The sequence below is a fragment of the Acidovorax sp. SUPP1855 genome (genome assembly GCF_030158955.1).
Classification (GTDB): domain Bacteria; phylum Pseudomonadota; class Gammaproteobacteria; order Burkholderiales; family Burkholderiaceae_C; genus Paracidovorax.
The window spans coordinates 1-53383 of record NZ_BQXI01000034.1 but is presented as its reverse complement, the minus strand read 5'-3'; the positions used below and the strand labels follow the sequence as shown (position 1 = coordinate 53383).

The 53383-nt window shown below is 67.0% G+C and carries 34 protein-coding genes; 15 read left to right on the top strand and 19 right to left on the bottom strand.

Features of this window, described 5'->3' with window-relative positions:
• Nucleotides 1-241: 241 nt before the first annotated feature.
• Together AVMA1855_RS22450 and AVMA1855_RS22445 are read right to left on the bottom strand one after the other, a co-directional pair.
• Entirely contained in the window at nt 242-781 is a 540-nt protein-coding gene (locus tag AVMA1855_RS22450) for a cyanophycin metabolism-associated DUF1854 family protein (RefSeq protein WP_284410830.1), read from the bottom strand.
• Between the two features lie 23 nt (nt 782-804).
• A complete protein-coding gene (locus AVMA1855_RS22445; protein WP_284427364.1) occupies nt 805-3123 on the bottom strand; it encodes a cyanophycin metabolism-associated ABC transporter in 2319 nt (772 codons plus the stop codon).
• Between the two features lie 222 nt (nt 3124-3345).
• Between AVMA1855_RS22445 and AVMA1855_RS22440 the strand changes: the two genes are divergently transcribed.
• From AVMA1855_RS22440 to AVMA1855_RS22430, 3 genes are all read left to right on the top strand, one after another.
• Nucleotides 3346-5550, top strand: a complete 2205-nt coding sequence (locus AVMA1855_RS22440) for a cyanophycin synthetase (RefSeq protein WP_284405034.1) — start codon at nt 3346-3348, stop codon at nt 5548-5550.
• Between the two features lie 71 nt (nt 5551-5621).
• Nucleotides 5622-8195, top strand: a complete 2574-nt coding sequence (gene cphA / locus AVMA1855_RS22435) for a cyanophycin synthetase (protein WP_284427363.1) — start codon at nt 5622-5624, stop codon at nt 8193-8195.
• Nucleotides 8192-8695, top strand: coding sequence for a CreA family protein (locus AVMA1855_RS22430; protein ID WP_284405033.1), 504 nt, complete (start codon nt 8192-8194; stop codon nt 8693-8695). The genes cphA and AVMA1855_RS22430 overlap by 4 nt, the downstream gene beginning before the upstream one ends.
• Nucleotides 8696-8797: 102 nt before the next feature.
• Here the strand turns inward: AVMA1855_RS22430 and AVMA1855_RS22425 are convergent, their stop codons facing one another.
• Nucleotides 8798-9478 carry a DsbA family oxidoreductase gene (locus AVMA1855_RS22425; RefSeq protein ID WP_284427362.1) on the bottom strand — a complete coding sequence of 227 codons (681 nt, stop codon included), beginning with the start codon at nt 9476-9478 and terminating at the stop codon, nt 8798-8800.
• A 176-nt stretch (nt 9479-9654) separates the two neighbouring features.
• Here AVMA1855_RS22425 and ada point away from each other — a divergent pair, with 176 nt between their 5' ends.
• The 3 genes from ada to alkB are packed head-to-tail and all read left to right on the top strand — an operon-like array spanning nt 9655 to nt 12167.
• Complete coding sequence (gene ada, locus AVMA1855_RS22420; RefSeq protein WP_284427361.1) at nt 9655-10764, top strand: bifunctional DNA-binding transcriptional regulator/O6-methylguanine-DNA methyltransferase Ada; 1110 nt, start codon at nt 9655-9657, stop codon at nt 10762-10764.
• Nucleotides 10761-11465, top strand: coding sequence for a 2OG-Fe(II) oxygenase (locus AVMA1855_RS22415; protein ID WP_284427360.1), 705 nt, complete (start codon nt 10761-10763; stop codon nt 11463-11465). Before ada ends, AVMA1855_RS22415 begins: the two co-directional genes overlap by 4 nt.
• Nucleotides 11466-11516: 51 nt before the next feature.
• Nucleotides 11517-12167, top strand: a complete 651-nt coding sequence (alkB, locus tag AVMA1855_RS22410; RefSeq protein WP_284427359.1) for a DNA oxidative demethylase AlkB — start codon at nt 11517-11519, stop codon at nt 12165-12167.
• Between the two features lie 17 nt (nt 12168-12184).
• Here alkB and AVMA1855_RS22405 read toward each other — a convergent pair whose 3' ends face one another.
• Nucleotides 12185-13162: a hypothetical protein gene (locus AVMA1855_RS22405; RefSeq protein ID WP_284427358.1), complete on the bottom strand. Its 978-nt coding sequence runs from the start codon at nt 13160-13162 to the stop codon at nt 12185-12187.
• A 431-nt stretch (nt 13163-13593) separates the two neighbouring features.
• Entirely contained in the window at nt 13594-14538 is a 945-nt protein-coding gene (locus AVMA1855_RS22400; protein ID WP_272567408.1) for a transglutaminase-like domain-containing protein, read from the bottom strand.
• A gap of 268 nt (nt 14539-14806) precedes the next feature.
• On the opposite strand from AVMA1855_RS22400, the gene AVMA1855_RS22395 reads away from it, so the two are divergent.
• Together AVMA1855_RS22395 and AVMA1855_RS22390 are read left to right on the top strand one after the other, a co-directional pair.
• Complete coding sequence (locus tag AVMA1855_RS22395) at nt 14807-16927, top strand: catalase (RefSeq protein ID WP_284427357.1); 2121 nt, start codon at nt 14807-14809, stop codon at nt 16925-16927.
• 95 nt (nt 16928-17022) lie between these two features.
• Entirely contained in the window at nt 17023-17415 is a 393-nt protein-coding gene (locus AVMA1855_RS22390; protein ID WP_502870367.1) for a response regulator, read from the top strand.
• 141 nt (nt 17416-17556) lie between these two features.
• Here the strand turns inward: AVMA1855_RS22390 and AVMA1855_RS22385 are convergent, their stop codons facing one another.
• From AVMA1855_RS22385 to AVMA1855_RS22365, 5 genes are all read right to left on the bottom strand, one after another.
• Nucleotides 17557-18681 carry a hybrid sensor histidine kinase/response regulator gene (locus AVMA1855_RS22385; RefSeq protein ID WP_284427356.1) on the bottom strand — a complete coding sequence of 375 codons (1125 nt, stop codon included), beginning with the start codon at nt 18679-18681 and terminating at the stop codon, nt 17557-17559.
• 26 nt (nt 18682-18707) lie between these two features.
• Nucleotides 18708-19295 carry a chemotaxis protein CheB gene (locus AVMA1855_RS22380; RefSeq protein WP_272567402.1) on the bottom strand — a complete coding sequence of 196 codons (588 nt, stop codon included), beginning with the start codon at nt 19293-19295 and terminating at the stop codon, nt 18708-18710.
• Entirely contained in the window at nt 19292-20146 is an 855-nt protein-coding gene (locus AVMA1855_RS22375) for a CheR family methyltransferase (protein WP_284427355.1), read from the bottom strand. Before AVMA1855_RS22375 ends, AVMA1855_RS22380 begins: the two co-directional genes overlap by 4 nt.
• The gene (locus AVMA1855_RS22370; RefSeq protein ID WP_284427354.1) at nt 20143-23628 is read right to left on the bottom strand and encodes a response regulator; all 3486 of its coding nucleotides are present in this window, start codon (nt 23626-23628) and stop codon (nt 20143-20145) included. The genes AVMA1855_RS22375 and AVMA1855_RS22370 overlap by 4 nt, the downstream gene beginning before the upstream one ends.
• A 124-nt stretch (nt 23629-23752) precedes the next feature.
• The gene (locus tag AVMA1855_RS22365; RefSeq protein WP_284427353.1) at nt 23753-24595 is read right to left on the bottom strand and encodes a plasmid replication/partition related protein; all 843 of its coding nucleotides are present in this window, start codon (nt 24593-24595) and stop codon (nt 23753-23755) included.
• A 73-nt stretch (nt 24596-24668) separates the two neighbouring features.
• On the opposite strand from AVMA1855_RS22365, the gene AVMA1855_RS22360 reads away from it, so the two are divergent.
• The 4 genes from AVMA1855_RS22360 to AVMA1855_RS22345 all read left to right on the top strand — a co-directional run bounded on the left by AVMA1855_RS22360 (nt 24669) and on the right by AVMA1855_RS22345 (nt 31000).
• Nucleotides 24669-26369 carry a sensor domain-containing diguanylate cyclase gene (locus AVMA1855_RS22360; RefSeq protein ID WP_284427352.1) on the top strand — a complete coding sequence of 567 codons (1701 nt, stop codon included), beginning with the start codon at nt 24669-24671 and terminating at the stop codon, nt 26367-26369.
• A gap of 59 nt (nt 26370-26428) precedes the next feature.
• Nucleotides 26429-26794 carry a hypothetical protein gene (locus AVMA1855_RS22355; protein WP_284396346.1) on the top strand — a complete coding sequence of 122 codons (366 nt, stop codon included), beginning with the start codon at nt 26429-26431 and terminating at the stop codon, nt 26792-26794.
• A gap of 139 nt (nt 26795-26933) precedes the next feature.
• Complete coding sequence (locus AVMA1855_RS22350) at nt 26934-29078, top strand: TonB-dependent siderophore receptor (protein WP_284427351.1); 2145 nt, start codon at nt 26934-26936, stop codon at nt 29076-29078.
• A gap of 101 nt (nt 29079-29179) precedes the next feature.
• Nucleotides 29180-31000 (top strand): RecQ family ATP-dependent DNA helicase, encoded by a 1821-nt coding sequence (locus tag AVMA1855_RS22345; protein WP_284427350.1) that lies wholly within the window; start codon nt 29180-29182, stop codon nt 30998-31000.
• 103 nt (nt 31001-31103) lie between these two features.
• On the opposite strand, the gene AVMA1855_RS22340 is transcribed toward AVMA1855_RS22345, so the two are convergent.
• A complete protein-coding gene (locus tag AVMA1855_RS22340; protein WP_284427349.1) occupies nt 31104-31982 on the bottom strand; it encodes a restriction endonuclease in 879 nt (292 codons plus the stop codon).
• Between the two features lie 245 nt (nt 31983-32227).
• Here AVMA1855_RS22340 and AVMA1855_RS22335 point away from each other — a divergent pair, with 245 nt between their 5' ends.
• Nucleotides 32228-35041: a hybrid sensor histidine kinase/response regulator gene (locus AVMA1855_RS22335; RefSeq protein WP_284427348.1), complete on the top strand. Its 2814-nt coding sequence runs from the start codon at nt 32228-32230 to the stop codon at nt 35039-35041.
• Between the two features lie 55 nt (nt 35042-35096).
• Here the strand turns inward: AVMA1855_RS22335 and AVMA1855_RS22330 are convergent, their stop codons facing one another.
• From AVMA1855_RS22330 to AVMA1855_RS22320, 3 genes are read right to left on the bottom strand one after another with little or no spacing between them, the layout of a single operon-like run.
• On the bottom strand, nt 35097-37460 hold the full coding sequence (locus AVMA1855_RS22330; protein ID WP_284427347.1) for a xanthine dehydrogenase family protein molybdopterin-binding subunit: 2364 nt from the start codon (nt 37458-37460) through the stop codon (nt 35097-35099).
• Entirely contained in the window at nt 37457-38539 is a 1083-nt protein-coding gene (locus tag AVMA1855_RS22325) for an FAD binding domain-containing protein (RefSeq protein WP_502870366.1), read from the bottom strand. Before AVMA1855_RS22325 ends, AVMA1855_RS22330 begins: the two co-directional genes overlap by 4 nt.
• Nucleotides 38536-39138, bottom strand: coding sequence for a (2Fe-2S)-binding protein (locus AVMA1855_RS22320; protein WP_284427346.1), 603 nt, complete (start codon nt 39136-39138; stop codon nt 38536-38538). Before AVMA1855_RS22320 ends, AVMA1855_RS22325 begins: the two co-directional genes overlap by 4 nt.
• A gap of 298 nt (nt 39139-39436) precedes the next feature.
• On the opposite strand from AVMA1855_RS22320, the gene AVMA1855_RS22315 reads away from it, so the two are divergent.
• Nucleotides 39437-40117: an MOSC domain-containing protein gene (locus AVMA1855_RS22315; protein WP_284427345.1), complete on the top strand. Its 681-nt coding sequence runs from the start codon at nt 39437-39439 to the stop codon at nt 40115-40117.
• Between the two features lie 73 nt (nt 40118-40190).
• On the opposite strand, the gene AVMA1855_RS22310 is transcribed toward AVMA1855_RS22315, so the two are convergent.
• The 5 genes from AVMA1855_RS22310 to AVMA1855_RS22290 form a co-directional block, all read right to left on the bottom strand.
• Nucleotides 40191-40400 carry an MbtH family protein gene (locus AVMA1855_RS22310; protein WP_272567380.1) on the bottom strand — a complete coding sequence of 70 codons (210 nt, stop codon included), beginning with the start codon at nt 40398-40400 and terminating at the stop codon, nt 40191-40193.
• An 18-nt stretch (nt 40401-40418) separates the two neighbouring features.
• A complete protein-coding gene (locus tag AVMA1855_RS22305; RefSeq protein WP_284427344.1) occupies nt 40419-41741 on the bottom strand; it encodes a glycosyltransferase in 1323 nt (440 codons plus the stop codon).
• Between the two features lie 15 nt (nt 41742-41756).
• Nucleotides 41757-49271 carry a non-ribosomal peptide synthetase gene (locus AVMA1855_RS22300; protein ID WP_284427343.1) on the bottom strand — a complete coding sequence of 2505 codons (7515 nt, stop codon included), beginning with the start codon at nt 49269-49271 and terminating at the stop codon, nt 41757-41759.
• Between the two features lie 1152 nt (nt 49272-50423).
• On the bottom strand, nt 50424-51863 hold the full coding sequence (locus AVMA1855_RS22295) for an N-acyl-D-amino-acid deacylase family protein (protein WP_284427342.1): 1440 nt from the start codon (nt 51861-51863) through the stop codon (nt 50424-50426).
• Nucleotides 51864-51870: 7 nt separating this feature from the next.
• Nucleotides 51871-52875: a Bug family tripartite tricarboxylate transporter substrate binding protein gene (locus AVMA1855_RS22290; RefSeq protein ID WP_284402992.1), complete on the bottom strand. Its 1005-nt coding sequence runs from the start codon at nt 52873-52875 to the stop codon at nt 51871-51873.
• Between the two features lie 201 nt (nt 52876-53076).
• Here AVMA1855_RS22290 and AVMA1855_RS22285 point away from each other — a divergent pair, with 201 nt between their 5' ends.
• A complete protein-coding gene (locus AVMA1855_RS22285; RefSeq protein WP_502870365.1) occupies nt 53077-53292 on the top strand; it encodes a helix-turn-helix domain-containing protein in 216 nt (71 codons plus the stop codon).
• The last annotated feature ends 91 nt before the right edge of the window (nt 53293-53383 follow it).

Genomic DNA, 53383 nt, shown 5'->3' with positions numbered 1-53383 from the left:
ACGAGCAGCGGCCCCACCTGTCCCTAGAATACAAAACGCCCGATGCGGTGCACCGGGCGTCTCTTGCAAGCCAATTACGGCTAGGGTTCAGTCCCGCATAGGTGTCAACCTATTCCAGGACGGGTCAATCAAGGCAAAAACCAGGGTTTACCCCTATCTCCCGGGCACGCCTGCGCCCCGCCACGTCGTAAGGCAGGGCGGCATCCACCGGCGCCGGCCCACGACCGGCGCGGCCGGGGTGCTATAGAAAACGCTCCAGCAGCCGGCGCGAGGGTTTGTCCAGCGCGGTCACATCGGGCACGCGGAACTGCACGCCGTCGGCCGAGGCGATCAGCAAGGTGGTGCGCCCGCCCAGCCGGCGGATGTCCTCTTCGGCCTTGAGCACCAGCTGCGCGGGGCCGCGGTCCGTCTCCACCACCCAGGTGCTGGGGGTGGAAAACCCCGAGACGCTGACCAGCCTCTCCAGGATCGGCACGAATTCGCGCGCATGAAGGTCTTCCTCGACCAGCGCCCGGGCAGCGGCGGGCAGGTGGTCCAGGTGCTCGATCCACTGCAGTTCATGGCCGTCCGCCCCGACCAGGGAGATGCCCTCGGCCGGCGCGGCGATGGGAAAGGCCCGCACCGGCACCACTTCGGCGTGCTCGGCGCCGCCGGGCTGGGTGAGCACCAGGCGGCCGTGGGCGTTGCGCTGCAGGCGGATGCCGGCCACGGCCGAAGCGGTGGCAGGGACGGCGGCCGCGGTGGACGCGGCTGCGGACAAAGGAGAAGGCGAAGCAGTCATGGGCGTGCGCTCTCTTTCAAGGATCAGGAGTTGCCCGCGGGATGGGCGGGGTGCAGCAACGCGCTGTCGATGACGAGGCCCGACGCCTCGGCGTCTTCCTCGGCCCGGCGGGCCTGGGCTTCGTAGAGGCGCCAGTAGGCGCCCTGCTTTTCCATCAGGGCGTCGTGCGGGCCGACCTCGACCACCTCGCCCCGGTCCATCACCACCAGGCGGTCGGCCTTGCGCAGCGTGGACAGGCGGTGGGCGATGGCGATGGTGGTTCGGCCCTGCACCAGGTTATCGAGCGCCTTCTGGATTTCCTTCTCGGTCTCGGTGTCCACGGCGGAAGTGGCCTCGTCAAGGATCAGGATGCGCGGGTCGATCAGCAGCGCGCGGGCGATGCTGATGCGCTGGCGCTCCCCGCCCGACAGGCCCTGGCCGCGCTCGCCCACCAGCGAGTCGTAGCCCTGGGGCAGGCGCAGGATGAATTCGTGCGCGTGGGCGGCGCGCGCGGCCGCCACGATCTCGGCGCGCGTGGCCTCGGGCTTGCCGTAGGCGATGTTCTCGGCGATGGTGCCGAAGAACAGAAACGGCTCCTGCAGCACCAGCCCGATGTGCCGGCGGTAGTCGGCCACGCGCAGCCGACGCACATCCACGCCGTCGACCTGGATCGAGCCCTCGGTCACGTCGTAGAAGCGGCTGATCAGGTTGACCAGCGTGCTCTTGCCCGAACCGCTGTGGCCCACCAGGCCGATCATCTCGCCCGGCCGGATATCGAGGTTCAGCCCCTTGATGACCGAGCGGCTGCCGTAGCGAAAGCCCACGTTGCGCATCGCGATGGCGCCCTCGACGCGCTCCATGGTCACCGGCTGCACCGGATCGGGTACGTTGCTCACGTGGTCCAGGATGTCGAAGATGCGCTTGGCGCCGGCCGCGGCCTTCTGCGTGACCGAGACGATGCGGCTCATGGAGTCGAGCCGGGTATAGAAGCGCCCGATGTAGGCGATGAACGCCGCCAGCACCCCGACGGTGATCTGGTTGTGCGCCACCAGCCAGATGCCGAAGCCCCAGACGATGAGCAGGCCGATCTCGGTCATCAGCGAGACCGTGGGCGTGAACAGCGACCAGGTCTTGTTGAGCCGGTCGTTCACCTCCAGGTTGTGCTGGTTGGCATCGCGAAAGCGCTGCGCCTCGCGCTTTTCCTGGGCGAAGGCCTTCACCACGCGGATGCCGGGGATGGTGTCGGCCAGCACGTTGGTGACCTCGGACCACACGCGGTCGATCTTCTCGAAACCGGTGCGCAGACGGTCGCGCACGTTGTGGATCAGCCAGGCGATGAACGGCAGCGGCACCAGCGTGACCAGCGCCAGCCAGGGGTTGATGGAAAACAGGATGGCCGCCGTCATCAGGATCATGAGCACATCGGTCATGAAGTCGAGGGCGTGCAGCGACAGGAAGACGTTGATGCGGTCCGTCTCCGAACCGATGCGCGCCATCAGGTCGCCGGTGCGCTTGCCGCCGAAATAGTCGAGCGACAGGCGCAGCAGGTGCTCGTAGGTGGTGGTGCGCAGGTCCGCGCCGATGCGCTCGGACACCAGCGCCAGGATGTAGGTGCGCGCCCAGCCCAGCCCCCAGGCCAGCAGCGCCGACAGCAGCAGGCCGCCCAGGTACAGCCCCACGAGGTGCACCGGAATCTGCTGGCCGTTCTGGTAGGGGATGAGGATGTCATCCATCAGGGGAATCGTGAGGTACGGCGGCACCAGGGTGGCCGCAGTGGAGGCCAGCGTGAGCCCGAAGCCCGTCGCCAGCTGCTTGCGGTACGGCCGGGCGAAGCGCCACAGGCGCAGCAGCACCCAGGTGGAGGTCTGCGGGGCCGGCGCGCGGGCACAGGCGGGGCACTCCTCGGTGTCGGGCGGCAGCGCGGTGTGGCAGACCTCGCAGCGGGCCTCGTCCGCGGGCTCGGACTCGACCGTGGCATCGTGCGGCATGCCCAGCGCGGCCAGGCGCTGGTCGAACTTCTGCAGCATGCGCAGGGCCTGGGGGTGCGCGCCGAGGGTGAAGCGCCACAGCGCCAGACGGCGCTCGTTGTCGTGCAGTTCCAGAGCCCCCACACCGCCATGGTCGGACAGGCGCAAGGCCATGCCGGCGGCCAGCGGCCACTCCTGCACGGCACCGCCATCGGTGCGCGACAGCAGGCGCTGGGAGGTCAGCACCAGCAGGCCGGGCGCGAAGCGCAGGGCCGGGCTCAGGTCAACCTGCAGCGCGGCCAGCACGTTTTCGTGGGGGGCGAGCCTGGCTCGCCATTCGGCCCCGTCAGGGCCATTCAAGACACTCGATGCGTCCACAGGATGTTGATGTTGCATTTTGGTTGGTTTTTCCGCCCTGGACGGCCCGAGAAGCCAGCCCGTGCTCTGGCACCCATTCTCCCCGATGCTCCACAGGCTGCTTTCGCATCTGCATGTAACGCCTTCCCCACGGGCCACGCTGACATCCTCTAGGCCACCCCCGAGTGGGCGCACAATTGACCGACACTCCTTCCGCAAATCGGTCCCCTTCGGGCCGCAGTTTCCTTTACGCTGCACTCCATGGCGACATTCAATGACATCCAACTGCTGCGCATCAACTACCTGCGCGGTCCCAACATCTGGACTTACCGTCCAGTGCTCGAAGTCTGGCTGGATCTCGGCGCGCTCGAAGACCACCCGTCCAACGCCCTGCCGGGATTCAACGAGCGCCTGACCACCTGGCTGCCGGCGCTCATCGAGCACCACTGCGGCGTGGGCGAGCGCGGCGGCTTCCTGCAGCGGCTGGAGGGCGGCACCTGGTGCGGCCACGTGCTGGAGCACATCGTGATCGAGCTGCTCAACCTGTCGGGCATGCCCACGGGCTTCGGGCAGACGCGCAGCACCTCGCAGCGCGGCGTGTACCGCATGGTGTTTCGGGCGCGCGACGAGCGCGTGGCGCGCGTGGCGCTCGAGCAGGGCCACCAGCTCATCATGGCGGCCATCAACGACACCCCATTCGACGTGCAGGCCGCCGTGGCGCGCGTGCGCACCGAGGTGGACGACCAGTACCTCGGCCCCAGCACCGCGTGCATCGTCACCGCCGCGACCGACCGCGGCATTCCTCACATCCGGCTGAACGACGGCAACCTGGTGCAACTGGGCTACGGCGCATCGCAGCGCCGCATCTGGACGGCCGAGAGCGAGTTCACCAGCGCCATCGCCGAAGGCATCGCCAGCGACAAGGACCTGACCAAGAGCCTGCTCAAATCGTGCGGCGTGCCCGTGCCCGAGGGCCAGGTCGTCAACAGCCCCGAAGAGGCCTGGGAAGCCGCGCAGGACATCGGCCTGCCGGTGGTCGTCAAGCCCTCGGACGGCAACCATGGCCGCGGCGTGACGCTGGACCTGCGCAAGCAGGCCGACATCGAGGCGGCCTACCACGTGGCCTATCCCGAGGGCAGCGACGTGATGGTCGAGCGCTTCATTCCCGGCGACGAGCACCGGGTGCTCGTGGTGGGCGGCAAGGTCGTGGCCGCCGCGCGCGGCGAGGTGGTGAGCATCACCGGCAACGGCCGCTCCACCGTGCAGGAGCTGATCGACACGCAGCTCAACTCCGACCCGCGCCGCGGCTACGAAGAGGAATACCCGCTCGAACTGATTCAAGTGGACACCAACGTGGCCGTGCAACTCGAACTCAAGCGCCAGGACCTCAGCGCCACCGCCGTGCCCGAGGCCGGCCGCGAGGTCGTGGTGCAGCGCAACGGCAACGTGGCCGTGGACTGCACCGACGAAGTGCACCCCGAGGTGGCCTACATCGCCGCACTGGCGGCCAAGGTCGTGGGCCTGGACATCGCCGGCATCGACCTCGTGGCGCGCGACATCGGCCGCCCGCTGCAGGAGCAGAGCGGCGCGATCGTCGAGGTGAACGCCGGCCCCGGCCTGCTCATGCACCTGAAGCCCGCCATCGGCGCGCCGCGCCCGGTGGGCCAGGCGATTGCCGAGCACCTGTTCCCGGCCGAAGAAAACGCCGACGGCACGATCGGCCGCATTCCGCTGGTCGGCGTGGCCGGCACGCGCGGCACCAGCACCATCGCCCGCGTGGTGGGCTGGCTCATGCACCTGGGCGGGCGCCACACGGGCCTGGCCTGCCGCGAGGGCCTGTTCCTGGACCGCCGCTGCGTGGACACCGCCGACAGCGCCCACTGGGAAGCCGCGCACCGCCTGCTGATGAACCAGATGGTGCAGGCCGCCGTGATCGAGAACGACGCCCGCACCATCCTGCGCGACGGCCTGGCCTACGACCGCTGCCAGGTGGGCGTGGTGACCGACATGGACGGCAAGGACACGCTGGCCGAGTTCGACGTGTTCGAGCAGGACCAGATGTTCAAGGTGCTGCGCACGCAGATCGACGTGGTGCTGCCCGGCGGCGCCGCCGTGCTGAACGCCGCCGAGCCCCAGGTGCTGGAGCTGGCCCCGCTGTCGGATGGCGCCGTGGTGTTGTACGCCCAGGACGGCACGCTGCCCGCGATCGCGGAGCACCGCGCGCAGGACAACGGCCGCGCCGTCTTCGTGAAGGCGGGCCGGGTGGTGCTGGCCACCGGCTCGGCCGAGCATGTGCTGGGCGCGCTGGCCGACCTGACGTTCGGCCGCAACGCCGTGCAGACCGAGCCCGACACCCTGCTGGCCATCGTGGCGACGGCCTGGGCGCTGGACATCGCGCCGGACCTGATCGGCGCGGGCATCAAGACGTTCGAGCCCGAGCTGCCCTGCGCCGCACCGGCCCGCTAGACCCCTTTCAACGACCGCATGGACTCGAGCCGGCGCCCGCGCCGGCAACCCCAAGAAAGAGACGCTTTTCCATGGACGTATCCCGCACCCGGGCCCTGCGCGGCCCCAACCTCTGGAGCCGCCACACCGCCATCGAGGCCGTGGTGACCTGTGCCGAATCCGAACTCGCCATGCGCCAGATCGATGGCTTCGAATCCCGGCTGCGCGCGCTGTTTCCCGCCGTGGGCGTGCTGCACCCCGAGGGCAGCGATGCCGATGTCTCGCTCGCCCATGTCCTCGGCGGCGCGGCCCTGGCCCTGCAGGCGCAGGCCGGCTGCCCCGTGAGCTTCAGCCGCATCTCGGCCACCGTGGACCGCGGCGTGTACCAGGTCGTCGTCGAGTACAGCGAAGAGGCCGTGGGCCGGCAGGCCTTCGAGGATGCCCAGGCGCTGATCCAGGCCGCGCTGCAAGGCGGCCACTTCGACGCCGAGGCCGCCGTGGCCCGCCTGCGCGAACTGGACGAGGACGAACGGCTGGGCCCCAGCACCGGCTCCATCGTCGAGGCCGCCGCGGCACGCGGCATTCCGTGGCGCCGGCTCACATCGGGCAGCCTGGTGCAGTTCGGCTGGGGCTCCAAGCAGCGCCGCATCCAGGCCGCCGAGGTCGATTCGACCAGCGCCGTGGCCGAATCCATCGCGCAGGACAAGGACCTCACCAAACGATTGCTGCACGCCGCCGGCGTGCCGGTGCCGCTGGGCCGCCCGGTCGAGTCGGTGGACGATGCCTGGAAGGCCGCGCAGCAAGTCGGCCTGCCCGTGGTGGTCAAGCCCCAGGACGGCAACCAGGGCAAGGGCGTGACGGTGAACATCACCGAGCGCTCGCAGCTCGACGAGGCCTTCCGCACCGCCGCCGAATACGGCACGGTGATGGTCGAGCGCTTCCTGCCGGGCCATGATTTCCGCCTCCTGGTGGTGGGCGACCAGCTGGTGGCCGCCGCGCGCCGCGAGCCGCCGCAGGTGCTGGGCGACGGCGAGCGCACCGTGCGCGAGCTGGTGCACCTGGTCAACCTCGATCCGCGCCGCGGCGAGGGCCACGCCACCTCGCTCACCAAGATCCGCCTGGACGACATCGCCGTGGCGCGGCTGGCCATGCAGGGCCTAACGCCCGACGCCGTGCCGGCCAAGGGCCAGCGCGTGATCCTGCGCGACAACGCCAACCTGTCCACCGGCGGCACCGCCACCGACGTGACGGACGACGTGCACCCCGAGGTGGCGGCCCGCGCCATCGCCGCGGCCCAGATGGTGGGCCTGCACATCTGCGGCGTGGACATGGTGGCCGAGAACGTGCTGCAGCCGCTGGAAGTGCAAGGCGGCGGCTTCGTCGAGGTGAACGCCGCGCCCGGCCTGCGCATGCACCTGGCGCCCAGCTACGGCAAGCCCCGCAACGTGGGCCAGGCCATGGTGGACAAGCTCTTCGCCAACGGGCAGGACGGGCGCATTCCCGTGGTGGCCGTGACCGGCACCAACGGCAAGACCACCACCGCGCGCCTGATCGCGCACCTGTTCTCGGCCCAGGGCCTGCGCGTGGGCATGACCAACACCGACGGCGTGTACGTGAACGGCCGCCAGATCGACAGCGGCGACTGCTCCGGCCCCAAGAGCGCGCGCAACGTGCTTTTGCACCCCGAGGTGGATGCCGCCGTGTTCGAGACCGCGCGCGGCGGCATCCTGCGCGAGGGCCTGGGCTTCGACCGCTGCCAGGTGGCCGTGGTGACCAACATCGGCGCAGGCGACCACCTGGGCCTGAACTACATCACCACGGTGGACGACCTGGCCGTGCTCAAGCGAGTGATCGTGCAGAACGTGGCGCCGGACGGCTACGCCGTGCTCAACGCGGCCGACCCCATCGTCGCGGCCATGGCCTCATCCACGCCGGGCAAGGTGATCTACTTCGCCAGCGACCGCCACCACCCGGTGATGGCCACGCACCGCGCGCAGGGCCACCGGTCGGTGTACATGGACGGCGAGTCCATTGTCGCGGCCGAAGGCTCGTGGCGCGAGACCATCCACCTGCGCGACGTGCCCATCACGCGCAACGGCAAGATCGGCTTCCAGGTCGAGAACGTCATGGCATCGGTGGCCGCCGCCTGGGGCGCGGGCCTGCCATGGCAGACCATCCGCCGCGGGCTCTCGGGCTTCGTGAACGACAGCGACAACGCCCCCGGCCGCTTCAACGTGATGGATTTCAAGGGCGCCACGGTGATCGCCGACTACGGCCACAACCCGGACGCCATGCGCGCCCTGGTGGCCGCCGTCGATGCGCTGCCGGGCAACCGCCGCAGCGTGGTCATCAGTGGCGCGGGCGACCGGCGCGACGAGGACATCCGCGACCAGACGGTGATCCTGGGCGCGGCGTTCGACGATGTGATCCTCTACCAGGACGCGGCCCAGCGCGGCCGTGCCGACGGCGAGGTGATGGCGCTGCTGCGCGAGGGCCTGGCGGGCGCCTCGCGCACCAAGCACATCGAGGAAATCCGCGGCGAGTTCATCGCCATCGATTCGGCGCTGGACCGGCTGCAGCCGGGCGACCTGTGCCTCGTGCTGGTGGACCAGGTGGAAGAAGCCCTGGCGCACCTGGCCAAGCGCTGCGCGGAGGTGGCCGCATGACCGCCGCCCGCCGCCTCTCCCATGCCCTGCCCCGTGCCGCGCTGGCGCTGGGGCTGGCCGCCGCTGCGCTGTGCGCCCAGGCCGAGACCATCGGCACCGTGGACACCGCGTTCAAGCTCCTGGGCCGCGACCACGACATCATCGTGGAGGCCTACGACGACCCGGCCGTGCAGGGCGTGACCTGCTACGTGTCGCGCGCCCGCACCGGCGGCATCAAGGGCTCGCTCGGGCTGGCCGAGGACAAGGCCGAGGCCTCCATTGCCTGCCGGCAGACCGGGCCCATCGCGTTCCCCAAGCCGCCACTCAAGCAGCAGGACGAGGTGTTCAGCGAACGCATCTCCATTTTGTTCAAGCGCCTGCGCATCGTGCGGATGGTGGACCCGGCCCGCAACACGCTGGTGTACCTGACGTACTCCGACCGCCTCATCGAAGGCTCGCCGCAGAACGCGGTGACCGCCGTGCCGGTGGACCGCGCCACGCCGATTCCGCTCAAGAAGTGACCAACGGGGCACGGGCCAAGCGATTCGTGGCCGAATCGCCCCCATGCCCTAGTACTCATTGTCTCTATTGCTATTATTTATATAGCAAACAGCTGATCCGGATCACTGGCCGGCGGCGATCTGGCGCAGCGCCTGCTCGAACACCTCGGGCGGCTGGCCGCCCTGGATGAGGTGGCGGTCGTTGATGATGACCGCCGGCACCGAATGGATGCCGTGCTGCTGGTAGAACGCCTCGCGTTCGCGCACCGCGTCGGCGTATTCGCCCGAGGCCAGCACGGCCTGCGCCCGGTCCGCATCCAGGCCGGCGCCGGCCGCCGCGCGCACCAGCACGCCATGGTCGCCCGGGCTCTGCCCATCGGTGAAGTAGGCCTTGAACAGCGCGTGCTTCAGGGCCGTCTGCGCGGCCTCGCCGCCCGCCTCGCCCGCCCAGTGCAGCAGGCGGTGCGCGTCGAACGTGTTGTAGATGCGGCTGCGCTGCCCCATGTCGAACGTGAAGCCCAGCGTGGCGCCGCGTTCGGCGATGGCTTCGCGGTTGCGCTGCGACTGCTCGGGCGTGGCTCCGTACTTTTCGGCCAGGTGCTCGGCGATGTCCTGGCCTTCCGGCGCCATCTGGGGGTTCAGCTCGAACGGCTGGAAGTGCAGCTGCGCCGCCACCGTGCCGTCCAGCCGGTCCAGGGCCTGCTCCAGCGCGTGCAGCCCGATGGCGCACCAGGGACAGGACACGTCGGAGACGAAATCGATCTTGAGGGGGACGAGGGTGGCAGGGGCCGGGGGGGTGGTCATGGCAACTCCATTGCAAAGGGCGAACGCGTGATGCTAGGCCGCCTCCCATGACCGTGCACGCCTGTGGGCACTGCCCGGCAATCTGCGAATGCGATCGCAAGAACCGGGGTGCGGGCCCGCCGCGCCGTGCGTAGATTCCAGGGCAGGCCCTTACCATTGAACGAGGAATCGACGCCATGGCTTCCCGCCCCCACTCCTGCCCCACCCCCCGCACCATTTCCCCGGCGGCGCAGCGCGCCGCCACCACGCTGGCCGATCCCCGGTGGGCGGCCGTCGCGGCGCGGGACGCCCAGGCCGATGGCCGCTTCGTCTATTCGGTCCGCACCACCGGCGTGTATTGCCGGCCCTCGTGCTCCGCCCGGCCTGCCCGGCCGGAGAACGTGGACTTCCATGCCACGGCCGAGGCGGCGGAGCGCGCCGGCTTCCGGCCCTGCCGGCGCTGCCACCCGGACCGGCCCGCCGGCTTCGATCCGCATGCCGAGACAGTGGCGCGGCTGTGCCGCCTGATCGAAGCCAGCGAGCCTCCACCGTCGCTGGACGCGCTGGCGCAAGCCGCCGGGCTCAGCCCGCACCACCTGCACCGCGTGTTCAAGGCGGCCACCGGCCTCACACCCCGCGCCTACGCTGCGGCGCACCGCGCGGGAAAGCTGCGCGACGGCCTGCCCCATGCCGGCACGGTGACCGAGGCCCTCTATGCCGCGGGCTATGGATCGCAGGGGCGCTTCTACGAAGAGGCCGGCCGCGTGCTCGGCATGGCGCCCAGCCGCTATCGCACCGGGGGCGCGCAGGTGCGCATCCGCTTCGCGGTGGGCCAGTGCAGCCTGGGCGCGGTGCTGGCGGCGGCCAGCGAGCGGGGCCTGTGCGCCCTGCTGCTGGGCGACGACCCCGACGTGCTGGTGCGCGATCTGCAGGACCGCTTTCCGCGCGCTGAATTGCTCGGGGCCGATGCCGCGTTCGAGCAGTGGATGGCGCAGGTGATCGGCTTCGTCGATGTGCCCCGGCGCGGGCTGGCCCTGCCGCTGGACGTGCAGGGCACGGTGTTCCAGCAGCGGGTGTGGACCGCGCTGCAGACCATCGCCCCCGGCGAGACCGCCAGCTACGCGCAGATCGCCGAGCGCATCGGAGCGCCGCGCGCGGTGCGGGCCGTGGCCCAGGCCTGCGGGGCCAATGCCCTGGCCGTGGCCATTCCGTGCCACCGGGTGGTGCGCACCGACGGCGCGCTCTCCGGCTACCGCTGGGGCGTGGAGCGCAAGCGGGCGCTGTTGGACAAGGAGACCCAGGCATGAGCGCGCGCGACCTGGGCGCCATCGACTGGGACGCCGTGGCCCAGGCGCTGGACGGCCAGGGCTGCGCCGTGATCGACGCGCTGCTGCCCGCGGCCGACTGCCGCGCCCTCGCCGGCCTCTACGCGCAGCCTGCGCGCTTTCGCAGCCGCGTGGTGATGGAGCGCCACGGCTTCGGGCGTGGCGAATACCAGTACTTCCAGTACCCGCTGCCCGAGGCCATCGCGGCGCTGCGCACCGGGCTCTATCCGCACCTCGTGCCGGTGGCCAACCGGTGGCAGGCGGCCCTGGGCCTGGAAGACCGCTTTCCGGCGGACCACACGGCCTTCATCGCGCGGTGCCAGGCGGCCGGCCAGACGCGCCCCACCCCGCTGCTGCTGCAGTACGGCCCGGGCGACTACAACTGCCTGCACCAGGACCTGTACGGCGCGCACGTGTTTCCGCTGCAGGTGGCCGTGCTGCTCTCCGCGCCGGGGACCGATTTCACGGGTGGGGAGTTCGTGCTGACCGAGCAGCGCCCGCGCATGCAGTCGCGGCCCGAGGTGGTGCCGCTGCGCCAGGGCGATGCGGTGGTGTTCGCGGTGCACCACCGGCCGGTTCAGGGCACGCGCGGGCCCTACCGCGTGCAGATGCGGCACGGCGTGTCGCGGGTGCGCTCGGGACAGCGGCATACCATGGGCCTTATCTTTCATGACGCGGCCTGACGGCAAGGCCCCCGGTGGTGGCCCTGGGCTCGGCCCTTCTTCGCTCGTTCCATGACCGACGACCTGTTCGACACCGATGAAGCGCCGGCCGGCCGGCTCGTCCTCGGGCCCGGCGCGGTGCTGCTGCGCGGCTTCGCCCGCCCCGTGGCCGCCGCGTTGCACGCGCAGGTGGCCGCCATCGCGCGGCAGGCGCCATGGCGCCACATGGCCACGCCGGGCGGGCGCCGCATGTCGGTGGCCACCACGAACTGCGGCGCCCTGGGCTGGGTGAGCGATGCGCGCGGCTACCGCTACGTCGCCGTGGACCCGGACAGCGGCCGGCCGTGGCCCGCCCTGCCTGCCGTGCTGTCCACGCTGGCGGGCGAGGCGGCGGCAGCGGCCGGCTTTGCCGATTTCGTCCCGGACGCCTGCCTGGTCAATCGCTATGCCCCGGGCACGCGCCTGTCGCTGCACCAGGACCGCGACGAATGCGACCTGCGGGCGCCCATCGTCTCGGTCTCGCTCGGGCTTCCGGCCACGTTCCTCTGGGGCGGACTGGCGCGCGGCGACCGCGCCCTGCGCGTGCCGCTGCGCCATGCCGATGTGGTGGTGTGGGGCGGGGAGGACCGCCTGCGCTTTCACGGCGTGCTGCCGGTGCCGCAAGGCCACCACGCGGAGTGGGGAGCGGTCCGCGTGAACCTGACCTTCCGCCGGGCGGGGTGAGCGGCGGGCGCGTGGTGCTACCGCCGCTCCCGCGCCCGCGCCAGCCACTGGCCCACGGACTCCCGCACGCCCTCGGACAGCGATTCGGCCACGCCACGGGCATACCCCTCGCCCAGCATGCCCTGCCCCGCATGGTGGAGGGCCACCACCGCGTTGGCCAGGACCACGCGGTCCAGCCCTGCGCTTCGCGGGCGGGGAGGTTCTCCGCGCGTGGTGGTGCCAGGGGTCGCGGTGGTGTCCGGCACTTCCGGGGGTGAAATCGGCGCAGTCGCCGGGGCGCGGTGCTTCAGGTGCCAGTGGGCCATCACCGCGCCGATCCCCACGAACAGTTGAAGCCCTGCGACGTCGCGGTCGGGCAGCCGCTGGAGCAGGTCCTGGATCGCCTCGCCCAGCAGCTCGCCCGCCAGCCGCGCGGCATCCAGATCCACCAGCGCTTGCGCGATGCGGGCCACGGCCTGCGGGTCGTCGCGTTCCTGCAGTTGCCGCGACAGCGCGGCGGTGCCGGTGGCGAACAGCCCGGCCGCCACCGCCACGCGCTGCGCCAATGCGGTGGCAGAGGCTGGGTCCTGCAGCGTGTGCACGGCCAACAGGGTCCATTCGGAATGCGTTCGCATCTGCTCGCCCAGCCACAGGACGGGAGGCGCCAGGTGCCGCGCCCCGAGCCGCACCAAGGCGGGATGGGGCTGAAGCAGGTGCATGCCACGCGAGGCCAGCGCCCGCCAGGCGGGGCCGGAGCGCGGCGCTGGGGACGACGACTGGGGCAAGGAACGGGGCGGCAAGCTCGCCGGGCCCGCGGCGGCGGCGTCACCGGGCGGGTTGGGCGCGCGCGGCAGGATCGCGGTGGGCTCCTGCCGCTGCTCCGACGCGCGGGGAGAGCCGGGGGCACGCGGGAGCGGAATTGGCCGGGGGCTGCCGGACGCAGCCCTCTCGTGCGAACCACCGTCCACCGCCGCGCGGCGGGAAGGGAGCGAGGGAGAAAGGGCGGCGGATGGCATGGCAGGCGCTCGGCGTTGCAGGGTGGCGAAAGAAAGGTTTCGCACGCACACGCTGACCGAGGCCGGTGTCCCGCCCCTGTGCGCCCTGTGCCTGCTCCCGGGCCCTGTGCAGCAGGGTCCGGGCCACCTCTCCGTGAGGCTGCATTCCAACCTCGCGGCGAACGGAAAGGGGGGATTCACCCGAAGTGGCATGCCGCCTGGCGAAGCAGCTCCGGACCTGTGCGCCGGACACGGGGAGGCGGTCAGCGCATCAACGCCGAAATGCGCGATTGCTACAAAATATATAGCAAACAGGGCAATCGGTACTAGGGCGTCGTGCCACTTTCATGGTCACCATGGGTGCCGCATGCCTGCGGCTGGCGAGCGATGCCCCGCAGGCACGGCGCGCACGCGGGCCGGGCCGGCGCCGCTGCGCTCCCGGCCCGAAGGCTTCAGCCGGCCATCACCGAGCGGCCGCCAGGGGCCGAATCGCTGCGCCCACCGGACATCACGGGCGATGCGCCCGAGTTCTGCGGCGCGTCGGTGGACAGGGCCAGAGACGAGTGCTGAGGCAACTGAAAGCCCCGCGACGGGTCCTGCACAGCCCAGGCGCGGATCTTGGGCGGCTGCGACTGCACGCTGCCGAAGATGGTTGCGAAGGCCACGTCCGCGGCATCCCGGCCGGTGGCCAGGCGCAGCATGCCCATGGGAATGGCCGTTCCCGACGGATCGAACAGGTACCAGCGGTCGCCGAGATAGGCCTCGACATAGGCGTGAAAGTCCGGCGGTCCCAGCGCCGGGTCGGCGCCGTAGTCGGTGCCGGTGGCGATGCGCGCGGGAATGTTCACCGCCCGGCACAGCGCGATCATCAGGTGGGCGAAGTCGCGGCAGACGCCGACGCGTTCGACGAACGTGTCCACGGCCGAGGTGGTCGAATTGGAGGTGTTGGAGCGGAAGGCCACGTGGTTGCGCACCCAATCGCAAATGGCCTGCACGCGGCTGTAGCCCTGCCACAGGTGCCCGAATTCACGAAACGCCAGCGTGGCCAGCCGGTCCGACTGGCAGTAGCGGCTGGGAAAGATGTAGCCCACGACATCGTCGGGCAGGTGGCGCACACCGACCTCGGGAATGAGCGCCGGATCAGCGGTGTGGTGGTTCAGGTCCACCGTCGCGGTGTAGGCCAGCGTGAGCGGCCCGGGTTCGGCGTGCAGCCGCAGGCAGCGGGTGCCCGTGGCGGGATCGGTGTGCAAGTGCGTCGGAATGTCCTGGCTGATGACCAGGTTCTCGTCCTGAACGGTCTGGCAATGCGTCTGCGCTGCGTGGATGTTGAAGACGAAGTCAGCGCCGGGATCGCCTACCGCGTACTCCAACTCCAACTGGAGTTTCATTCGGATCATGGGGCCTGCCGTGGTGGTAGAGGGGAAAGGGCCTGCGTCTGTTGGGTCAGGAACCTGATCGATGCCGCATCAGACGCTGCTGGAGTATGTGTCCCATCGCGAGCGCGCCTTGTCAGTGGAGAGCGCATCGAAGTGCCAGCCCCCACGGCAGGTACCGCGGCGATCCGCCCTGCGGGCAGTTCGGCCGACGCGGGCTTGTCCTACACCGGTGTCCCCCTGCACGGCAAAAGATCGGCGGTCCCACGGTAATCAACCAAAAGGCCCCTCCATGGCAAAAGCACCCGCAGTTCAACGTCCCGTGAAAAAGGCCTCCGCCCCTCCGTCCAAGGCCCACGAAGGCGAAGAACTGCGCGGCACCGGGGGAGAGTTGCAGCAGCAGGCCGGAGGCGCCCACCCGGTGCTCACCACCCAGCAGGGCATTCCGGTCGGGGACAACCAGAATTCGCTGCGGTCCACGCCCCGTGGCCCCACGCTGCTGGAGGACTTCATCCTCCGCGAAAAGATCACGCATTTCGACCACGAGCGCATTCCCGAACGCATCGTGCATGCCCGTGGCACGGCCGCGCACGGCTTCTTCGAGTTGACCGAATCGCTGTCGAAATACACCACCGCCCGCATCCTCACCGAGGTGGGCAAGCAGACGCCGCTGTTTTGCCGTTTCTCGACCGTGGCCGGCGGCGCCGGCTCGGTGGACACCCCGCGCGACGTGCGCGGCTTCGCCGTCAAGTTCTACACCGAAGAAGGCAACTGGGACCTGGTGGGCAACAACATCCCCGTGTTCTTCATCCAGGATGCGATGAAGTTTCCCGACCTGGTGCATGCCGTGAAGATGGAGCCCGACCGCGGCTTTCCGCAGGCGGCCAGCGCGCACGACACGTTCTGGGATTTCATCTCGCTGATGCCCGAGGCCATGCACATGATCATGTGGGCCATGAGCGACCGCACCATCCCGCGCAGCCTGCGCACCATGGAAGGCTTCGGCGTGCATTCCTTCCGGCTGCTCGACGCAGAAGGCCAGAGCACGTTCGTGAAGTTCCACTGGCGCCCCAAGCTGGGCATCCAGTCCACCGTGTGGGACGAGGCTTTGAAGCTGCAGGCGGCGGACAACGATTTCCATCGCCGCGACCTGTTCGAGTCCATCCAGGCCAGCAGCTTCCCCGAGTGGGAACTGGGCGTGCAGCTGTTCACCGAGGAAGAGGCCGAGGCGTTTCCTTTCGACCATCTGGACCCGACCAAGCTCATCCCCGAAGAGCTGGTGCCGCTCAAGATGATCGGTCGCATGGTGCTCAACCGCTGGCCCGACAACTTCTTCGCCGAGACCGAGCAGGTGGCGTTCTGCCCTGCCAACGTGCCGCCGGGCATCGACTTCTCCAACGACCCGCTGCTGCAGGGCCGCCTGTTCTCGTACCTGGACACGCAGCTATCGCGCCTGGGCAGCCCGAACTTCGTGCAGATCCCGATCAACGCGCCCAAGTGCCCCTTCCACAACATGCAGCGCGACGGCCACATGCAGATGCAGGTGCCCAAGGGCCGTGTGGCCTATGAGCCGAGCAGCCTGCTCGGAGACAGCCCGCGCGCCTCGCTGGCGCAGGGCACGCGGCATTTCGCCGAAGTGGCCGATGGCGGCTCCAAGGGCCGCGTGCGGCCCGAGAGCTTTGCCGACCACTACAGCCAGGCGCGCATGTTCTTTCGCAGCCAGAGCCCGCTTGAGCAGGCCCACATGGCATCGGCGCTGGTGTTCGAGCTGTCCAAGGTCGAGACGCCCGCCGTGCGGACGGCCGTGGTGGCGCAGCTGCGCAATGTGGATGACAGCCTGGCCGGCCGCGTGGCCGATGGGCTGGGCATGCCCGAGCTCCCCGAGCCGTTCCCTGCCGCTGCAGCCGTGCAGGACCTGCCGCTGTCGCCCGCGCTGCGCATCATCGACCGCATGAAGCCCACGCTGGAGGGTCGCTGCGTGGGCATCCTGGTGGCCGACGGCTCGGCCGCCGCACCCATCGCCGCGCTGCGCAAGGCGGCGGAAAAGGCCGGTGCCACGGTGAAGATCGTGGCCCCGAAGGTGGGCGGCGCCGTGCTCGCGGATGGCTCGCGCCTGCCGGCCGATGGCCAATTGGCCGGCACGCCCTCCACGGTGTTCGATGCGGTGGCCTCGGTCCTGTCGCCCGAAGCGGGTGAGCAACTGTCGCGCGAAGCCGCCGCCGTGGACTGGTTCCGCGACGCCTTCGGCCACCTCAAGGCCATCGCCGCGTGCAAGGGTTCGCAGCCGATCCTGAAGGCCGCGGGCATCCAGCCGGACGCCGGCGTGGTGGACCCCGCTGAGACGGCTGCTTTCATTCAAGCGGCCACCACGCGACAATGGGCGCGCGAACCTTCCGTGCGCACGCTGGCATGATGCAAGCGCTGGCCCACCCCTCCACCCCGTTTTCCACTGACGCGCGACCGCCAGCCGGAGATCTTCACACACCGCTCGACCGGACCGACCACAGCATGACCCCTCCCTTGCGCATCCTTTACGTTGAGGACAACGCGGAACTCCGCGAGACCATCGGCATGCTGCTGGAGGGGGACGACCGGGAGGTGTCGCTGTGCGCCACCGCCGAAGAGGCGCTGACGCTGGATGCGCAGGGCGCCTACGACCTGGTCGTCACCGACGTCAGCCTGCCCGGCATGTCGGGCACCGACCTGTGCCGCAAGCTGGTGGCGGAAAATCCGCAGCGCTGGATCGTGCTGTGCTCGGGCTACCAGTTCGGCCACGGCCTGAATGCCCTGGGCCCCAATGTGCGTGCGCTTCTCAAGCCGTTCGAGCTGGAAGAGCTGGAAGAGCTCATGGATTCGATCCGCGATCAACTGCGCGGATCCAGCTCCAATCACCCTGCCTGACCGCAGAGCACCGCCACAGTGAACGGGGGGCTGCGTGCCCCCTTTTTTTCGTTCTTCTGGCAGCGCAGCCGCCGCAGCCACGCCAATAGATCCCAACGTTCCCTGAAGCCGGCCCAGGCCGCGTGCGGCCCGTGGGGCAGATCAGCGCGTTGCCGGACGGGCTGCGGCCGGTTGGCGTGGCAACTGCACATGGAAGGCCGTGTGGCCCTCGCGCGAGCAGACGTCGATGCGCCCACCGTGGCGCTGCACGATCTGGTGCACGATGTAGAGGCCCAGCCCCAGCCCCTGGTGCTGCCCCGGCTCGCGCTCCCGCCCTCGGAACGGATCGAACAGGTGGGGCACCAGTGCCGGGGGGATCGTCCCGGCATTGCGCACGGTGAGTTCCACCCGGTCGGCCGCCGTGCCGTCCAGCGTCACCTGCACTGGCTCGGCCGCATCGCCATGGTGAATGGCATTGCCCAGGAGGTTGGCCGCCACCTGGCACAGGCGCTCGGCATCCCACTGGCCCGTCAGGTTGCCCTTTTGCGTGACCTCGATGGTCCGATCGGGGTGGCTGACGTGCAGTTCGTTCACCGGACGCTGCACCAGCTCGCCCAGGTCGGCGGGCCCGGTCTTCACGGGCAGCCCGCCGGACTGGCGCGCCCGCGTCACATCCAGCAGGTCCTCGATCATGCGGCCCATGCGCTGCGCGCTCGACTGCATCTTGCCGGCGATGGTCTGCACCTTGTCGGGCTCCTGCGGCCGCTGCAGCACCAGCGCGCTCGCCAAAAGGGCGCTCAGCGGCCCCCGCAGGTCATGGCTCAGGACGGCCATGAACATCTCGTTCACCCGAAGGGCTTCGGTGCGTTCCTGCAGTTCGCGCGCGAGCGCCACCTTCTGCTTTTGCAGGTCGAAGAACACGTTGGCCTTGTTCACCAGCACGTGCGGATCGATGGGCTTGTAGAGAAAGTCCACCGCGCCGGTCTCGTAGCCCTTGAACTGCCAGTTCTGGTCGCGCGAGCCCGCCGTCATGAAGATGAGCGGCACATGGCGGGTGCGCTCGCTTCCGCGGATCAACTCGGCCAGCTCGAAGCCATTCATCTCGGGCATCTGCACGTCCAGCAGCGCCAGGGCCACGTCGGTGTGCACGAGGAGCAGTTCCAGGGCCTCGGAGCCCGAAGCGGCCTTGAGGATCTGCACGTCGTCGCGCTGCAGCAAGGCCTCCAGGGCGATCAGGTTTTCCTCCACGTCGTCGACGATCAGGCACTTCACCGGGGCAGTGCGCACGGGGGACGGCGGGATGGGGGCGGGTATCAAGAAGCTCTCCGATGGAACAGGGTCTCCAGCAGCGAAGCGATGCGCTGCGGGGAAAGAACATGGCCGGGCGTGCAGGCGCTCATCGCGGCTTCGGGCATGAAGGGCACGGGGGCGCTGTCCGGGTCTTGCACGACCGTGGTGCCCCCCGCGGCCTGCACGGCCGCCAATCCTTGCGCCCCGTCGCTGTTGGCACCCGACAGCAGGATGCCGAGCAAGCGCTCACCATACGCGTCCGCTGCGGATTCGAACAGCACATCGATGGATGGACGCGAAAAATGCACCGGATCGTCCACGGACAGCGCCAGCGAAGGCCCGCCATCGATCAGCAGATGGTAGTCCGGCGGCGCGAAGTACACGGTCCCGGGCTCGACCGGCTCCTTGTCCTGGGCTTCGCGCAAAGGCACGGCGCAGCTGGGCTGGAAGATTTCGCACAGCAGGCTGGGCCGCTCGCGCGGCAGGTGCAGCACCACGAAGACCGCAGCCCGCAGGCCGGACGGCAGCGCCGGCAACAGGACCGAGAGCGCTTCGATGCTCCCCGCGGAGCCGCCGATCACCACCGCCTGCGGGCGGATGCGGTCGCTCATGCCCCACCCTTCTTCTGGTACAGGCGGTCCTGCGGCACGAGCTCTTCGAACTCGCCGGCATGCGAAGAAAAGCGCAGCGACTCCTTCGACCCCAGCCCGAGAAAGCCCTTGCGGCACAGCGCATCGCGGAACAGACCCAGCGCGCGGTCCTGCAGGTCGCGATCGAAATAGATCAGCACGTTGCGGCAGGACACGAGCTGCACTTCGGCGAACACGCTGTCGGTGGCCAGGCTGTGGTCCGAGAACACGATGTGCTTGCGCAGGCTCTTGTCGAGCACCACGCGCCCGTAGGCGGCGGTGTAGTGCTCCGACAGGGAGGTGCGCCCGCCCGACCTGGCGTGGTTTTCGGTGAAGGCCGGCACGCGCTCGATGGCGTAGATGCCCGCCTCGGCCTTCTGCAGGGCGTTGGCGTTGATGTCGGTGGCATAGATCAGGGTGCGCTCCAGCAGCCCCTCCTCCCGCAGCAGGATGGCCAGCGCATACACCTCCTCGCCCGTGCTGCAGCCCGCCACCCAGATCTTGAGCGACGGGTAGGTGCGCAGCACCGGCACCACGGTCTCGCGCAGTGCGCGAAAGTACGTCGGGTCGCGGAACATCTCGCTCACCTGGACCGTGAGGTATTCCAGCATGGCGGGAAAGACCTCCGGGTCGTGCAGGATCAGATGCTGCAATTGCGAGACCGTGCGGCAATGGAACCGTGTGAGCGCCGTCTGCAGGCGGCGCTTGAGCGAGGCCTGCGCATACCCGCGAAAGTCGTAGTGGTAGCGCCGGTAGATGGCCTCGACCAGCAGGTGCTGCTCGATGTCGAACGTCTTCTTTCGCTGCTGCTGCGCCGCCGGGTCTTCGCTCATTTGGGCATCCACACGCGAACGAGCGACAGCAGTTTCTCGACATCCAGCGGCTTGGCGATGTAGTCGTTGGCGCCGGCGGCCAGGCACTTCTCCTGGTCGTCCTTCATGGCCTTGGCGGTGAGCGCGATGATGGGCAGGCGACGCCATTCGGGGCGCTTGCGGATCTCGCTCATGGCGGTGAAACCGTCCATCTCCGGCATCATGATGTCCATCAGGACGAGATCGACCGTGGCCGCGTCGCCGGACTGCGCACGCTGCAGGGCCTCCAGCGCCTCGCGGCCGTTGCGCGCGATCTGCACCTTGGCACCGGTGGGCTCGAGCACGCTGGACAGCGCGAAGATGTTGCGCACGTCGTCTTCGACCACCAGGATGTTGCGCCCCTCGAAGGTGGACTCGCGGTCCCGGGCCATCTGCAGCATCTGCTGGCGGTCCGCGGGCAGCTTGGACTCCACCTGGTGCAGGAACAGCGTGACTTCGTCCAGCAGCCGCTCGGGCGAGCGGGCGTCCTTGATGATGATGGACTTGGAGTAGCGCCGCAGCCGCTGCTCTTCGTCGCGCGACAGCGAGCGGCCGGTGTAGACGATGACGGGCGGGAACGCCACCTCTTCCTGGCCGGCCATCTTCTCCAGCAGCTCGTAGCCGCTCAGGTCGGGCAGGTTCAGGTCCATCACCATGCAGTCGAACGTGCTGGTGCGCAGCAGTTCGAGCGCGCGTTGCGCCGTCTCGGCACCGACGATCTCGACATCGCCGTTGGCCAGCAGGTGGTGCATGCTCTCGCGCTGTCGCTCGTCGTCCTCCACCACCAGCACGCGGCGCATGGCCTGGGTGAACTTGGCTTCCATGCGCTGCAGCGCCTGCACGAGTTCATCGCGCTTGACGGGCTTGAGCGCATAGCCGATGGCCCCCCGACCCATGGCCTCCTGGGCGTAGTCGGCCACGGAGACGACATGCACCGGAATGTGCCGCGTCACCGGGTTGCGCTTGAGCTGGTCGAGCACCGCCAGGCCGGAAATGTCCGGCAGGTTCATGTCCAGCACGACCGCACTGGGCATGTATTCGAGGGCCGCGGCCAGGCCTTCGCCACCAGTGTGCGTGATCACGGACTGAAAGCCCATCTCCCGCGACAGGTCCAGCAGGATGCGTGCGAAACGCACGTCGTCCTCGACCACCAGGATGGTGCGGCGGCCGGGCGCCAACTGGTCCCGGTCGTCCGCCACGGCATTCGCCGGGCGCCGCACCGCGCCGGCGGATGGCGGCACGACCAGCGCACCGTCTGCCGGCGGCGTGGACAGGCCGGCAGGGCGGCCGGCGGGCGCCGGAGCCGCGGGGGCCGGCGAGGCCTGCGCGGTGGGCCGCGCCGCGTCCTGCGGGGCATTCAGGGGTGCCACCAGGGGCAGCACCAGCGTGAAGATGCTGCCTTGCCCCGGCGTGCTTCGCACGGTGATGCTGCCGCCGAGCAATTGCGCCAGATCCCGGGAAATCGACAGTCCCAGGCCCGTCCCGCCGTACCGGCGGTGGGTGCTGCCATCGGCCTGCCGGAACGCCTCGAAGATCAGTTCCTGCTGGTGCTCGGGAATGCCGATGCCCGTGTCGCCGACTGCGAACGACACCGTGCCGTCGGCGTTGCCGAAGACACGCAGCGAAACCTCGCCCTGTTCAGTGAACTTCAGGGCGTTGGACAGCAGGTTCTTCAGCACCTGGCCGAAGCGCTGCACGTCGGTCTGCAACGCAGCCGGGGCGCCCGGCTCCACCGTGCAGTGCAGGGCCAGGCCCTTGTCGTGCGCGATGGGCCGCAACGGGTCCACCAACGCGTTCACCGCGCGGGCCACGTCCATCGGCTCGATGGAGATGGTGGCCTGCCCCGCTTCGATCTTGGACAGGTCGAGGATGTCGTTGATGAGGGACAGCAGATCGTTGCCCGCGCCATGGATGGTCTGGGCATATTTGACCTGCTCGCCCGTCAGGTTGCCGGACTTGTTGTCGGCGAGCAGCTTGGCCAGGATGAGGCTGGAGTTCAGCGGGGTGCGCAGCTCATGGCTCATGTTGGCCAGGAACTCACTCTTGTACTGGCTGGCCTGTTCCAGGTCATTGGCCTTTTGCGACAAGGCATCCTGCGCGCGCAGCAACTGCTGCTTCTGGTACTCCAGCTGCTGCGTCTGCTCTTCCAGCTGGGCATTGCTCTGCTCCAGCTCGGTCTGCTGCGCCTCCATCTGGGCTTGGGACTCCTGCAGCACCCGGCTTTGCTGCTCGAGCTCTTCGTTGCTCACGCGCAGCTCTTCCTGCTGGGCCTGCAGTTCCTCGGCCTGGCGCTGGGTTTCTTCCAGCAGGGCTTCGAGCCGGGTCCTGTCGATGGCCGAGCGGATGGAGGTGGCGAGCAATTCCGACGCGCGGGTGAGCAACTGCAGATCGGCATCGCGCAGCGTGCGGAAGAACCCGAACTCGATCACCGCATGCACGACGCCGTTGTGCACGGCCGGCACCAGCACGATCTCGGCCGGCGTGGCGTGCCCCACGCCCGAGGAGATCGGCAGGTAGTTCGTCGGCACTTCCGTCACATGCATCAGCTGGCGGGAATCGGCCGCCTGCCCCAGCAGGCCCTGGCCGCTCAACACCCGGGCCCCGGCCTGCGGATCGGCCAGCGCATAGCTGCCGAACCGCTGGAACACGCCACCGCCTTCGGCCACATACGCCGCGCCCACCCGCGCGCCCAGCCAGTCCGCCAGGTAGTCCATCACGATCGGGCCCAGATCGCTCAAGCGGTGATCGCCCTGCAGCCGGTTGCCCAGTCCCACCAGGCCGCCCTTGATCCAGTCCTCCTGGGCCTTGGCGCGGTGATCGCTTCGGGCCAGCACGGCGGACATCAGGATCAGCAGCAGCAGTACGAACGAACTGACCCAGGTGAAATACGCGCCGAAGGTGGCCGCGGCGTCCCATTCGCCGCGCCGGGTGTCCAGCTCCTGGCGCTCAGCGTTCAGCATTTCCCGCAGGATGTTGCGGATCGCATCCATGGTTGCACGGCCCTTGTCCGTGCGGACCACATCCGCCGCGCCCTCCACATTGCCTGCGCGCCGCATGTTCACGGTTTCGTCGAGCTCCGCCATCTTCTGTGCCACCAGGGCCTGCAGATGCTCGAAGCGCTGCACCTGATCGGGCGACGCCTGCACCAGGGTGCGCAGGCGTCCCATCTCGGGCTTGAGCGCGGCCTGCGCTGCCGTGTAGGGCTGCAGGTAGCGGGTCTCACCGGTGAGCAGATAGCCACGCTGCCCCGTTTCCGCATCCTTCGTGATGGACAGGACGGTCTGCATCTGAGTGAGCGATTCCACGGCCGCATTGATGCGAGTCACCGCTTCGGCCCGCTCCTGTTGCGACTGGTAGGTGAACAGGGCAATGATGGTGGTGGCCAACGCGGCCAACATGAAGCCAGCGAACAGCCGGATCGGCATGCCTCGCTGGATCTGGGAGGAAGGGGCGTTAGATGTCATGGCGCGGATCGGAGTGGGCCCAAATCATAGAGCCCAATGGCATGGCGGTAACACCCGCACACAAGGTGCGGATACCCGCGGAACAGGTGGGGCGCGGTGGCGCAAATGCCCTTGCGCCCTGTCCCTAGGTGCCTGGCTGCGCCTGCCAGGCCGCCAGCTGGCGGCGCAGTTCCTCGTTCTCGGCCGTGAGTTCGGCCACGCGGTCGCGCAATGACTGCAGCGTGTCGGGCGATGGGGCGTCGGCTTCGTCCCGCGGCTTGCGCTTGGCTTCGCGCACCCGCTTGGCCGCCTGCTTGAGTTCGTCGCCTCCCGCCATGGCCGCCGCACGCTGTTCGTCCTGCGGCAACGTGGCCACGGCCGCCGCCGCGTTGAGCGAGAGGGCGCCCGCCTTGACCGCGGCCACCACCTCGGGCGCGGCCTGCCTGCGTATTTTTTCGATCATCACCACCTGGCTGCTGCTCAGCCGTGCGGCCTTGGCGATGGCCTCCCGGCTGGACAGCGGCTGGGGCTCTGGCGATGGTGCCTGCGCCGGGGCATCGGCTGCGATCGGGCCCGGCGCGGCGGCATCGGCGGTTTCCACGCCATCCCCTGGTTCGCCGGGGGTCGCCCTCGGAAGGGCTTCGCCATTGGCGGCGCGCACGTTGCGATCGGCCAGAATCTCCCGCTTGCGCAGGGCCAGCACGCCGCGCTGGAAGTCCGATACGCTACGCCGACCCAGGTGCTGGTCGATCATCCACAGGTGCACGTCTTCCATGGAGCGGAAATTTTGATTTTGAACCGTCTGGAATGGCAACCCATGCTTTTGGCAGATACCGTAACGGTTATGGCCATCGACCAGCACCTCGCCCCACAGCACCAGCGCATCGCGGCACCCTTCCGCCAGCAGGCTGCGCTCCAGGGCCGCGTGCTCTTCGGGGCTCAGGGGGTCGATGTAGGCCTTGAGTTCTTCGTTGACGACGATATGCATGGGCGGGGTTTCCAGGACCAAAGGGCCGGCATTGTAGAGAGCCGATCCTGATGCGGAGAAAATCGCCAGGCGTATGAAAACCACCGACAAGGCCAACGGCTCACGCCAGAGCTTCAGAGGACAGCTGACCCTGCTGTTCGGCGGGCTGTCGCTCGCCAGCCTGCTGGGCGTGGGGGTCTACGTGGGCCACATCGCCACGGGGGAACTGGCCCGGTTCGGCGGCGAACTGCTGCACACCAGTGCCCGGTCGGCCGCCGACCTGCTGGCAACCAACCTGCGCGAGCGGGCCCAGGAGATCGACCTCCTGCGCCAGTTGGCCATCTTCACCCGCGGCGACCTTTCCGCCCAGGAGATGCGGAAGGCGCTGGATCTGCGCAAGACCACCCACAACGAATACGCCTGGATCGGCGTCACCGACGCGAGCGGACGGGTCACGCAAGCCACCGATGGCGTGCTGGTCGGAGCCCAGGTCGAGCACCGGCCGTGGTTCCAGTCCGCCCGTTCCGGACTGTTCGTGGGCGACGTGCACGAGGCCGTGCTGCTGGCCAAGCAGTTGCCCAACCGCAACCCGGACCAGCCGCTGCGCTTCATCGACTTCGCAGCCCCCATCCTGGACGAACAGGGCCAGTTGCGGGGGGTGCTGGGTGCCCATGCCCACTGGTCCTGGGTGACCGAGACGGTGGAGTCCATCGTGGTGAACCGGGTCGGTCAGCACGGCGCAGAGGTGCTGATCGCGGACAAGGCCGGGCACATTCTTTACCCTTTCCAGCATGCCGGACTGCTGAATCTTCCTGCCGGCGCCTCGCCGCAGGCACAGTCGGAGCGCCTGCAATGGAGCGATGGCGCGGAGTACCTCACCAGCATGGTGGAGATACCGACCGTGGCGCACACCGATCTGGGCTGGCGCATCGTGCTGCGCCAGCCGCTGGACAAGGCACTGGCTCCGGTGAAGGCGCTGCGCCAGCAACTGATTCTGCTCGGCCTGCTCACGGCCCTGGCCTGCGCCTTGGTGGCCTACCGGCTGGCAGCGCGCATCAGCCGACCCATCGAGCAGCTGGCCCGCGCCGCCCGCATGATCGAAAACCGCGCTGGAACGCCGGTGTATCCGGGCGACGAACACGCGTCGGAGATCACGCAGCTCAACCACTCATTCCAGTCGATGACGGCATCCCTGCTCGAACGCGAGCGCGAGCTGTCCCAGTTGAACACGTCCCTGGAAGCCCAGGTGGCGGAGCGCACGCAGGCGCTGCACCGGGCCAACCAGGAACTGGAGAACCTGGCGATTCACGATGCCCTCACCGGCCTCTACAACCGCCGCAGGTTCGACGAAAAGCTGCGCGAGTACGTGCAGCTCTTTCAGCGCACGGGCCGGACCTTCGCGCTGCTGGTCATCGACGCCGACCATTTCAAGCATGTCAACGACCACCACGGCCACCAGGCCGGCGACGCGGTGCTCCAGCAGCTAGCCCAGGTGATCTCCGGCAGCGTGCGAATCACCGATTTCGTGGCGCGCTACGGCGGCGAGGAATTCGTGGTGCTGCTGCCGGAGCCACAGGACCGGCAAGAGGGCCGCGTGGTGGCCGAAAAGATCCGCGGCGCGGTGAGCCAGAGCCAATTCCCTGCCGTCGGCCAGCTGACCGTGAGCCTGGGCATGAGCTTTTGCAGCCTGAAGGACACCAGCGAAACCGACATCGTCCAGCGTGCCGATCAGGCCCTGTACCAGGCCAAGCAGCAAGGGCGCAACCAGTTGGTGGTGGCGACCGAAAGCGCCTGACACCTTTTTACCCCGGCGGGAAAGAGGCAGAGACGCCGCTATGATTCGGCGCCCTCGCCATGAACCATCGCCGCGCCCTCCTTCGCCTGCTCCTGCTTGCCGTGTTCCTGCACACGTGCATCGGGCTGCCCTTGCACGAGGCGGAGCACCTGCGGGTCGCCATCGGCACAGGCCCGGAGGCCGTCAGCGTGGTGCAAGACGACGCGCCGCATCCGGTGAAGCCGGCGCACGCGTTGGAGCACGGCCCCTGCGCCGGGTGCATGGCATTCGCGCAGCCCGCCGCCCTGCCCGGTGGCATCGGATTACCGGTGCCGCAGGCAGGCGCCGGCCCCAACTGCCCGCAGCCCACAGCGGCATTTGCCTTCGTGCCGGCACCTGGCCGCTGGCCTTTTGCATCGCGCGATCCCCCTCTTCCCATCGCCTGATGCATGCCGCCCCGCAAGGCGGTCGCATCCCAGTTGGATCTTCTCTCCCTCGCCGTGGCGGCGCTGCCGCCGCGGGCGGGTCCGTGCATGCCATCCGGCCGCCCTGCATCGCGGCCGGCGATTTTTCTTCAGTACGTCCATGTTCCTCATTTCCTGCCGGGGCGCTCGCGCCCCCTTTCCACTCACGCTCGCCATGGCGGCCCTGTCGTGCGGCTCTGCCATGGCGCAGACCGCCGACAATGCGCCCCAACTGTCCACCGTCGAGATCGTCGGACGCACCGAGTCCGGGGCCTACCATGCCGAGGAATCCGCGGGTGCCAAGACCGACCTGCCGCTGCGGGAACTGCCGCAATCGGTGCGGGTCGTCACCCGCCAGGCCATCGACGACCTGGGCGCCACGCGGCTCGATGATGTGCTCGACTATGTGGGCGGTGTGTCCCGCCAGAACAATTTCGGCGGGCTGTGGGACAACGTGGCCATCCGCGGCCTGCCTGGCAATGAAAACACCGGCATGGCCACGTTGATGAACGGCTTTTCCTCCAACCGGGGCTTCAACGCGCCGCGCGATCTGGCCGGCGTGGAGCGCATCGAATTTCTCAAAGGCCCCGCTGCAGCGCTCTATGGCAGCAGCGAGCCCGGCGGCACCCTGAACATCGTCAGCAAACGTCCCTTGTGGAAGGCAGCCAACGCCGTCGAGGGCTCCGTGGGCAGCCAGGGCCTCAAGCGGGGCGCATTCGACAGCACCGGCCCCATCGGCGAGAACTTCGCCTATCGCCTCAACGTGGCAGCGGAAGACCGCGACAGCTTCCGCGACCATGTGAGCTCCGAACGGCGCGTGGTCGCCCCAGCATTCACCTGGAAGCTGGGCCGCGACACGTCGCTGGAATACGCCGGGGAGTTTCTGCGCCATGCCACGCCTTTGGACCGGGGCGTTGTGGCCGTGGGCAATCGGTTGGGCACCATCCCACGCAGCCGATTCCTGGGCGAGCCGGGCGATGGCGATGTGACGGTGGAGAACCAGACCCATCAGTTCATCCTGTCGCACGAATGGAGCCCGCAATGGCGCAGCCGCGTGGGCTTGTCGTACCGCGAGACCTCCATCCAGGGCTTCTCCACCGAAGCCAGCGCACTGCAGTCCAATGGCCTGCTCACCCGCCAGCGCCGCTTTCGGGACTTCGCCTCGGACGACATCGCATTGCAGGCCGAACTGCAGGGCAACGTCAGGGCCGGCGGCATGGAACACGAACTGCTGTTCGGCGTGGAGAGCTTCAAGTTCCATCTGGACACGCTGATGCTGCGTGCCAACCCCACGGCGACCTCGCCTTATGCGATCGACATCCAGGCCCCTGTCTACGGGCAGTCCCAACCCACGCCATTGCCCAATACGGACACCCTGGAGCGCCAGCGCAACACCGCGCTTTATTTTCAGGATGCCGTCAAGCTGTCGCCGACGTGGCGCCTGGTGGGCGGGGTGCGCGTGGACCAGTACCGGCAGTCGCTGGAAAACCGGCGCAATGGCACCACGGTCCGCCAGGAGCCGTCATCCACCTCGCCACGCGTCGGCCTGAGCTGGCTGCCGTCCTCGCAATGGACGGTGTATGCGAACGCGGGGCGTTCGTTCCGCCCGAACGTAGGGTCCGACAGTGCTTCGCAGCCCTTCGATCCGGAAACCGGGCGTTCCCTGGAAGTCGGCGCAAAGTGGGAGAGCGCCGACCAGCGCATGGGTGCCACGGCCGCACTGTTCGACATCCGCAAACGCAATGTACTGACCTCCGACCCGCTCAATTCGAGCTATTCCGTGGCCGCTGGCGAAGTGCGCAGCCGGGGCCTGGAGCTGGATTTCGCAGGCCAGGTGACGGCCCGCTGGCGGGTCAACGCCAGCCTGGTTCTGAACGACGTGGAAATCACCCGGGACAACACCCTGGAGGTCGGCGGCCGGCTGCTCAACGTGCCCAAGGTCAATGGCAGCGTGCTGGCGGTGTACGAGAACGCCTTCGACAATGGGCAACGCTACGGCATCGGGGGCGGCGTCACGCACGTCGGCCGCCGCCTGGGCCAGGCCCGCACCCAGGCCGAGGTCAATGCGGGATCGGCGTCCTTCGATCTGCCCAGCTACCGCACAGCCAAGCTGGTCGCCTACTGGCGCATCACCCCGGCCGTGCGGCTGACCCTGGACGTGGACAATGTTTTCGACACCACGTACTACACCAGTTCGTACAGCCGCCTCTGGGTTGCACCGGGCACGGCGCGCGCGGTGACGCTGGGCGTGCAGGCACGTTTCTGACACATCGCGCAGGGAGTGGAGGGGGCAGAGACAGCGGATGACATCCGGCGTGAGCAACGTCTGACGTGGGGGAGATGCGGCCCCCGCCAGCATGGCAGCCTATGCCTGTCATCCCGCCCCAGCCCATACCCGCCTCCCCCAAACGTGCCCGCCAGCCGAGAGCACCTCGCAAGCCGTCAGCGGCACGCATCCAGTCGGTGCTGAAGAGGACGTTCGGTTTGCGCAAGCTGCGGGCGGGCCAGCGCGAGGTGATCGACCGCGTGCTGCAGTCCGAAAACACGTTGGCGGTGATGCCGACCGGGGCGGGCAAGTCGCTTTGCTACCAATTGCCTGCCCTGATGATCGAAGGCAGGACGGTGGTGGTGTCACCGCTCATCGCGCTCATGCGGGATCAATGCGACTCGCTGCGCGAGCGGGGTGTTCCCGCCGTGCAACTGCACAGCGGGCTCACACCGCAGGAAACGCGCGAGGCAGAGCAAGCCATTGCTGATGGCAGCGCACGCATCGTGCTGACCACCCCGGAGCGGCTCGCCGACGCAGAATTTCTGGCCTTGGTTGCCTCCAGCGGCCCGATCGGCCTGCTCGCGGTGGACGAAGCCCACTGCATCTCCCAATGGGGCCATGATTTTCGGCCGGCTTTTCTCGAAATCGCCGGAGCGGTGGCACGGCTGGGCCGCCCGACCGTGCTGGCGCTGACCGCTACAGCGGCCGGGCCGGTGGCGGCGGACATTCGCAAGCAACTGGGCATTCCTGCCGCGGGCGTCGTCGACACGGGGACTTACCGGCCGAACCTCCGCTACCGCGCCGAAGCGCTGGCCAACGAAGCGGACAAGCGGGCGCGCCTCATCGACATCGTGAAAGCGGCCGAAGGTTCCGGGCTGGTCTATGCCGCCACGGTGAAAGCGGCGCAAGAGGTTCATGCAGCGTTGCGCGCTGCGGATGTGGCGGCGGGCCTCTACCACGGGCGCATGCCAGCCGCGGAGCGCAGTGAAGCCCAGGATGCGTTCATGCGGGGAGAGGTCCGCGTGATGGTCGCCACCAATGCGTTCGGACTGGGCATCGACAAGCAGGATGTCCGCTTTGTCGTGCACTACCAGATGCCGGGCGGCCTCGATGCGTACTACCAGGAATCAGGGCGTGCGGGACGCGATGGCGATCCAGCAGATTGCACGCTGCTGTTTCTCCGCAAGGACAAAGCAGTGCAGCAATTCTTTCTGGCAGGCCGCTACCCGAGCGCGGACGACATCGACGCGCTCTACCAGGCATTGCGCGATCCCGCGCCGCAAGACCCGGGCGTCTGGACGCTCGACAGCCTGCAGGCCCGCCTGGACCGGCCTCGCAGCAAGCTGCAGGTGGGACTGGGCCTGCTGCAGCGGCACAGGATTGTCTCGAAAGCACGCAGCGGCGCACTCTCCCTGCGCAAGACGGAACTGGAGCCCTCGTCGGTGCGTGCGCTCCTGCAGGCCTATGCCGACAAGCGGGAGCAAGACCAGCAGGCGCTGGAGCGCATGGTGTTCTATGCGCAGACGGGTCGCTGCCGTTGGCAGGTGCTGCTCGAGTATTTCGACCCATCGGACGAACCGCAGCGTTGCGGTACCTGCGACAACTGCATTCGCATGGCCCAACTGGCCCAACAGGCTTTGGCCGAGCGGGCTGCCGACACGGTGCGGAACCTGGGGGCGACCGACCTGGGCGAAATGGGAGAGCCGGTCATCGCGTCGGCAGCGCAAGCCCGTCGTGATGCCCAGGCGCTCGAACTGGGGGCAACCGTTCGCGTCAAACGGTATGGCCAGGGCACCGTGGCGGCCATCGACGCGATTTCCGTCACGGTGGATTTTGCCGATGGGACCCAACGCTGTTTTCAGCCGGACTTCGTGCGGCGGTTTGTTCCCCGGGGAACCCGGGCCAAACCGCTGTCTTGAGCCGGGCCCACAAACCGGAGTGGGTTGGCTGAACGGGGCCTGCCGCTTACGCCGTCGCTGGGCGTCCAAACCCTGCCAGTTCTGCGCACCGTGCAAAGCCCCTTCAGCCGTTGCGCGTTTCCCGGCAGGAGGGGTAGTCAGAGCATCCCCAGAACGATTGACCGGCCAGCACGCCCCGCTTGGCGGTGCGCCGCACCATCCGGCTGCCACATTGAGGACAGGACACTTCGGACCGCACTGCCGGGGTCTCCTGCGGTGAGGAAGGGACCGACACCTTGGACGCGGTTTGCGGGAGCGGGCTGCGATCCGCAGTGGTTTCGCGAATGAGTTGCAGCAGTGCGGCGCCATCGATCAGGCGGATGTTGCGCCCGCTGGCGAACGCCGTGGCGTCTTGCGTGAAGCGCCCGGACGTCACCACGAAGCCGGCGGACGCGCCGTGGGCGGCCATCACGCCATACAACTCGCGGACCACCGGGACGCCGACCTGGAAGGCTTTCCAATGCTTGCACTGGACGAGGGACATTTCCCCCGCTTTGGTGAGGACCAGATCCACCCCACCATCCGCGCCCTCTTGCGCCCGCTCCTGCACTGCATAGCCGCGCCGCCGGAATCCCTCGCTCACGAGCTTTTCGAAAGCCTGCCAGGACATTCCTTGCAAGGCCTGTGCGCTGGAGCTGGCGGTCCCGCAATCGTCCAGCAGATGGCGCCGCTCCCGACGCCTCAGGGCGGAAAGCACGGCCCCCATCAGGCACAGAAGCGGCAGCACGAATTGCCCGGCATAAGCCAGACTGCGCCAGAGCGCACCGGTGACCACCAACCCCATCTCGTGCGACGTTCTCATCGCCGGCATGGGCTGGGATGCCACCGTGTGCAGCGCCCAATAAATCATGGCCGCCAGGCCAAGCCCGACCCACCATGGAAGCCGTGCCACCCAATCCATGAAATCGTCTGCGGCACTTTGTTTTTGACGTCTTCTTGCCATTTCTCCCCTCCTGCATTCCGTCAAGCGGATCAATCGAACATTTTGCAACAAATCGCCGGTCGGAGGCCAGGGGGCCGGGAAATTTGCGGAAGATAGGAGGGAAGGAATCTGCCCGGGCGGAGATAACATGCTGTCGCCTTTCACGCCTGCCCTTCGCCCAGGCCACGCTGCAAAACGGTCATGCCTCCGCCTGCCCATTGCGCCACGCCCGCCCGTCTCAGTGGACACAACGCCTTCCGAAACCCGTGCGCACCGTTCCCTTGAAAACCCAACTGCTGCTGGTGGCTGCGGCGGCGATCCTGCCGCTGGCGGTCGTGTGCGGCATCTCCCTGTCCGCCCTTTTCGAAAGCCAGCGTGCGCAAAACGAGGCTTCGAGCCTCGGTGTCGCACGCGCGCTGGCCACGGCAGTGGAGGGAGAGTTGCGACTGACGATGTCCGCCTTGCAAACGCTGGCCCTGGCCGATCCGCTGGGCACGGCGGATGGCGAGGGCAAAGCCCAGGCCCTCGCACTCAGCCGGGCGGTGCGTGCCTCCCATCCGGAGTGGCGGGGCTTGCTGCTGGCGGACCCTTCCGGGCGGGTGGTGTTCTCCACCGAGACAGACCGCCCTACCAGCGCGAACGTGGTGGAGCGATCCAGCTTTGACGCAACAGTCCAGACCCGACGGCCCGTCGCCGGGTCCATGGCGCGTGGTGCCGGGGGCAATCTGGCCTTTCCGGTCCGCGTTCCGGTGGTACGGGATGGGGTGGTGAAATATGTGCTGACAGCCATCATCCGACCGGAGGCCATTGCCGCCGTGTTGCGTGCGCAACGCGTTCCCGAAGGTTGGTACGTGTCCGTCTTCGATGCCAAGCTGGCTCGCATCGCCCGCACGGTGGACGACGAAAAATGGCGGGGCTCCGGCCCCAGTGAATCGCTCAAGCCCTTTTTCCAGGCACTGGGCCACGACAAGCAAGAACTCCTGGGCACCAGTACCAATGTCGATGGCGTGCTTGCGAAGACCGTGCTCGCGCGGCTCGACGAAGGGGGCTGGACGCTCGTCCTGGGCACATCGCTGTCGAAGGCAGAAAGCTCCTGGTGGCGCACCGCCGGGGCCTATGTACTGGGTCTTCTGGCATCGCTGATTCTCGGGGGCACGGGTGCCTGGTGGATGTCGAAGTCCATCACGATGCCCATGCGCAGCCTGCGTGACGACGCCGATGCCCTGGGCCGGGGTGAATTGCGGCCATCCGGCATGTCGCGCATCATGGAAATCGACGCCGTGGCCCGGGCGCTCGAATCGGCCGCCGTGCAACGCGCCGGCAGCGAGGCAGAGCGGGAAGAGTTGCTGCAGCTCGAAAGCCATGCACGGTCCGCGGCCCAGGCGGCCGAACAGCGGCTGGGGTTGCTGGTCAATGCCAGTGCCGTGCTTTCCGGATCACTGGAGGAGTCGGACACGCTCGACGCGATTGCCCGCCTGGTGGTGCCCGCCATCGGCGATGCCTGCCGGATCGATCTGCTGGATGAGCAAGGGGCCTTGCTGCCAAGGCTGAGCCATTCCAAATGGTCGGAGCACAGCGGCATGCTTGCCGAACAAGACAGCATGCCGGCCCATTCCGCGGAAACACCGCAAGTGCTGATCACCGCCCTGAAGACCGGCAAGCCCAGCCTGCATCCATCCGGCCAGACCGGCGAAGACGACGGCCGCAGCAAAGACATTTCAGCGCTTGTGCCGGAATTCGAAGCCGTCGCGGCCTGTGTCGTGCCGCTCATTGCGCGTGGGCGCACGATCGGCACGATGGCGGTGCTGCAGGCCGGCCCTAGCCGCATCTTTGGAGCAGAAGACAGCGCACTGATCGGCGAGCTCGCGCAACGCGCAGCCTTGGCGCTGGACAATGCACTGCTCTTGTCGGAGGCGCGAAAGGCGCAGCGCGAAGCCGAATCGGCCAACCGCGCGAAAGATGAATTCCTGGCCATGCTGGGCCATGAACTCCGCAACCCTCTGGCGCCCATCGTGCTGGCCCTTCAGTTGATCGCCCGCCGGGATCCCACGGCGTTTTCCCGGGAACGCGAAATCATCGGCCGCCAAGTCAAGCACCTGTCGCGCCTGGTGGACGATCTGCTCGACATCTCGAGAATCGTGTCGGGAAAGATCACCCTGGCGCTGGAACCGGTGGATCTTCAAGAGGTGGTGGAGCGTGCGCTGGAGCTGACGATGCCCGCCTTGCAGGCACGCAGCTCCATGCCCCAGCTGACCCTACCGAACGGGCCTGTCCTCGTGCAGGGCGAATTGCTCCGGCTCGTTCAGATCGTCTGCAATCTGCTCAACAACGCCGCGAAATTCAGCCCGCCGGAAACGCCCATCCGAATCGAACTCGCCAGCGAGACGGGCTGGGCCGTGCTCCGCGTCAGCGATGAGGGCGTGGGCATTCCTGCCCACTTGCTCCACCACGTATTCGAGCGGTTCGTGCAGGGCGAGCAAGCCTTGGAGCGCGCGTCCGGAGGGCTCGGCCTGGGACTGGCCATCGCCCGCAGCTTGACGGGCCTGCACTCCGGCACCATCGAGGCGCACAGCGACGGACCGGGCAGAGGAAGCACTTTCACGCTGCGCTTGCCCTTGCTCGGCCAACGACAAGCCACCGATGACCCGCAAGGAGATGCGGGATCGGAGGCGTTGCCCGCACTGCGATTGCTTTTGGTCGATGACAACAACGATGCCGCCGACCTGCTGGCGGAATGGATGCGAATGGAAGGCCATCGGGTACAGGCGACCTACAGTGCCGCCGAGGGTCTGGCCCAATTGGCCAAAGCACGGTTCGACGCGGCCATCTTCGACATCGGTCTGCCCGAGATCAGCGGGTACGAACTGGCGCGCCGCGTCCGCTCGCAGCCAGATACCCGGCACCTTCCTTTGATTGCATTGACAGGCTATGGAAGCGATGCCGACCGGCTGCTCGCGCTGGAGGCGGGTTTCGACGACCATTTTTCCAAGCCGGTGGACATGGGCCGGCTGCTGGAGCGCTTGAAAGCGCTGCTGGCCGCCCGCCACGAAAAGGATGCAGCATTGCATCCGCGCCCATGAACCCGGACTGACGGCCCGCCACGATCCGGTCGCGCGCAGCAGCAGCCCTGGCCGCCTACAGGGACAAAGCGTGCTCCGTGGAAGACGGCACGGCGGGTGGTGCCGGGAGCATCACCTTGTCAGGCGTCATGGGGGTGGAGCGCACGCGCCGGCCAGTGGCATGGAAGATGGCATTGCACACGGCCGCCGCCACACCCACGATGCCGATCTCGCCCACCCCTTTGGCGCCCAGGCGGCTGACGATGCGGTCATCCTCCTGCACAAAAATCACATCGATCGGCGGAATGTCGGCGTTGGTGGCAACGTGGTATTCCGCATAGTTGTGATTCATGAACCGGCCCAGTGCATGGTCGGTCTGCGTCTCTTCATGCAATGCCTGGCTGATGCCCCAGACCACGCCTCCGGTGATCTGGCTGTGGGCCGTTTTGGCATTCAGAATGCGCCCTGCGGCGATGGCACTGACCACCCGCGTGACACGAACCGTCCCCAGGGTCTCGTCTACCCGCACCTCGCAGAACACGGCGGAATGCGTGGCCCTCACGAACTTCTTTTGCCGGAGCAGGTTCGGAAGCATGAGGTGACGCACCTCGATCATCGAGCGCCCTTGCGACGCCAGGATGTCGGCGAATGCGACGCCCAGGTCCTGCGGCGGGGCGTCCCGGCGACGCATGCGACCCGCCTTGAATTCCACCTCCTTGAGCAGCACCTTGCCGAAGCCCATGCTTCGGCTGCGCCTTGCCAGCGCCCAGAGCAACCGCTGCAACTTCTCGCATGCGCCCTCCACCGCGGCACCGACCGTCGCTACATGCGACGAGCCGCCTTCCACAGGGGCCAACGGCAGGTTGGAGTCGCCCAGGGCGAAGGTCACCCGTTCCAGTGGCAAGCCCATCGCTTCGGCGGCGATCATGGCCATGACCGTGTACGTGCCGGTACCGATGTCGGAGGCCGCACTGCTCACGACCAACCGACCATCCGCATGCATCACCGCGCGGACACGCGCGAACATCTGCATGGCATCCCAGGTACCTGTGGCCATGCCCCAACCAATCAGCTCTCGCCCCTGCTGCATGGAACGCGGCTCCAGGGGGCGCTGCGCCCAACCGAACCGCTCCGCACCTTGCTGGTAGCACGCATGCAGCTCCTTGGTAGAGAAAGGCAAACCCTTCGAGGCATCACGCTCCGCATAGTTCTTGAGCCGCAAGATCAGCGGATCCATGCGCAGCTGATAGGCCAATTCGTCCATGGCTACTTCCAGTGCGTGGACGCCATGGGCCGCCCCCGGTGCGCGCATGTCCAAGGGGCTGTACTGGTCGAGCGGCACCAGTCGGTACCCGAGGCTGACGTTGTCGCACTGGTATAGCTGACCGGACCAGTTCACCACCACTTCCACATAGTCTTCCAGGCGCGAGGTCTCGGCAACTGCCTCGTGCATGACGGCCTTCAAGGTACCGTCGCGATCAGCGGCGAGCCTGACGCGCTGCCATGTCTCGGGCCGGTGCCCGAACGTGAACATCTGCTGCCGCGTGAGCACCACCCGCACCGAACGCTGCAGGTGCAATGCGGCCATCACCGCCAGGATGAGCTGGTACTGCGGCCTCAGGCCCGACCCGAACGCCCCGCCAACGAAGGGGTTGCGAACGGTCACCTCTTCCTGCGAAAGACCGAACACGCGCGACACCACCCATCGGCTGTTCTGCGGGCTCTGGGTCTTGTCGTAGATGGTGAGATGGCCATCGGCACCGCGCAATACGGTGGAGGCATGCATCTCCATGGGATTGTGGTGCTCCACCCCGCTGTAGTACTGGGCGTCGATCTTGACAGGCGCCGCGCCGAACGCTCGCGGTGCGTCACCCCGGGGTTTGGGTGGCGGTGAATAGCCCGCCTTGAGCCTGCTCGGCTCCCGCGCGCGGCGCAAGTTGTGCAGCAGGTGGGTCTCGTGTTTTTCGACCTCGTAGTCCAGTTCCACCAAGGCGGCCGCACAGCGCGCCGCCTCGAAGGACGTGGCCACCACCAGCGCGACCGGCTGGCCGCTGTAGTGGATGCGCGCGTCGTGCAGCGGCTTGAACGGCGAGCCCCCAGGGGCGGTCATGTCCTTGTAGAAAAGATCGAGCGACCGAACCGCGGGGCGGTTCGTGTGTGTGATGACATCGAGCACGCCCTGCACTGCAAGCGCTCGGTCTGTCCGCAGATTCAGGATCCGCCCTTTTGCCACGGTGCTGTTGACGACCACTCCATACACCAGGTCATCGCTGGCATGCTCCGCTGCGTAGCGCGCCTGGCCCATGACCTTGAGGCGGCCATCGATGCGGGAGACGGGCGCGCCCGTCTTCACCAGCCCGGTGCCGGGCTCCGCCATCGGCTGCTGGGAGAGGGCCTGCCCGGCGCCGGTGTCTGTCCGGAAATCATCGTGGGTGCTCATGGCTGAAATTCCTGCACAGGTTCGGTACCCAGCTCTCCGGTGTTGGTCAGTTCGCCATCGCGCGCCATCTCGAGCGCACGCACGATGGCACGCCGGGCCAGAACGATCTTGAAACGGTTGTCGCCGGGTCCACCCGGGGCACCATGGCCACGGGCGTCCCGCAGAAGCAAATGCGCAGCCGCGTGGAAAGCCGCGGCCTCCGGACGCTGTCCCTCCAGAAGCTGTTCTGCCTCGGCATCGCGCCAGGGTTTGTGGGCCACGCCACCCAACGCAATGCGGGCGTTTCGCATCAGCCCGGAAGCGTCCAGCTCGAACGCCGCAGCCACCGACACCAGGGCGAAGGCATAGGAGGCCCTGTCACGCAGCTTCAGATAGGTGCTGTGCCGCTGCAGCCCGTTGGCGGGCAGCTCGATGTGCACGATGAGTTCATCGCCTGCCAGCGTGTTGTCGCGCTGCGGCGCGTTGCCTGGCAAACGATGGAAATCGGCGAACGCGATGGTCCGCTGCCCGCTCGGCGATTGCACATGTACCACCGCATCGAGCGCGGCAAGCGCCACGCACATGTCCGACGGATGCGTGGCCACGCAATGGTCGCTGGTCCCGAGGATGGCCAGCTGCCGGGCCAGCCCTGCCCGCGCGGGACAACCTGTGCCCGGTTCACGCTTGTTGCAGGGAGTTCCTGTGTCGTAGAAGTAGTGGCACCGTGTGCGCTGCAACAGATTGCCCCCATTGGTCGCCACGTTGCGAATCTGCGGCGATGCGCCCGCCAGGATGGCAGCCGACAGCAAGGGATAGCGCTCCCGCACCAGGGGATGGCGCGCGGTGGCAGCATTCCGTGCCATGGCTCCGAGGCGCAAGCCGCCCTCGGGCCGGGCCTCGATGGCGGCCAGCGGCAGGCGGCTGACATCGATCAGCCGCCGTGGGCGCATGACGTTTTCCTTCATCAGGTCGATCAGGTTGGTTCCCCCCGCAAGAAACTTGGCCTGCGGTGCGGTCTCGCCAATGTCGGGCGCTTGGCCGGGCATCGCCGCCAGCGCAGCGTCGGCAGTGGCGACGGCTTCGTACACGAATGCCCTCATGCCTGGCTCTCTTGCACTGCGAAGGGGGCAGGCGACGACAAACGCATGGCATCGACCCGAATGCCAGCCACCTGAGCGACCGCCTGCACGATCTGCGGATAGGCGCCGCAACGGCAGAGGTTACCGCTCATGCGTTCGCGGACATCGTCCGCCGTCTTCGCACCGCCTTCGTTCATCAGACCCACGGCGGAGCACAGCTGCCCTGGCGTGCAATAGCCGCACTGGAATGCGTCATGGTCGATGAAAGCCTGCTGCAAAGGATGCAGCCCGGCACTCGCACGGCCCTCTCCGGCCAGTGCGGGCAGGCCCTCCACCGTGGTGATGTCAGCCCCCTCCTGCATGACCGCGAGCGTGAGGCAAGCGTTGATGCGCTGCCCATCGGCCAGCACGGTACAGGCGCCGCACTGGCCGTGGTCGCAGCCTTTCTTGGTTCCCATGAGTCCCAACCGCTCGCGCAGCAGGTCCAACAGCGTGACCCAACTGGGAATTTCGACTTCATGGTCTTGCCCGTTCACGCACAGACGCACGGAATGGACAGAGGCGAGGCCGTCGCCGGGGCTCTCTGTACGAGCTTCTAACGGGGGTGGGCTGGAGTGCATGGCGCTTCTTTCACGGCCGGGTTGGCGGGCCAGTTTGCTGGGCGGGCTGCAGCCAGGTTGTAGGAATTGCGCCTGCATCCACCCCGGCGTGAAATTTCTGCCAAGCTCCGGGAAAACCTCCCCGAACATCGCTCCACCCCATTGCCATTCGCCCCAGATGCCAGTCCCTGATCCCAAGGGTGCTCTCCCCGTGCTGCTTCCCCCACTCCTGCCCTGGCGGGCCGTGGGCACCCTGCAAAGACTGTGTCTGCACAGTCCAGCCGCTTTGGAACCCCAGTCCGTCCCTGAAGCCACTGCCATGGCCGATCAGGGATTGCTTGGCGACCGGCATGCCCAACGGCTTTCGCCACGCCAAGTCCTGCTGGCTGGGACCGATGTGTATCGCGATCTCCAAATGCCATCGCTCACACTGCGCGAAAACCTGCTCATCGATTGGCCTACGGCAGGCCTTCCCTCCGGCTCCCTGTTGAAGATCGGCCCGGAAGTGGTGCTGTGGATCACCTTTCAGTGCGAGCCCTGCGCCCGCCTGGAGCAGCGCAAGCCAGGCGTCGTCAAGGCTTTGAAGGGCCGCCGCGGCGCGCTGGCGCGGGTGTTGCAAGGCGGCGTGCTGCGGGTAGGCGATGCGATCTGCCAGGGACCTGCACCGATTCCCCCCATGAGCAACGATTGGAAGGACCGCATCGCCCACATCGTGCGACGCATACCGGCTGGAAAGCGCATCGGGTATCGGCAGTTGGCTGAACTCGCTGGCGTCGCCAAGGGATACTGCCGAGCATTCCCGCGGGTGCTGGGCCAGTTGTGCCCTGATGTGGCAGAGCGTGCTCAAGCAGGCAGCGTGGCGATGCATGCAGAGCAGCGCTGGGAGGGCACTGAACTCTTCGATGTACACGCATACTTGGCTGCGCAGGCCACGCACCATGCGACGGGTGGGCAGCCCGTTGCAGGGGCCGTTTCAGGGTCTACAGAAACAATTCGTTGAATCCCCGTGCAGACCGTACTGCAGCGTGCCGGCATGCCGGACACCGAGGGGGCGATCCACCCTTCCCTGGCAATCAACCGCCCATGGCGGCAACCAGTGAACGGGGCCGCATGTCCGTCCAGTGGGCCTCGATGTACGCACGGCAAGCGGTTCTGTCGGACGCAGGCAAGGCCACCTCCCAGCCAGCGGGCACATCGAGAAACGCGGGCCATAGCGAGTGTTGGCCTTCAGGATTGGTCAGCACCAGAAAGTGGCCGTTTTCGTCGTCGAATGGGTTGCTCATGTCAGATCTCCTTGAAGGTCATGCAAACTCCGCGATGGCGGAGGATGTTTCACGCAGTGCCGCCAGGGCCGATGCGATCTCGGTCAGCGCGTGGTGGCGCGCGAAATCCAGTCGCAGCGCTCGGGCGCGCTGCCTGTAGGAAGGGTTGTCCAGCAGCTTACGCACTGCATCGCCGATCTGGCGCGCGCTGGGCTGCCCGGTGGCCAGGTTGATGCCGGCGCCTGACCAGGCGACGCGCGCGGCAATTTCCGGCTTCTCTTCGGTCGCGCCCGCCACGGCCAGCGGCACGCCCAGGCTGAGCGCGTGGTTGACCGATCCATATCCACCATTGGTGACCATGGCATGCACCTTGGGCAACAGACGGTCATAGGGCAGAAATGGCACCACACGGGCGTTGGCGGGAAGCATCGCTGCGCTGAGGCCCGGGGGCACCGGTCCGCCCGTGGTGGCAATCACCTGGATGTCATCGAACTTGGCCAGCGCCTGCACGGTGGGCCCGATCAACTGCGCAGGGTTCTGATTGGCCAGCGTGCCCTGCGTGACCAACACGACGGACCGGCCGTCATCCAGTTCGGGCCACCAGTCGGGTGGGTTGAAGTCGGCACGTGACGGTGCCAGCAGTGGACCCACGAACCGGACGGAGCCAGGCAGGTCGCTGCGCGGATACTCGAAAGATGCCGACGTCAGTTGGAGGTACAGATCCGGCAGCGTCACCATCGCATCGATGAAAAAGCGGGGCAGTGCCTGCGCCCCCAAGCGTGCCAGTTCGCCATTGAAATGGCGTTGCACGTCGCCGAACATGGCCTGCTGAAGATTGCGGTTCATGGCTTGGTTGCGAATGCGACCTTCGGCCGTGGACGAAGGCGGTAGCGCCGTGCCAAAAAAGGCAGTGTCCCGGCTGGACAGCGCCAGCGCCGAAATGCCGATGGCAACGATGGCGGGCCGCTCCTCCCTCGGTCCCAGCAGCAGCGGAAACGTGCCGCAAAACATCGTGTCCACCAAAATGGCATCGGCATCGAAATGCGCCAGGATGCGCCGCAACCCCGCCAACTGGGGTGCCATCGCGTCGGCGAAGAAGTGCTTCAGTCCAAAGCACAGCTGCGCATGGGCGGAGGGCTGTTGCAGACGTTGCGGAAACCGCCGGTCCAACTCCTGGTGCTCGAAATCAATCGACGGATCGAATGCGGTAAAGGACGCGCCAGTGGCCAAGGCCTGTTCCCTGAAGTGGCTGGCAGTGTGCAGCTGCACCTCGTGTCCCTGGCGCACCAGATGCTGGGCGATGGCCAGCATGGGCAACACATGTCCCGGCAAGGCGGTCGCTGCAATGAGATAACGTGCCATGGTTTCCTCCTTCGTTCATGAAATGCTGGTTTCCAGGGCACGGTGTGCCTTGGCGTCGATACCCAGATCGACGAAATAGCGGTGCAGCAGATCGCGATTCACCGGGCGGATCGCCGCGCCGATGGATTCGAGCTGCGCGTGCGTCGCCGCGCCGCACACCTTTGGTGGCGTGGCCGATGCGTCGTAGCGGTCCAGGATCGCCAGCACGGCAGCCAAATCGCGGTCCTGGCCCTCGGCCAGCCGCACATGGGCACGCCGCAGCCAGGACTCCAGCGCCAACGGTTCCAGGTGCAGGCCGAGACGCTCGAACACCGGAGGAATGTCCCGCACCCGCAGCGGCGCCGGACTCATCAGGTGATACACCTGCCCCCAGGAAGATGCCCGGGCAGCCAGACCCAGGATGGCCCGCGCCACATCGTCCACCGGGGTCATGTTCAGAGGCAAGTCCATGTCGGGGATGGATTGCAGGTCCGCATACAGGTGTGCCACCCGCCAGATCAGGTCAGCGGCATTGCAAATCGCGTGATCGTGGTCACCGGTCACGGCACCGAGCCGGTAGATGGCCACCGGCATTCCCCGCGCCTGCGCTTCCCGAGCCAACGCGTCGGCGACCCACTTGCTCTGGCTGTAGCCGTCCACCAGGCCATTCCAGGAAGGCAGCGCCGAGCGCTCCGTGACCGTGCCACCGTCTTCGTTCTGGCCAATCACGGCCAGCGTCGAGACGTAATGCAGGGTCTTGGGTCGCCCTTGCGAAGTCCATTCGAGCAACGTGACCACGCTGTCCACATTGGGGCCCTTCAGGCTGGCATACGGATGCAGAAAGTCCACTTGTGCGGCACAGTGGTAAATGGCGTCGCAGCCATCGCGGACCTGTTGCACGGCGGCGTCATCCAACCCCAGTCGCGGTGCACCCAGATCGCCGGTGACCACCTGGATTCGCGCATCGTCCCAGAGGGTGCCCAGTTGCCGCTCGGCCATGGTGCGCTGCAAGCGCTGCCGCCCCTGCGCGTCGTCGGCAGCCCGCACATGGCAGATCACGCAAGCCGAGGTGTCACGCAACAGCGCTGCCAGCAGATGGCTTCCGACGAATCCGCTGGCCCCGGTGAGAAAGACGCGCGCCGGCACCAGGGTGGGCGCGACGGCCTGGCCCTGGATGTGCTCCGGCAAATGGATCTCGCGCGCCAGATCCAGGGCTGCGCCGTCATCGCCGGCCTGGTCGATCCACTGGGCCAATTGCGCGATCGACGGGCGGTTGTAAACCTCGGCATGCGGGAAATCGGGGTGGATCTGGTCCCGGATCCGCATACCCAGTTGGATCGCCATCAGCGAATGACCACCGATTTCGAAGAAGTTGTCATGAATACCCACCCGCGGCAAATGCAGGATCTCAGCCCACAGCGCGGCCAAAGCGATTTCCGTGTCGGTGCGTGGCGCGGCGTAGGGCTGGTCGCCTGGCGCCTGCGGCACAGGCAGTGCCTTCCGGTCGAGCTTGCCACTCGAGTTGAGCGGCAATACCGCCAGTTGAACGAAGGCCGCAGGCACCATGTACTCGGGCAGCGACAGCGCCAGATGGCTGCGCAGGTCGCCGGGGGCAAGCTCGCCCTCACCAGCGGCCACCACATAGGCCACCAATCGCTTTTCGCCTGCCACGTCTTCGCGGGCAACCACCGCCGCCTGCGCGACCCAAGGGTACTGGAGCAATGCCGACTCGATCTCTCCCGGCTCGATGCGCAGGCCGCGGATCTTCACCTGCTGGTCGGCACGGCCCAGGAAGTCCAGGCTGCCATCGGCACGCCAGCGCGCCAAATCGCCCGTGCGGTACATGCGGCTGCCTGGCCCGCCATGCGGATTGGCCACGAATCGCTCTGCGCTCAGCGCCGGGCGCCCCAGGTAGCCCCGCGCCAGGCCTGCCCCTGCGACGTACAACTCGCCGGCCACGCCCGCGGGCACCGGCTGGAGGTCTCCGTCCAGCACGTACATACGTGTGTTGCAGATCGGTTGTCCGATCGATGGCACGGTCCCGACCTGCATGGGCTCGCTCAGGCTCGCGCAGATCGTGGTCTCCGTCGGGCCGTAGGCATTGATCATGCGGCGACCCGGCGCCCACTGCGCTGCGAGCGCGGGAGGACACACATCGCCGCCGACCACCAGCGTTCGAAGCGCTGGGAATTCGCCGGGCGGCACCGAGGCCAGCGCGGCAGGTGGAATCAGGGCATGGCTGATCGATTGGTGAACCAACCCCTGCGCCAGATCCTGCCCCAGCCATGGCGCAGGCCCGGGCACCACCAGCGCGGCACCGACGTGAAAGGCCATCAGCAGGTCCATCACAGAAGCATCGAAACCACTGGAGGAAAACTGCAGCACGCGGGAATCCGGGCCGATCTCCATCCGCTCCGCCATGGAAGCGGCCAGGCTGTGAAGGCCTGCATGCGGCACCACGACGCCCTTCGGTGTCCCGGTGGAGCCCGACGTATAGATGAGGTATGCCGCCTCCTGCGCGTGGGGGCCATCCTGGGGTCGCGCTCCGCCCGAACCGCCTGGACGGCTGTCCGACTGGATCGCCAGGGCCGCAACCGTCAGGTCGCTGTCAAGCGCCATGCAATGGGCCACCTCGCTCAGCCTCGGCAGCAGCGCTTCATGCGTAAGGACAGCGGCGGGAGCGGCCTCTTGGAACACCAACGCACTGCGTCCTGCCAGATGGTTCGGATCGAGGGGCAGGTAAGCCGCCCCGGCCTTGACGATGGCCAGGTGCGCCACGACCAGATCGAGCGAGCGCGGCAACACCGTCGCGACGATGGCCCCCGCAGCCACGCCCCGCGCCTGAAGCAGATGGGCCAGGCGGTTGGCCCGTGTGTCGAGCTCGCCATAGCTGACCGTGGTGTCATCCAGAACCACCGCAGGTGCGTGCGGACGCCGGCTGGCGTGGCCCTCCACCATGGAGGCAATGGTCTTGGTGGCCAAAGCTCGTTCGGAGTCGCTCCACTTCCGCAGCAAGCGGCGGCGCTCCTCGGGATGCAGGATGTCGATGCGGCCCAGCGCCTCGTCCGGTGTGTCGCACGCCTGTTCCAGCCAGTGCGCCAGCCGGGCCGCCAGAGACTCCACCGTGGTCCTGTCGAACAGATCGGTGCTGTATTGAATTCCACCGGAGATCCCGCCGGGCAGGCCATCGTGATGGCGTTGCTCCGTCAGGATGAAAGACAGGTCGAATTTCGCGGTATCGACGGCCACAGGCTGCGGCGTGATCGACAGCCCCGGAAGGCTGAATGACAGCCGGCTGCTGTTCTGAAATCCCAGCATGACCTGAAACAGCGGCAGATTGGACCGCGAGCGCCCCGGCCGCAGCAGTTCCACCAAGCGGTCGTAAGGAAAATCCTGGTTCGCGTAGGCCGCCAGATTGGTGGCGCGCACGCGCGCAATCAGTTCGCGAAACCCGGGCTGGCCCGACGTATCGGTACGCAAAACGAGCGTGTTCACGAAACAGCCGATCAGCCCATCGAGGGCATGATCGCTGCGCCCCGCGACCGGGCTACCGATCACGATGTCGTCGCCCGCCCCCAGGCGACTCAGCAACGCGGCCAGGGCAGCCTGCAGCACCATGAATAGGCTGGCTTGCCCGTCTCGGGCCAAATGCAGCATGCGTTCATGGACCGCAGCCGGTATGTGCAGCGGAACCACGTCGCCACGGTGGCTGGGCACAAGGGGGCGGGGACGGTCCACAGGCAATGCCATTTGCTCGGGCAGGTCGCGCAGCGCGTCATGCCAGAACCCGCGTTGCCGGCCGGCCAGACTGTCGGGATCGTCTTCGCTGCCCAGCAGCGCCTGCTGCCACAGTGCGTAGTCAGCGTACTGCAGCGGCAGCGGCTCCCAATCCGGAGTCTGGCCACTGCAACGCGCGGCGTAGGCCACGCTCAAGTCCCGCGCCAATGGCAGCAGCGAAGCACCATCGCCTGCGATGTGGTGGGTGAGCAGCAACAGCACATGCTCGTCCTCGGCCAGCCGGAACAGCGAGACCCGCAAAGGCATCGAATGGCACAGGTCGAAGGCGTGGCGGGCCGCCGCGTGCAACTGCGCAGCCAAATCGTCTTCGCAGGCCTCCGCCTCGATCACGGGTGGGTGGGCGTCGGCACCATCGAGGATCTGCTGATATGGCAGTCCCGCCTCATGCGGGTAGATCGTGCGCAAACTCTCATGGCGCTCCACCAGATCGCCCAGGGCGACGTGCAGCGCCACGCGATCGAGCAGGCCGGACAGGCGCAACGCCAGAGGCATGTTGTAGGCCGGATTGGCGCCGTCCAGCTGGTTCATGAGCCACAGGCGACGTTGTGCGGACGACAGCGGAATCCGCGCCGGGCGGGGCATCGGTGCCAGGCGCGGCCGCGCTACCGCTTCCTGGTCCAGCCGCTCCGCAAGCCCCGCAATGGTGGAGACCTGGAACAGGGTGTCCAGGGGAAGATCGATCATGAACTGCTGCCGGATCATCGAGATCAACTGCACGATCATCAGAGAATGCCCGCCCAACTCGAAGAAGTTGTCGTGAATGCCGACGCGGGGCAAATGCAGTGTCTCGGCCCACAGGTCCGCAAGTGCCTTTTCCGTCGGTGTGCGCGGTGCCGCATAGGCAACGGCGCTCTGCACTTCGGGTGCAGGCAGGGCCTTTCGGTCGAGCTTGCCACTCGGACCGAGCGGCAAGGCCGCCAATTGAACGAAGGCCGAAGGCAACATGTACTCAGGCAAAGACAGCGCCAGATGGCTGCGCAGCTCACCGGGCGCAAGCTCGCCTTCACCGGCGGACACTACATAGGCCACCAGGCGCTTTTCGCCTGCCACATCCTCGCGAGCAATCACCGCCGCCTGCGCGACCCAAGGGTGCTGCAGCAATGCCGACTCGATCTCTCCCGGCTCGATGCGCAGGCCGCGGATCTTCACCTGATGGTCAGCTCGGCCCAGAAAGTCCAGGCTGCCATCGGCACGCCAGCGCGCCAGATCACCCGTGCGGTACATGCGGCTTCCCGGCCCGCCATGAGGATTGGCCACGAAGCGCTCTGCGCTCAGCACAGGGCGACCCAGGTAGCCTCGCGCCAGGCCCGTTCCCGCGATGTACAACTCGCCCGTCATCCCCACGGGCAAGGGCTGCAGGCCACTGTCCAGCACCACCATTTGTGTGTTCCAGATGGGGCGGCCAATGGGCACGCCTTCCGACCTCGGTTCCATCAGCGGCGTGCTTGGGCAGGCCCATGCAGTCACATCGACGGCCGCCTCCGTAGGGCCGTACAAGTTGTGCAGTTCGCACCCCAACTGCTGGTGAAATTTTCGCGCCAGCGCAGACGACAAAGCCTCGCCGCTGCAAATCACTCGCCGAAGGCTGGAGCAGGCGGAGGCGGCCGGCTCCAGCAAGAAGACCTCCAGCATCGAGGGCACGAAATGCAAGGTGGTGATGTCTTCGCGAACGATGAGCTCCGCCAGGTACGCTGCATCCTTATGCCCACCCGGCTTGGCAAGCACCAGCGTGGCGCCGTCGATCAGGGGCCAGAAGAACTCCCACACCGAAACATCGAAGCTGGAGGGGGTCTTCTGCAACACGCGGTCATCGGCTTGCAGGCCATACTGGTCCTGCATCCACCGGAGCCGGTTGACAATAGCGCGGTGCGAGACGGCGACCCCTTTCGGATTTCCGGTCGATCCAGACGTGTAGATCACATAGGCCGGCTGCGCGGTATCGAGCGTTCTCAGCGGCTCGGGGCGGGTTTCGGGATGGCTGCCCAGTTCATGGATGGTTTCCGGGCCATCGAGCAGCACGAACGACACCGACGCGGGCAAGGTCTGCGCCAGCGCCTGCGTGGTGACGAGGCATACCGGCCGGGCATCGCCGAGCATGTAGGCAATGCGATCTGCTGGAAAATCCGGATCGACCGGCAAATAGGCCGCCCCGGTTTTCAGAATGGCCAGCAAAGCCACCATGAGATCCAGCGACCGCGGCACGGCGATCGCCACAACGCGCTCCGGCCCCGCACCACGCGCACGCAGCAGATGCGCCAGCCGATTTGCCCTTTGATTCAGTTCACCACGGCTCAGCGCCTGGTCCTCGAACCGCAAGGCAATGGATTGGGGATCGGCCAGCAAGCCGGCTTCGATGCAGGTGGAAAGGTGAGTGTCGGGCACCGCGTGCTCTGTATCGTTCAAGCCCATCAGCACCTGTTGGCGCTCCTGGACGCCCAGCAGTTCGATGCAACCAATGGCCTGATCCGGCCGCTCGATCACTGCCGCCATGAGCGTCAGCAGCCGCCGCTGGTGCTCGGCCAACGTCTGTGCGGTGTACAGCGCAGGATTCGCATCGAAATCGATCTGCAGATCTTGGCCGTTGCCGCGCTCGTACAAAAAGATGCCCAGATCCTCTGCCGTTCCGTTGGAAAGATTTCGTGGTTTGGCCACGTGCCCCGCAAAACGGAAGTCGTAGTCGAAAGGCTCCACATTGACGACCGTGGTGAAAAGTTGCCGATGGTTCAGCAGAAGATTCAAATCACCGCGCAGGGTCTCGTATCGGTAGCACTGGTGTCGCAGGATCTGGCGCATCTGGCGCCCCACTTCGCGAACGAGTTCAGGGAATGGCAGGTCAGGGCGCATCGACAGGCGCAGTGGCAATGCATTCGCCACCATGGCAGGCACCCGCCGCATGCGCTCGTTGTGCCGCGCAGTGACCGGGATGCCGATCACCATGTCTTCTACCCCCGTCGCGCGGTAGAGGTAAGCGGCTGTCGTGGCGATCAGGATCTGAGGCAGCGTGCTTCCCCAGGCCTGACCGATGGCCTGCAGCGCTTGAACGCTGGCAGCCGGCAGGTGCACGGTCTGGCGCAGGAGGCCGCCGATGTTCACCGACTGGCGCGACGCCAGGGTCAAAGGTTCCGGCACGTCAGCAAAGCGCTCCATCCAGTATTGGCGGTCTCTCGGAAACCGACCGGATTCACGGTAGGCGCGCTCTTCTTCGGCCAACTGTGCCATCGGCGCAAGTCGCGAAGCTTCAGGAACGACGCTCCCCTGCGCCAGCGCCGTATAGAGATCCGCAATGCGCCGTGCCACCAGGCCACCACCAAAACCATCCAGCAAGATATGGTGGCTGCGCTGATAGCAAACATGCTTTCCTGGTGCAAGCCGGATGAGCGCACAGAGCCAAAGCTGCCCTGATGCCAGTTCCGCCCGATGGCTGAAATCGGCCTGCATCCAAGCCTGCGCCGCAGCCATCGGGTCGGCCTCGCCACTGAAATCGAGGAAAGGAAGGTCCCCAGTGAAGGTCGGTGCAAGCACCTGCCTCGGGCCTTGCCCCGCATCGACGAAGTGGAGCCGCGTGGCCTCGGCTTCGTGGGTGACTCGGCGCACAGCCTCGGCGAACAGTGCGGGATCGATGTCTCCCTCGATGTCGATGGCCTCGGCCAAGTTGAAGTTGGTGTCTGCCGAAGCGAACTGAGCCCCCAGCCACATGGCCATCTGGCCTGCCATGAGTTGGATGGAACCACCGGATTGATCGACCGTGCTCATGCAATTCTCCCTGTCGTATGGACGAAATTCAACATCCGCACCTGTACGGGCACGGACATATGTCGCTCTTGAAATCGGTACTGGCAGGCTCGGACGAGCCTGGAACAGATCTGCCCGGCCAGGAATGGCAGGGTGTGGAAGTGCAGGCATCGCACGGCCTTGGAGGCCGCGCCTGCGCACTCAGTCGACGGTAGAAATCACGGGGAGAAAGCTCTTCACCGTTGCTTCTGAAACCGGATGAATGCCCAGGCCATCCGGCCTGTGCCCTGCCGCATGACGGAGCAGTGGCGCATTGCAGAGGCGTGGCGCAGAAGGCATCCGCGCAGCAAATGCACCGAAGGAACGAAAGCGTTTGCGCGCATGGAGGCGCTGGTAGGCGGTACAAGGACAAGCCCTGCCCGGGCCCGCTGGTGGGAATACCCTTTGGTGCTCGGCGTCGCTTGCTTCGGCACACGCCCGCAGGTGCAGGCCGAGCCCCTCAGCAACTTGGAGGCGCATGCAATGACACGCCTTCCGAATCACACCCGTGCGCGGCGTGCGCCCTCCCCATTGATTCAATGACATGAATCCCTCTCTTCCCTAACCATTACGGCTGTTTATTTTGAGCCGACACATTTATTTTCAAAAAAGTCTATTAGGGAAGCGCTCTCGCAATACAAGGGTTTACCCTTATTATTCAAACAATGAATAAAACACTCAGCAGCAATTCCACAAAAAATAATTACCAATAGAAAAAGATGATGAGCGATCACCATTCGTTTGGTCACCCCGAACCTGAACATAGCCCATCAGCGCTCCCAAGCAGTAGGCAGATTCCCTTCTGCGCGCAATCAATGCTTCAAAACCCAAAGTATTTTTTACATGCAGTATCGATAAATATTTGAGATCCTTGATTTACATACCTACAAAGACTTTTTTATCAACAACTAGAGGAAAACTTTTCATAATCCCTCAACAGAAGTAAATTACTGAAGAAGCTGATTTATTCACCTCTTGGCAATTTGATAGAAATAGGAAACTTGCCCAGCCAGATCGACAAAAGCACTTCGGCCGACAATGAGGCAACGTCGCCTCGCCATCTCGGCTTCGGCCGACAGATCGCCCAGATGCGTCTGGCATGCCCGCCAAAGCGTGACCTCCTAGCGTCGGGAATCAGAACGAGCGCTGTCGCCGCAACACCTGACCGGCATGCGCATTGACGGTATGGCCATGTGCACAGGCCAATTGGCCATTGATGAACACTGCATCGATGCCTGCGCTGGGAGCGGTGGGCTGTTCGAACGTGGCACGGTCCGCGATGCACGTCTCATCGAACACCACGATGTCCGCCGCATGGTCCTGGGCGATCAAACCCCGGTCGCGCAGCCCGAAGCGGCGCGCGCTCAACCCGGTCATCTTGTGCACCGCCGTTTCGAGGGAGAACAGGCGCTGGTCGCGCGCGTAATGCCCTAGAACCCGGGGGAATGTTCCCCACAGACGAGGATGCGGCACCGCATCGTGGGCCAGTCCGTCCGAGCCGACCATCGTCAAAGGGTGTCCGAGGATGCGGCGCACATCGTCTTCATGCATGGCAAAGTACACCGCGCCGGCGGGAGACAACGGCTCCACCAAGGATTCGGGAGAACAGCCCCGTTCACGCGCCAGTGCAAACAGCGATTTCCCAGCCGCCGATGGGTCGCCAACAGACCAAGTCACCAAGACCTCCCGGGACTGCCCGACGCGGCTGGCCAGCAGCATGGTGGACGAAGCGTTGTAGGGATAGCAGTCCATGCAAACGGGCTGCGACAGCGCGGCAGTGTCCACCATGGCCAAGGTGTTCACCGAGCGCCCATGGTTGCGTTGGCCAATCAACTTGTGATGCGACAGCACAGTGCTCACCCCCAGCGCCTGGCCAATGTGCAAGGCTTCGCGCAATGCATCATCAATGGCATCGGCCTCGTCACGAATATGCATCGTGATCAGGCCCTGCGCCGCCGAAAGCGGGGCGCCCACCTCAATCACCTCTTCTGCCGTGGCGGCCCGGGCGGGAGGGTAGTAGAGCCCGGTGGACAGGCCGAAAGCGCCCGCATCCAATGCGTCGGCCAGATCCCTGGCCATGCGCTCAGCTTCGGGCGCGGTGGCCGGTCGGTTCAGGTCCGGCACGTGGCGCACCCGCAACGTGGAGTGCCCCACCAGGCATGCCGCGTTCAGCGCCGGCCCTGCGGCCTCCAGTGCATCGAGGTAGTCACCGAACCGGTCATACCGCCAGTCGTCCGCGCCAAGCAGGTCCAGTGGTGCTGGCGGTGTCTCATTGCTCAGAAGCGGCGCCAGGCTGATCCCGCAATTTCCGGTGACCACTGTGGTCACGCCTTGCGTGAGCTTGGGATGGGGGCCGGCCGGTGATGTGAGCAACAACCGATCATCATGGGTATGTACGTCGATGAAGCCGGGGCAAACGATGCGCCCGACAGCGTCGTGGCGTTGGCGGGCAGGCTGTGCTGAGAGGTCGCCCACGGCGAGAATGCGCCCGCCCGCAATGCCGACGTCTGCCTGCCGGCGAGCCGCTCCGCTGCCGTCCACGACGGTACCTCCGAAAATGAGGAGATCGAACATGCCCGCCTCACCCCACCTGGGCACCAGAGCGCTTGACGACGTCTGCCCACATTGGTGATTCCTTTCGCGCCCGCTCGATCAGGCGCTCTGGAGGACCAGGCGTCAGTTCGAAGCCGAGGGCCGCGTATTTCTCTTGCACGGGGGGCAGGCGAAGAGCGTCATTGAGGGCCTTGTTGAGCTGGGCGGCAATCGCGCTGGGCGTGCCAGGCGGGGCGACGATGCCACCCCAGCCTACGGTCTCGTAACCCTGCACGCCGGCCTCTGCCACGGTGGGCACCTGCGGCAGTTGCGGACTGCGCGCGGCGCCTGTCACGGCCAGCACGCGCACCCGGCCCGACTGGATGTGCGGAAGAATGGAGCTGAGGTTGTCGAACATCAGGTCCACCACGCCGCCCATCAGGTCAGTGATGGCCTGCGGGCTGCCCTTGTAGGGGATGTGCGTCATCGACACCTGGGTCGATGCCTTGAACAACTCGCCGCTCAGGTGCCCCGTGGTACCGCTGCCGCCCGAAGCCACCGTCAACTCCCCGGGCTTGGCGCGCGCAAGCGCGATGAGGTCCTTCACGCTCTGCACGGGCAGGTCTTTGCGCACCACCAGCGCGTTCTGCACGAAGCCGATCAAACCGATGGAAACCAGAGCGTCAGGGTCGTAAGGAAGCTTGGAATACAGGGCCTTGTTGATGGCCAGGGTGCCCACGTTGGCATAGCCCAGCGTATAGCCGTCTGCAGGGGCACGAAACACGTCGGCCATGCCGATGTTGCCGCTGGCACCGGGCTTGTTGTCCACCACGAAGGGCTGGCCCAGTGCTTTGGGCAACTCGTTCGTCAGGATGCGGCAGACGGCATCCGGAGAACCGCCTGCGGCCGATGGCACGACCAGGCGAATGGGACGATCGGGATACCCTGGCGCCGCCCGGGTCGAATCCGGCAACAGTGCGACGGAGGGGGTGAGAGAGACCGTCTGCAGCCAGCGGCGGCGCGACAGGGATGCGGGGCGGAGCGGAGCGTTCATCGGTGCATTCCTTCAGTTCGTTGGGATTCAACCGCATGAATCCTAGAAATCGATCTGGCTTGGCACAAACCATGTTTGCTGGGGATACCATGTCTTTTTCTCATGCACTACTGCGGTGATCTTTGAACCCTTCCCGGTGCATCTTGCTGCCGGCATGTGCATTGCTCATGGTTTCCCTTCATGTACCGTGCCCCATCCACCATGTCCCTGCTGTGCCTGGAGGCCAGCGCGCGCCTCGGCTCGTTCACTGCGGCCGCTCAGGAATTGCACCTCACCCAGGGCGCGGTGAGCCGGCAGATACAGGCCTTGGAATCACGGCTGGACGTGCGTCTGTTCGTTCGGCGGCGCGAATCGCTGGCCACCACCGATGCCGGACGCTACTGGGAACCTCTCAAAACCCATCCGGTCCCTTGTTGATCGAGAACGCGTGCTCCATCCTTTGCCATGATCACTCCCCGTAGCGCCCTGAAGTTCGACCTGTTCGCTGAGGCCTCGCGCCAACACAAGA

Excerpts from the sequence above, each read along its gene's own strand:
- AVMA1855_RS22450 (WP_284410830.1), bottom strand. The coding sequence starts at position 781 with ATGACTGCTTCGCCTTCTCCTTTGTCCGCAGCCGCGTCCACCGCGGCC.
- AVMA1855_RS22445 (WP_284427364.1), bottom strand. The coding sequence starts at position 3,123 with ATGCAACATCAACATCCTGTGGACGCATCGAGTGTCTTGAATGGCCCT.
- AVMA1855_RS22440 (WP_284405034.1), top strand. The coding sequence starts at position 3,346 with ATGGCGACATTCAATGACATCCAACTGCTGCGCATCAACTACCTGCGC.
- cphA (WP_284427363.1), top strand. The coding sequence starts at position 5,622 with ATGGACGTATCCCGCACCCGGGCCCTGCGCGGCCCCAACCTCTGGAGC.
- AVMA1855_RS22430 (WP_284405033.1), top strand. The coding sequence starts at position 8,192 with ATGACCGCCGCCCGCCGCCTCTCCCATGCCCTGCCCCGTGCCGCGCTG.
- AVMA1855_RS22425 (WP_284427362.1), bottom strand. The coding sequence starts at position 9,478 with ATGACCACCCCCCCGGCCCCTGCCACCCTCGTCCCCCTCAAGATCGAT.
- ada (WP_284427361.1), top strand. The coding sequence starts at position 9,655 with ATGGCTTCCCGCCCCCACTCCTGCCCCACCCCCCGCACCATTTCCCCG.
- AVMA1855_RS22415 (WP_284427360.1), top strand. The coding sequence starts at position 10,761 with ATGAGCGCGCGCGACCTGGGCGCCATCGACTGGGACGCCGTGGCCCAG.
- alkB (WP_284427359.1), top strand. The coding sequence starts at position 11,517 with ATGACCGACGACCTGTTCGACACCGATGAAGCGCCGGCCGGCCGGCTC.
- AVMA1855_RS22405 (WP_284427358.1), bottom strand. The coding sequence starts at position 13,162 with ATGCCATCCGCCGCCCTTTCTCCCTCGCTCCCTTCCCGCCGCGCGGCG.
- AVMA1855_RS22400 (WP_272567408.1), bottom strand. The coding sequence starts at position 14,538 with ATGATCCGAATGAAACTCCAGTTGGAGTTGGAGTACGCGGTAGGCGAT.
- AVMA1855_RS22395 (WP_284427357.1), top strand. The coding sequence starts at position 14,807 with ATGGCAAAAGCACCCGCAGTTCAACGTCCCGTGAAAAAGGCCTCCGCC.
- AVMA1855_RS22390 (WP_502870367.1), top strand. The coding sequence starts at position 17,023 with ATGACCCCTCCCTTGCGCATCCTTTACGTTGAGGACAACGCGGAACTC.
- AVMA1855_RS22380 (WP_272567402.1), bottom strand. The coding sequence starts at position 19,295 with ATGAGCGACCGCATCCGCCCGCAGGCGGTGGTGATCGGCGGCTCCGCG.
- AVMA1855_RS22375 (WP_284427355.1), bottom strand. The coding sequence starts at position 20,146 with ATGAGCGAAGACCCGGCGGCGCAGCAGCAGCGAAAGAAGACGTTCGAC.
- AVMA1855_RS22370 (WP_284427354.1), bottom strand. The coding sequence starts at position 23,628 with ATGACATCTAACGCCCCTTCCTCCCAGATCCAGCGAGGCATGCCGATC.
- AVMA1855_RS22365 (WP_284427353.1), bottom strand. The coding sequence starts at position 24,595 with ATGCATATCGTCGTCAACGAAGAACTCAAGGCCTACATCGACCCCCTG.
- AVMA1855_RS22360 (WP_284427352.1), top strand. The coding sequence starts at position 24,669 with ATGAAAACCACCGACAAGGCCAACGGCTCACGCCAGAGCTTCAGAGGA.
- AVMA1855_RS22355 (WP_284396346.1), top strand. The coding sequence starts at position 26,429 with ATGAACCATCGCCGCGCCCTCCTTCGCCTGCTCCTGCTTGCCGTGTTC.
- AVMA1855_RS22350 (WP_284427351.1), top strand. The coding sequence starts at position 26,934 with ATGTTCCTCATTTCCTGCCGGGGCGCTCGCGCCCCCTTTCCACTCACG.
- AVMA1855_RS22345 (WP_284427350.1), top strand. The coding sequence starts at position 29,180 with ATGCCTGTCATCCCGCCCCAGCCCATACCCGCCTCCCCCAAACGTGCC.
- AVMA1855_RS22340 (WP_284427349.1), bottom strand. The coding sequence starts at position 31,982 with ATGGCAAGAAGACGTCAAAAACAAAGTGCCGCAGACGATTTCATGGAT.
- AVMA1855_RS22330 (WP_284427347.1), bottom strand. The coding sequence starts at position 37,460 with ATGAGCACCCACGATGATTTCCGGACAGACACCGGCGCCGGGCAGGCC.
- AVMA1855_RS22325 (WP_502870366.1), bottom strand. The coding sequence starts at position 38,539 with ATGAGGGCATTCGTGTACGAAGCCGTCGCCACTGCCGACGCTGCGCTG.
- AVMA1855_RS22320 (WP_284427346.1), bottom strand. The coding sequence starts at position 39,138 with ATGCACTCCAGCCCACCCCCGTTAGAAGCTCGTACAGAGAGCCCCGGC.
- AVMA1855_RS22315 (WP_284427345.1), top strand. The coding sequence starts at position 39,437 with ATGGCCGATCAGGGATTGCTTGGCGACCGGCATGCCCAACGGCTTTCG.
- AVMA1855_RS22310 (WP_272567380.1), bottom strand. The coding sequence starts at position 40,400 with ATGAGCAACCCATTCGACGACGAAAACGGCCACTTTCTGGTGCTGACC.
- AVMA1855_RS22305 (WP_284427344.1), bottom strand. The coding sequence starts at position 41,741 with ATGGCACGTTATCTCATTGCAGCGACCGCCTTGCCGGGACATGTGTTG.
- AVMA1855_RS22300 (WP_284427343.1), bottom strand. The coding sequence starts at position 49,271 with ATGAGCACGGTCGATCAATCCGGTGGTTCCATCCAACTCATGGCAGGC.
- AVMA1855_RS22295 (WP_284427342.1), bottom strand. The coding sequence starts at position 51,863 with ATGTTCGATCTCCTCATTTTCGGAGGTACCGTCGTGGACGGCAGCGGA.
- AVMA1855_RS22290 (WP_284402992.1), bottom strand. The coding sequence starts at position 52,875 with ATGAACGCTCCGCTCCGCCCCGCATCCCTGTCGCGCCGCCGCTGGCTG.
- AVMA1855_RS22285 (WP_502870365.1), top strand. The coding sequence starts at position 53,077 with ATGTCCCTGCTGTGCCTGGAGGCCAGCGCGCGCCTCGGCTCGTTCACT.